Origin of the sequence: uncultured Chloroflexus sp. (genome assembly GCF_937129525.1) — a bacterium.
Lineage (GTDB): Bacteria > Chloroflexota > Chloroflexia > Chloroflexales > Chloroflexaceae > Chloroflexus.
The window spans coordinates 1-55,538 of the sequence record NZ_CAKZNK010000092.1; the positions used below are offsets into that span (position 1 = coordinate 1).

Annotated in this window: 35 protein-coding genes; 25 read left to right on the forward strand and 10 right to left on the reverse strand. The window is 56.1% G+C overall.

The features are described from left to right. Positions 1-216: 216 nt before the first annotated feature. From Q0650_RS11510 to Q0650_RS11530, 5 genes are all read left to right on the forward strand, one after another. On the forward strand, positions 217-1,248 hold the full coding sequence (locus Q0650_RS11510) for a LacI family DNA-binding transcriptional regulator (RefSeq protein WP_298819085.1): 1,032 nt from the start codon (positions 217-219) through the stop codon (positions 1,246-1,248). Positions 1,249-1,364: 116 nt separating this feature from the next. Continuing rightward, positions 1,365-2,684, forward strand: a complete 1,320-nt coding sequence (locus Q0650_RS11515; RefSeq protein WP_298819086.1) for an ABC transporter substrate-binding protein — start codon at positions 1,365-1,367, stop codon at positions 2,682-2,684. Between the two features lie 163 nt (positions 2,685-2,847). After that, positions 2,848-3,984: a carbohydrate ABC transporter permease gene (locus Q0650_RS11520; protein ID WP_298819088.1), complete on the forward strand. Its 1,137-nt coding sequence runs from the start codon at positions 2,848-2,850 to the stop codon at positions 3,982-3,984. Then, on the forward strand, positions 3,981-4,901 hold the full coding sequence (locus Q0650_RS11525) for a carbohydrate ABC transporter permease (protein WP_298819090.1): 921 nt from the start codon (positions 3,981-3,983) through the stop codon (positions 4,899-4,901). The genes Q0650_RS11520 and Q0650_RS11525 overlap by 4 nt, the downstream gene beginning before the upstream one ends. A gap of 140 nt (positions 4,902-5,041) precedes the next feature. Further along, positions 5,042-6,454 (forward strand): glycoside hydrolase family 32 protein, encoded by a 1,413-nt coding sequence (locus tag Q0650_RS11530; protein ID WP_298819093.1) that lies wholly within the window; start codon positions 5,042-5,044, stop codon positions 6,452-6,454. Between the two features lie 541 nt (positions 6,455-6,995). Here Q0650_RS11530 and Q0650_RS11535 read toward each other — a convergent pair. The 3 genes from Q0650_RS11535 to Q0650_RS11545 form a co-directional block, all read right to left on the reverse strand. Then, positions 6,996-7,370: a type VII toxin-antitoxin system HepT family RNase toxin gene (locus tag Q0650_RS11535; protein WP_298819095.1), complete on the reverse strand. Its 375-nt coding sequence runs from the start codon at positions 7,368-7,370 to the stop codon at positions 6,996-6,998. Beyond that, on the reverse strand, positions 7,363-7,797 hold the full coding sequence (locus Q0650_RS11540; RefSeq protein ID WP_298819097.1) for a type VII toxin-antitoxin system MntA family adenylyltransferase antitoxin: 435 nt from the start codon (positions 7,795-7,797) through the stop codon (positions 7,363-7,365). Before Q0650_RS11540 ends, Q0650_RS11535 begins: the two co-directional genes overlap by 8 nt. Positions 7,798-8,191: 394 nt before the next feature. Further along, the gene (locus Q0650_RS11545; protein ID WP_298819099.1) at positions 8,192-10,318 is read right to left on the reverse strand and encodes a DUF6345 domain-containing protein; all 2,127 of its coding nucleotides are present in this window, start codon (positions 10,316-10,318) and stop codon (positions 8,192-8,194) included. A 302-nt stretch (positions 10,319-10,620) separates the two neighbouring features. On the opposite strand from Q0650_RS11545, the gene acnA reads away from it, so the two are divergent. From acnA to Q0650_RS11580, 7 genes are all read left to right on the forward strand, one after another. After that, positions 10,621-13,362, forward strand: a complete 2,742-nt coding sequence (gene acnA / locus Q0650_RS11550; RefSeq protein WP_298819101.1) for an aconitate hydratase AcnA — start codon at positions 10,621-10,623, stop codon at positions 13,360-13,362. A 275-nt stretch (positions 13,363-13,637) separates the two neighbouring features. Further along, the gene (locus tag Q0650_RS11555; RefSeq protein WP_298819103.1) at positions 13,638-14,552 is read left to right on the forward strand and encodes a DUF4007 family protein; all 915 of its coding nucleotides are present in this window, start codon (positions 13,638-13,640) and stop codon (positions 14,550-14,552) included. Positions 14,553-14,805: 253 nt separating this feature from the next. Then, entirely contained in the window at positions 14,806-17,973 is a 3,168-nt protein-coding gene (locus Q0650_RS11560; protein ID WP_298819105.1) for a hypothetical protein, read from the forward strand. Between the two features lie 14 nt (positions 17,974-17,987). Continuing rightward, positions 17,988-18,821: a phosphoadenosine phosphosulfate reductase family protein gene (locus Q0650_RS11565; RefSeq protein WP_298819107.1), complete on the forward strand. Its 834-nt coding sequence runs from the start codon at positions 17,988-17,990 to the stop codon at positions 18,819-18,821. A 9-nt stretch (positions 18,822-18,830) separates the two neighbouring features. Further along, positions 18,831-20,591: a hypothetical protein gene (locus Q0650_RS11570; protein ID WP_298819109.1), complete on the forward strand. Its 1,761-nt coding sequence runs from the start codon at positions 18,831-18,833 to the stop codon at positions 20,589-20,591. Positions 20,592-20,610: 19 nt separating this feature from the next. Then, positions 20,611-22,248 (forward strand): hypothetical protein, encoded by a 1,638-nt coding sequence (locus Q0650_RS11575; protein WP_298819111.1) that lies wholly within the window; start codon positions 20,611-20,613, stop codon positions 22,246-22,248. A gap of 17 nt (positions 22,249-22,265) precedes the next feature. Beyond that, positions 22,266-27,422 carry a DNA translocase FtsK gene (locus Q0650_RS11580; RefSeq protein ID WP_298819113.1) on the forward strand — a complete coding sequence of 1,719 codons (5,157 nt, stop codon included), beginning with the start codon at positions 22,266-22,268 and terminating at the stop codon, positions 27,420-27,422. Here the strand turns inward: Q0650_RS11580 and Q0650_RS11585 are convergent. The 4 genes from Q0650_RS11585 to Q0650_RS11600 all read right to left on the reverse strand — a co-directional run bounded on the left by Q0650_RS11585 (position 27,385) and on the right by Q0650_RS11600 (position 32,933). Then, on the reverse strand, positions 27,385-28,050 hold the full coding sequence (locus Q0650_RS11585; RefSeq protein WP_298819115.1) for a bifunctional 2-polyprenyl-6-hydroxyphenol methylase/3-demethylubiquinol 3-O-methyltransferase UbiG: 666 nt from the start codon (positions 28,048-28,050) through the stop codon (positions 27,385-27,387). The genes Q0650_RS11580 and Q0650_RS11585 overlap by 38 nt on opposite strands. Before the next feature lie 230 nt (positions 28,051-28,280). Continuing rightward, a complete protein-coding gene (odhB, locus tag Q0650_RS11590) occupies positions 28,281-29,621 on the reverse strand; it encodes a 2-oxoglutarate dehydrogenase complex dihydrolipoyllysine-residue succinyltransferase (RefSeq protein ID WP_298819117.1) in 1,341 nt (446 codons plus the stop codon). A 139-nt stretch (positions 29,622-29,760) separates the two neighbouring features. Continuing rightward, on the reverse strand, positions 29,761-32,586 hold the full coding sequence (locus Q0650_RS11595) for a 2-oxoglutarate dehydrogenase E1 component (protein ID WP_298819119.1): 2,826 nt from the start codon (positions 32,584-32,586) through the stop codon (positions 29,761-29,763). 200 nt (positions 32,587-32,786) lie between these two features. Next, the gene (locus tag Q0650_RS11600; RefSeq protein WP_298819121.1) at positions 32,787-32,933 is read right to left on the reverse strand and encodes a hypothetical protein; all 147 of its coding nucleotides are present in this window, start codon (positions 32,931-32,933) and stop codon (positions 32,787-32,789) included. Between the two features lie 310 nt (positions 32,934-33,243). Between Q0650_RS11600 and Q0650_RS11605 the strand changes: the two genes are divergently transcribed. Continuing rightward, entirely contained in the window at positions 33,244-36,882 is a 3,639-nt protein-coding gene (locus tag Q0650_RS11605) for a hypothetical protein (RefSeq protein ID WP_298819123.1), read from the forward strand. Between the two features lie 76 nt (positions 36,883-36,958). Here the strand turns inward: Q0650_RS11605 and gap are convergent, their stop codons facing one another. Next, the gene (gene gap, locus Q0650_RS11610) at positions 36,959-37,984 is read right to left on the reverse strand and encodes a type I glyceraldehyde-3-phosphate dehydrogenase (RefSeq protein WP_298819125.1); all 1,026 of its coding nucleotides are present in this window, start codon (positions 37,982-37,984) and stop codon (positions 36,959-36,961) included. Between the two features lie 301 nt (positions 37,985-38,285). On the opposite strand from gap, the gene Q0650_RS11615 reads away from it, so the two are divergent. Next, positions 38,286-38,894 carry a CvpA family protein gene (locus Q0650_RS11615; RefSeq protein ID WP_298819127.1) on the forward strand — a complete coding sequence of 203 codons (609 nt, stop codon included), beginning with the start codon at positions 38,286-38,288 and terminating at the stop codon, positions 38,892-38,894. Positions 38,895-38,915: 21 nt separating this feature from the next. Here Q0650_RS11615 and tgt read toward each other — a convergent pair whose 3' ends face one another. Next, on the reverse strand, positions 38,916-40,127 hold the full coding sequence (gene tgt / locus Q0650_RS11620) for a tRNA guanosine(34) transglycosylase Tgt (protein ID WP_298819129.1): 1,212 nt from the start codon (positions 40,125-40,127) through the stop codon (positions 38,916-38,918). A gap of 166 nt (positions 40,128-40,293) precedes the next feature. On the opposite strand from tgt, the gene Q0650_RS11625 reads away from it, so the two are divergent. The 11 genes from Q0650_RS11625 (at position 40,294) to Q0650_RS11675 (ending at position 53,994) form a co-directional block, all read left to right on the forward strand. Continuing rightward, positions 40,294-41,775, forward strand: a complete 1,482-nt coding sequence (locus tag Q0650_RS11625; RefSeq protein WP_298819131.1) for an FGGY family carbohydrate kinase — start codon at positions 40,294-40,296, stop codon at positions 41,773-41,775. Positions 41,776-41,939: 164 nt separating this feature from the next. Continuing rightward, positions 41,940-44,000, forward strand: coding sequence for a PQQ-binding-like beta-propeller repeat protein (locus Q0650_RS11630; RefSeq protein WP_298819133.1), 2,061 nt, complete (start codon positions 41,940-41,942; stop codon positions 43,998-44,000). A gap of 25 nt (positions 44,001-44,025) precedes the next feature. Continuing rightward, positions 44,026-44,985 (forward strand): PP2C family serine/threonine-protein phosphatase, encoded by a 960-nt coding sequence (locus Q0650_RS11635; protein ID WP_298819135.1) that lies wholly within the window; start codon positions 44,026-44,028, stop codon positions 44,983-44,985. After that, positions 44,982-46,238, forward strand: coding sequence for a VWA domain-containing protein (locus Q0650_RS11640; protein WP_298819137.1), 1,257 nt, complete (start codon positions 44,982-44,984; stop codon positions 46,236-46,238). Before Q0650_RS11635 ends, Q0650_RS11640 begins: the two co-directional genes overlap by 4 nt. A gap of 17 nt (positions 46,239-46,255) precedes the next feature. Next, a complete protein-coding gene (locus tag Q0650_RS11645) occupies positions 46,256-46,774 on the forward strand; it encodes an FHA domain-containing protein (protein ID WP_298819139.1) in 519 nt (172 codons plus the stop codon). Between the two features lie 27 nt (positions 46,775-46,801). Next, a complete protein-coding gene (locus Q0650_RS11650; RefSeq protein WP_298819141.1) occupies positions 46,802-47,047 on the forward strand; it encodes a hypothetical protein in 246 nt (81 codons plus the stop codon). Next, positions 47,044-47,991 carry a formimidoylglutamase gene (locus Q0650_RS11655; protein ID WP_298819143.1) on the forward strand — a complete coding sequence of 316 codons (948 nt, stop codon included), beginning with the start codon at positions 47,044-47,046 and terminating at the stop codon, positions 47,989-47,991. Before Q0650_RS11650 ends, Q0650_RS11655 begins: the two co-directional genes overlap by 4 nt. 33 nt (positions 47,992-48,024) lie before the next feature. Next, a complete protein-coding gene (locus Q0650_RS11660; protein WP_298819145.1) occupies positions 48,025-49,197 on the forward strand; it encodes an MFS transporter in 1,173 nt (390 codons plus the stop codon). A gap of 42 nt (positions 49,198-49,239) precedes the next feature. Continuing rightward, positions 49,240-52,242: a hypothetical protein gene (locus tag Q0650_RS11665; RefSeq protein ID WP_298819146.1), complete on the forward strand. Its 3,003-nt coding sequence runs from the start codon at positions 49,240-49,242 to the stop codon at positions 52,240-52,242. 240 nt (positions 52,243-52,482) lie between these two features. Further along, a complete protein-coding gene (locus tag Q0650_RS11670) occupies positions 52,483-53,769 on the forward strand; it encodes a citrate synthase (protein WP_298819147.1) in 1,287 nt (428 codons plus the stop codon). Positions 53,770-53,856: 87 nt separating this feature from the next. After that, a complete protein-coding gene (locus tag Q0650_RS11675; RefSeq protein ID WP_298819149.1) occupies positions 53,857-53,994 on the forward strand; it encodes a hypothetical protein in 138 nt (45 codons plus the stop codon). 4 nt (positions 53,995-53,998) lie between these two features. Here the strand turns inward: Q0650_RS11675 and eno are convergent, their stop codons facing one another. Further along, positions 53,999-55,279: a phosphopyruvate hydratase gene (eno, locus tag Q0650_RS11680; protein WP_298819151.1), complete on the reverse strand. Its 1,281-nt coding sequence runs from the start codon at positions 55,277-55,279 to the stop codon at positions 53,999-54,001. Positions 55,280-55,538: the final 259 nt, after the last annotated feature.

A 55,538-nucleotide genomic window follows, 5' to 3' on the forward strand; every position in this document is an offset into this window, starting at 1 on the left:
TATCGACTATCGCTCTCCTGGCAGATGGCTGGGCGCAGCAGCGCTGCGCCCCTACCCCCGCTCCCGCTCCACCTGCCATTGCCCGCACAGCGCCGGCTATCGGCTATCGACTATTTACAACAAAACGGTTTTTTCTGGTATCATCCCCTTGACAAGTCAATGGTATCATGGTATAAATCGAATTAGTAATTCGTTTTAGTAAGATTATTCAGGTCAATGGCTGACCACTCTCGCTCAAAACGTAACCGTCCGCCGTCAATGTACGACGTTGCCCGGCTGGCTGGTGTTTCCCAAACCACGGTTTCTTTCGTGGTCAACAATGTCGCCAGCGCCGCGATCAGTCAGGAGACGCGCGATCGGGTATGGGCTGCCATCCACGCGCTGGGTTGGCGTCCCAACGCAATGGCGCGCGGTCTGCGCACCCGTCATTCGCAGACCCTCGGCCTGATCTCTGACGAGGTGGCGACTTCGCCGTATGCGGTGCGTATGATCCTCGGCGCGCAAGAAAAGGCTTGGGCGGGTAGTCAAATGTTACTGGTAGTGAACACGAGTGGCCAGCGTGATATTGAGCAGACAGCGCTGCAATTTATGCTGGAACGGCGGGTAGAGGGGTTGCTATACGCCACAATGTATCATCACGAGGTTGTGCCACCGCCAGAAATAGGGTTAGTGCCCGCCGTGCTGCTCAATTGCTTTGTGGCCGATCGCTCCCTGCCGGCCATTGTGCCGGATGAGCAACAGGGTGGTTATACCGCCACTGAAGCCCTGATTCGGCGGGGACATCGCCGGATTGCTTTTGTTAACGAGACCATTCCGATGCCGGCTTTGTTTGGCCGCCTGGAGGGGTATCGGCAGGCGCTGGCCGATTATGGTTTGCCGTTCGACCCGACGCTGGTGCGTCGCTGCCATTCAAATGCTCAGGATACCTTTGCTGTCGTTCGTGAACTGCTCGAATTGCCCGATCGGCCAACAGCGATCTTTTGTTTCAACGATAAGATGGCGATGGGTGCTTATGACGCTATCAAGCGAGCAGGACTGCGCATTCCCCAGGATGTGGCAGTGATCGGTTTCGACAATCTTGAGCTAATTGCCGCCCAGCTTTACCCGCCTTTGACAACGGTGGCTTTGCCGCACTACGAGATGGGACAGCGAGCGGTTGAGTTGTTGCAAACCCTGTCTGCTGGCGAGCAGTTACCGCCAATTCAGCATACCATTCCCTGCCCGCTCGTCGAACGGGCTTCGATATAGACGTTAGCCGTTATTCATCGGCAACCTGAATGAGAAAGGAGGTGCCGCAGCTTTTTTTATCGCGTAAAGCCGTTTTGTCAATGGTGACCGTTGTTGAACAGTGAGGAGATGGAACAATGCATCGTTCACGTATGATGCTGGTGGTCACAGTGATGACCATCGTAGGTTTTGTGCTGGCTGCATGCGGTGGTGGTGATACGACTCAACCCCAGGCTGGCGCCACGACTCAGCCGTCCGCTGGGGAACAGAAGCGAGTAACTATATTGGGCGCGTTCGGAGGCACTGAGGCCGATGCTTTTGAAGAGGTGATCAAGGTCTTCGAGGCGGCAAATCCCGATATTGACGTCGTCTACACCGGTGTGAATGACTTCGACACTCAGATTGTTGTGCGTGTGCAGGCTGGCGATCCGCCAGACATTGCCGGCTTTCCGCAACCCGGTGGCGCGGCTCGGCTGGCTGCCGAAGGCAATCTTGTGCCGCTGTGGCCTGAGATCATTTCTTTGATCGATCAGAACTATGCTCCGTTCTGGAAAGAACTGGGCACTTTTGGCGGCACGCCTTATGGTGTGTTCCATCGCGTCAATGCCAAGGGCTTTATCTGGTACAACAAGCCGGCGTTTGAGGCTGCCGGTTATACCGTGCCCACCACGTGGGATGAGCTGAAGGCGTTGACCGAGCAGATGAAGGCCAACGGTCACACGCCCTGGTGCGAGGGTATCGAGTCAGGCGCAGCAACCGGTTGGAAAGGCACTGACTGGATCGAAAATATCATGCTGCGCACTCAGACTACCGCGACTTACGATCGCTGGATCGCAGGGGAGTTGCCGTTTAGCTCGCCCGGAGTCAAGCGCGCGTTTGAGATTCTGGGTGAGGTCTGGTTCACCGATGGCAACGTTTATGGCGGTCGGCAGTCGATCGTGTTGACCAATTTCGGCGATGCGGCGACCTTCCTCTTTACCGAGCCGCCGAACTGCTGGTTGCACTTGCAGGGCAGCTTTGTCACCAACTTCTTCCAGGATTCGGTGAAGGCCGATCTGGACAACAAGGTTGGTCTGTTTGTTATGCCGCCAATCGATCCCAACGTGACACCGGCGCTTGAGGTTGGTGGCGATGTCTTCGTCGTGCTCAAGGATCGCGATCGGCCAGAGGTGCGGAAGTTCATGGAGTTTATGGCAACCGGCGCGTCAGCCACGCCGTGGGCGCGACTCGGTGGCGGTATCTTCCCCCACAAGGATCAAGACCTGAGCGTCTATCCAACCTCAATCGAGCGCCAGGTTGCCGAGGCCATCCTTGCCGCGCAGGCAGCTCGCTTCGACGCTTCGGATGCGATGCCGGCTGCCGTTAATGCCGCTTTCTGGAAGGGTGTGACCGACTGGGCCAGCGGCAATCGCGATCTCGATACGATGCTGGCCGAGATCGATGCGGCGGGACAATGAGTTAGAGACTCTTATGCGGCGGGTCGCCACCCGATCCGCCGCGCTCTTTTACCATAACGTTGTGATCTGGCAACGTTGAGACATCCGTTGCGCCACCAGTGTTGTGCAATCCCGTTCACTGTAACGTTTGGTCTGGCAATGTTGCCACGCAAGGAGGAGTTTCATGCGACCAACACGGGAAATAACCCGCTCCCCCGCGGCAAACGGCATTGGCGCGTTTCTCTCAACCACGATTGGCCGCTTGCTGGTTTCGCTATTTGTGCCTGCCGTCACCTTTCTGGTGTTGTATCAGGTCTTTATCTTCCTGCGTGATACGCAGATCCCCCAATGGATCACGGCAATCATCGCGATTCTGTGGGGTGTTGGCGGTGTGTTGGCGCTCTTCACCATCTCAAACTACGTCATCGAACAGCTTGGGCCGGCCTGGCGACGACGCCTTATTCCTTTCGTTTTCGTGGGGCCGGCGCTGGCAATTTTGACCTGGTATCTGGTCTTGCCAACTATCCGCTCGTTTATCGCCAGTCTGTACGATGCCCGCGGGATCAATTTTGTTGGTCTCGACAACTATATCTATGCCTTCACCAGCCAGGAGATGTTGCAGTCGTACCGGAACAATTTCCTGTTCTGGATGATCTTCGGCACGGCCATGAGTGTCGGTTTTGGCTTGCTGATTGCCGTTCTGGTTGATCGTACCCATCCGGTATTTGAGACGATCTGTAAGGCATTGATCTTTATGCCAATGGTGATCTCAGGGGTGGGCGCTTCGGTGATCTGGAAGTTTATCTACGAGTATCGACCGACCGGCGCAAATCAGATCGGGTTGCTCAATGGGATCATCACTGCGCTGGGGTTTGAGTCGCAGGGCTGGCTGTTGTTGCAGCCGTGGAATAATCTCTTCCTGGTGATTATTATGGTCTGGCTTCAGACCGGCTATTCGATGGTTATCCTTTCGGCGGCAATTAAAGGCATCCCCTCCGATCTGCTCGAAGCGGGTCGCATTGATGGCGCCAACGAATTTCAAATCTTTCGCAGCATTATCTTGCCCTCTATTCAAGGGACACTAATCACGGTCACGACGACAATCATTCTCTTTACCTTAAAAATCTTCGATATTGTCCAGTCGATGACCGGTGGAAATTTTGGCACACAGGTGATTGCCAATGTCCAGTATGTGCAGCTTTTCCGTCAGGTACACAACGGTCGCGCGGCAGCGATTGCGATTATCCTGCTGCTGGCAGTGTTGCCGGTGATGTACTACAACCTGCGTCAGTTCGGTAAGCAGACGGAGGCCTTCCGATGACCAGCACAACTTTTTCTGCCCCTCGCCACCGCCCGCGGATTCGTTTTGGCACGGTGATGGTCTACGTGGTGATGATCGCAATCACTCTGTTGTGGATCACGCCGACCATCGGCTTGCTGGTGAGTTCGTTTCGACCCGCTGACGATGTTAAGACAAGCGGTTGGTGGACGGTGGTGACAAACCCGGATACGGCCCGGTTTACACTTGATAACTATCGAGTCGTGCTTGGTTTGCCTCTGCCGGATCGCCCGGCGCCGACCGGTGGTAGCCGCGTTGGTATGGAAGTCGCGCTGCTCAATACGTTGACCGTGGCGTTGCCGGCGACGATTATTCCAATCTTAATTGCCGCGTTTGCCGCTTATGGCTTCGCCTGGATCGACTTTCCTGGTCGGCGCGCGCTGTTTATTCTGGTTGTGGCAATGCTGGTGGTGCCGCTGCAAATCTCGCTGGTTCCGATCCTGCGCGACTACGTGGCCTTGCAGCTCGGTGGTACCTATCTCGGTGTCTGGCTGGCCCACACCGGTTTCGGGTTGCCACTGGCCGTCTATCTGCTCTACAACTACGTTAGCACCATCCCGCGCGATATTTTCGAGTCGGCGTTTCTCGATGGCGCGACTCACTTCACCATCTTCACCCGCCTCATCTTGCCGCTCTCGATGCCGGCATTGGCCAGTTTCGCTATCTTTCAGTTCCTGTGGACGTGGAACGATCTGCTGGTGGCGCTGGTCTTCTTAGGCGCCGAACCGCGCGTTCAGGTCGTGACCCAGCGTTTGCTGAGTCTCCTCGGGCAGTTCGGGCAGGATTGGCATCTGCTGACTTCCGGCGCGTTCGTCTCGATGGTCGTGCCGTTGATCGTCTTCTTCTCGTTGCAACGATTCTTCGTTCGCGGTTTGATGGCCGGTTCGGTGAAGGGCTAGGTGCTGCGGATCATTAATTAGTGCTTGTCTCGCTCAAGGAAGCAGGCGAAGCCCGGCCTGGGTTACTGCGCCTGCTCCTGGCTTGTATGGTGAAAGAGCAATCCTGTTTCGCTCTGGCAGAAAGAGGTCACCAAAGATTTATGCTCAACGATTGCCATCGTCCTCGCTATCACTTTTTGCCACCGGCCAACTGGATGAACGATCCGAACGGATTGATCCAATGGGGTGATACCTTTCATCTCTTTTATCAGTACAACCCCGCTGGGCCATTTCATCGGAACATTCACTGGGGACATGCGACCAGTCGTGATCTCATTCACTGGCAGCATCAGCCGATTGCGCTGGCGCCAACCCCTGATGGCCCGGATGCCGATGGCTGCTGGTCGGGGTGCGCAGTTGATGATCACGGCACGCCTACGCTGATCTATACCGGATTTCGTCTGCCCGAAACACAGCAACCTTGTCTGGCAGTGAGCTACGATGGCATGGTCACCTGGCAAAAATGGCCGCAGCCGATCATCTCTGCGCCACCGCCTGACCTCGATCTGCTCGGTTTTCGCGACCACACCATCTGGCGCGAAGCCGGATGCTGGCATATGCTGATCGGCGCCGGCATTCGCGGCCAGGGCGGCGCTGCGCTGCATTACAGCTCCCACGATTTGCGTCATTGGAAGTATGAAGGGCCATTACTGGTTGGAGATGCCGGACAGTTCGAACCAATCTGGACGGGCACGCTGTGGGAGTGTCCCGATTTCTTTGCGCTGGGCGATGATCATGTGCTGATCTGTTCGGTATGGGATCAGCGCCCCTACTACACTATCGCCATGCAAGGTTCGTATGGCGATAGTCGGTTTACGCCTCATACCATCCACAAACTCGATGCCGGTGATGTTCATTTTTACGCGCCGCAGACTGCGCTGCTCCGCGATGGTCGCCGGATCATGTTTGGTTGGGCGATGGAGGGGCGCAGCGAAGCGGTGACACGGGCAGCAGGTTGGGCTGGCGTGATGTCGCTGCCGCGCGAGGTAAAACTGGCCAGTGATGGCTCCCTCGTGACCATACCGATTGCCGAGGTCGAGCGGTTGCGCGGGGTTGCCACGCAAGCAGCGCCCGGCTACGTGTCGCCGGGCGCGCTGCAATGGATGGCGATCCAAGGCGCGCATCTTGAGCTTGAGTTTATCGCCCATCCGCCGGCAAGCGGGTCGTTGAGCATCTGGCTGCGGGCCAGTCCCGATGGGAGCGAAGCGACGATTCTGCGCTACGATACCGATACCGACACGCTTACGCTCGACCGCAGCCGCTCAGCGCTGGCGGGTGAAGTCTGGCGCGACTCGCATCATTGCCTGCTGCCGCTGACCGTCGGCGAACCGCTCCATCTGCGTATCTTCCTCGACGGCTCGTTGATCGAAGTATTTGCCAATCAGCGCCGCTCGATCACCAGCCGCATCTATCCATCGCGGCCTGACAGTCTCGGCGTCGCGCTGCTGGCAGAAGGCGGGCGCGCCGAAGTTGTGGCGCTCCGCGCCTGGGAGATGGCCGGGATTTGGGAGTGACAGGGTCGGGCTGGCGAGAGGAGCGCGACAACTGTACGCAGTTGTCGCGCTTTCTCTACGCTGCTAATGTTACCGCTAAAACGTCCACCACACCCAGTGATACGATGTCACCGGCAACGGGCGCGGCGGCATTGGTGAACCGGGTTTGGGCAGTTTATTATTCTAGCGCCGCAGGGCATTGCTCGCGCCGTGCAGGTGCGCTTGAGCAATGTCAAGCGCTTATACCTCAGAATGCCTTGATCTGGAGGCGCGCGCTCGATACCTGCCAGGGCTTCGCTAAGGCGTTCAAAGCGCGCGTCATCAGCGCCTAGAGCGCTGCTGGAACTGCAACAGAACGTGGAGATCGATCTGGTCGGGCAGCGCGCCTCACCCACAATAACCACCGCGAGCAGGTGGTGGCGCTGTCCGAGGCGATCACCAACTAGCGGCTCGGCTGAGCGACACGCCGGAGATTGCTGCGGGCGCAATCGATAGTGGCGGAGTGGCAGCTTGCGCCAAATCTAGCCACTGAGAGCGCGTCCACAGCGGAACAACGCCACGGTTAGAGCAATTGCGCAAAGACCGGTTTGAATGCTTCCAGATCATCGAGATTGTCTTGCAGAACACGATAAACGATGCTGCGGTCGATGTTCAGATAGTCATGCACGAGGATGTTACGAAAACCAATCATTCTGATCCAGGCTTCCTCTTGAGCAGAATCGATCAGACCCGCTTCGCGCAGCCGACGAGGAATGTCGCTATACCAGTCAATCGTTCCTAAACCTTGTTCTGCAACGACATGATTTCCCAGATCGTTGAGCGACTCGATCGCCAGTTGTAGAAACCGCTCTGCGCTCCCATATCGTTCGGGGTTACCGACAAATTCATCGTATGAGTACCGCTGTAACTGGCGCAAAATAGCCAGATACTCATCCAACTTTTCCAGCCTTTTGCGGATGACTTCGGGTCTGACCATGCAACACTCGCTGTTGGTACGCCTTGCGTTGGACATCCAGGTAGGGTCGAAAATCCAGGAACTGGCGCGTGATCCTGGAAAAATACGCTCCCCGGTCAAAGTCTTCGGTCTGATAGATGACGCGATTGTGACGCACAACCTCATGCTTCAACACAATATCGTCCGTGTCGAGGACAACCAGATCGACCCGGCAGAATCCGGCCCGAGCCAGATCGGTTAGGATGTCGATACGGGGAAGTTCGCCAGCGCCCGGTCGCGGGACAATCGCCAGATCGAGATCGCTTTCGGCATGGAGCTTGCCGCTAACTGCTGATCCAAACAGATAGACTGCCTGGATCCCTGGGTATTTCTTAAAAATGTCAGGCAATTGTTCCAGGGTAGGGAACATTTGCAACCTTCTAATGTTGAATGTTCAACGTCTTCGGCGTTGTACCTTTACCACTTCGCATGATACCACAGGCATAGATGTTAACATTCCACCTGCCAAAATCCTTGCAGTTGAGACGTGATCCCTGGTGCGTTCAAGGTGTGTGGCGCTGGCGACATCCATTCACGTCCTTACCTGCCTTCATCTTCACGTGCAGATAAGGGGTGTAGAGGCAAAGCGCGCGCCATCCTGCCGTTGATCTCCCTTAGGTGCAGCGATGATGGCGCAGCATACCTTCCGTACATTGTGGGGATTGCTGCGGCTGCTGACTCGCCTTCTCCTCATGCTACTGTGAGGACGCGATGTTTTCCCCCCTGCGCCCGCGCGCGGGCACAGGGGAGAGGACGACTATCCCCTAAAACGTCCACCACACCCAGTGATACGATGTCACCGGCAGCGGGCGCGGCGGCATCGGCGAATTGGGTTTGGGCAGTTTATCATTGAGCGGATTGACGGTATTACTCCGCGCATAGATGTAGGCCGGCTTGCCCGCGTTCATATCGAAGGCGGTCTTGACCCAGGCCTGGGCAATTGTCAGTTGGGCCCAGGGAAAGTCGATGCCGAGAAATGACGGCATACGCATATTGGCCGTCAGTGTCCCGCCGAAGGCAACATCGGCCATGTTGCTATTGAAACCGAGCAACATATGCGCCCCTTGAAACGCGCCGAACCAGCGTCGAATCGGTTCGCTTCCCGATGCGTATCCCTGCACGCGCAACGTCTGACACGAGGCAAAACCGACCCAGCGGAGGCTCTGGTAACGGGCATTGGTGCCGTCAAACCAGGTGCTATCTTTGTTTGAGCCTAACGAGATACCGCCTGGACCACCGTGCCCGGCGTAGTAGACAAAAGCGGCCCGATCGACACCGGCCGTGCAATCGATCCCACCGAGACTGCAATCGCGCCAGTCGCGTTCCCATGCGTTGTTGTTGTACCACAAGAAGCGCGAGCTGTAGCCTGCCAGGATCATCCCAGACGAAAACCCGCTCACATCTGGTATTACTGCAGGTAAATCGGAGCCACCCGGTCCGCTAGGCGGATAATCCCAAACGCCTTCAATGCCATAGGTATATATGGTTTGGGCCAGTTCTGCCGTCGGTAAGGCGGTCGAACTACTGCCAGGGTTGGTTACGACTGGGATGTATGTGAAGCTGAAATTCGGTGTCAGGCTGATGCTGGCTTCGCGCTGAAAGCCGTTGTTGTCGGTTACGCGCAGAATGATTGTCACTGCATCCGGTGAGGTTTCGCGGATCGTTGTTGGTAACGTGGTTGAAAGGTTGACACTGCCAGGATCGCTAAGTGTGGTCGGGTCGCTGAGCGGTGTCTCATCACCGAGCAACCACTGGTAGGTGTACGGCGCAGTGCCGCTGGAGATTGAGCCGGTCAGATTGATCGGGCTGGCGGCATTGAACAGGCTGTTATTAGCCGGCGTGGTGATCGCGACACTGGGAGCGGGGCTGTTACTGCCTGTTGCGGCGAGCGGGATCGAGAACGAGCGCAAGACAATCTCGTCTCCATTCGGCAGGGTCACCGTGATATTGTCGAAAACTGCCTCAGGCTCAAGAATTGTTTGCTCGCGCGAGGCGTCGTCAACCATGTATTTTAAGACCGGCTCAGGAACGTTGACAGTGCCATTTGGATATGCGGCTCGAACCTGATCGGCCACTTCATTGCGCACCTCGGCGAGCGAGCGCACCGGCGTTTCACGGACATAATCCAGGCTCCGCCCGTAAAACGGCATTGCCACAGCGACCAGGCCGGGGATGGCATCGTCGAGTGAGTCACTGCTATTGCTCAGCGGTGTGGTACCGGTGGTATCGGTGGTGGTGAAGAGAAGTGAGATGTGGCCGCCGGCGCCTCCGATCTCGATAAACTGGTCGCCGCCGAAGCCAAACGGCACCTCTACCACGACGCCAACCACCGTTTCGCTCACCTGTCCCGGCGTGCCGCCTGAGACCGGCGCTTGAGCTGCCCGAATCAGCGTGGTGCGCCCGAAGTCCTTCGTCGAATCGCATGCTCCTGGCTGCGCCCGGGTGCGCGCCGGATAGTTACTCAATCCGTTTCCTTCCAGCACACCGTCGTGACCGGCAAAATTATTGTTAACCAGGAAGAGACAGGCGAGCCGTTTGGCCGCTTCTTCATTAACCGATCCGACTGGCGCCGAGAAATCGAGACCGTCGATGTCGTAGGCGAAGAAACCGCCTGACGCCGCATATTGGGTCAGGACAGTGCGGTTTGCTTCGTTTAGCCGGAAGAAGCGTTGTCTGTCGTTGAAGGTGTCCTGGCCGGTAGCTGCGGCGCGCCCAACCCCTTCCAATCTGCCGCCCAACTGCTGAGTTGTGTCATTGCTGACAGCTAACCTGGTGAGGCGAAAGATGGGTAAACGAAGGGTTTGCGCCGGGGCCGGCGCCGCCGGCGCCAGACTTGCGCAGAGCAGACCGATGAGAAACCAGATTGGCATGTAGTGAACCGCGCGCTTCATGATCAACCTCCTTTGCAAAAAAAATAGATACCATTCGCATTGCCTGAATACAGTAAATGGAGGAGATCATAGAGGCGTTATATTCAGACACGCACGATCTTATACGCAGATCTCACCGGAAAGTAGCGCGATAATTGTCCTGATTTATGAAATCAACAACATAACCTGTGTTTTTAACCAAAAAGTTACTTTCTAAAAGTTTGTGCTCACTATCACAACAACTGACGCATTCATGCTATAATCGCACTACCACAAGATGGAAAGGCCTTCCGTTGCGGGAGTTCAACCGAAGGAGAAAAACGATGGCTAACAGCTTTGGCGCTCGCTCGACGTTAACCGTCGGCGATCGCGTCTATGAAATCTACCGCCTTGACGCACTCACTGCCCACGGCATCAATCTGACCCGTCTGCCCTACTCGCTCCGCATTCTGCTGGAAAATCTGCTCCGCCACGAAGATGGTCGCACCGTCACTGCCGATGACATCCTGGCGCTTGCCAACTGGCAGCCGCAAGCCGAACCCGAGCGGGAAGTGGCTTTTATGCCGGCGCGCGTGATTTTGCAAGATTTCACCGGCGTGCCATGCGTGGTCGATCTGGCGGCCATGCGTGACGCTATGGCCGAGCTGGGTGGCGATCCGCGCCGGATCAATCCGTTGCAGCCGGTAGAATTGGTCATCGACCACTCAGTGCAGGTTGATGCGTATGGCTCTGAAGCGGCGTTGTTGATCAACAAAGACCTTGAGTTCCAGCGCAATGTTGAGCGCTACGCTTTCTTGCGCTGGGGTCAGACGGCCTTTGACAACTTCAAAGTCGTGCCGCCGGGCAATGGCATCGTCCATCAGGTCAACCTTGAGTATCTGGCGCGCGTCGTCTTCACCAGCGATGAGAATCCGCGCGCGCAGGGCGCAGTGCAGGCCTACCCCGATACTCTGGTCGGCACCGACTCGCACACCACGATGATCAACGGCCTTGGCGTGCTGGGTTGGGGTGTGGGCGGTATCGAAGCCGAAGCAGCCATGCTCGGTCAGCCCCTGTCAATGTTGATCCCACAGGTGGTTGGCTTCAAGCTGACCGGACGGCTGCGCGAGGGTGCAACCGCCACCGATCTGGTGTTGACCGTGACGCAGATGCTGCGCAAGCTTGGCGTGGTGGGCAAATTTGTCGAGTTCTTTGGCCCCGGCCTGGCCAACTTGCCGCTTGCCGACCGGGCAACCATTGCCAACATGGCGCCAGAGTATGGCGCAACCTGTGGTATCTTCCCGGTTGACGACGAGACGTTGCGCTATCTGCGCTTCTCTGGACGCAGCGAAGAACGGGTCGCGCTGGTCGAGGCGTATTTCAAGGAGCAGGGTCTCTTCCACGACGAACACACCCCTGAAGCCGAGTATTCAACGGTCATCGAGCTTGATCTGAGCGCGGTCGAGCCGAGCGTGGCCGGCCCCAAACGACCCGAAGGTCGGGTGCCGCTAACCGAGGTCAATCGCACCTTCCACATGGCCGTGCCGGCAATTGTCAACCCGAATCAGCCCGATACCGCGCTATCGGCAGCCGATTTTGCCGCTACCGCCGTGGAAGTTCCCGGCGCCAATTACAAACTGCACCATGGTTCGGTCGTTATTGCTGCTATCACCTCCTGCACCAATACGTCGAACCCGTCGGTGATGGTGGCCGCCGGCTTGCTGGCCAAGAAAGCGGTCGAAGCCGGCTTGACGGTCAAGCCATGGGTAAAGACATCGCTGGCGCCCGGTTCGAAAGTGGTGACCGAGTATTTGACCAACGCCGGCTTAATGCCCTACCTCGAGGCGCTGCGTTTCCACACCGTCGGTTACGGATGCACGACCTGCATCGGAAACTCCGGCCCGCTGGCGCCTGAAATCAGCCAGACGATCGAGCAGGCCGGATTGGTCGCCGTGTCGGTGTTGTCGGGCAATCGCAACTTTGAAGGGCGAGTGCAGCAGGACGTTAAAGCCAACTATTTGATGTCTCCGCCGCTAGTTGTGGCCTACGCCATTGCCGGTCGGATCGATATCGATCTGGATCGAGAGCCGCTAGGGATTGGCAAAGATGGCCAGCCGGTCTATCTGCGCGACATCTGGCCTTCACAGGCTGAGGTTCAGCAGACAATCGAGACGGCGATCCAGTCTGAGATGTACCGTCGCTCATACGCCAGCGTCTTTGTTGGCGATGAGCGCTGGGAGAACATTCCAGTGCCGGCTGGCGATCAGTTTGCCTGGGATCCGGCCAGCACCTACGTGCGCCGACCGCCCTACTTTGATCGGATGAGTCCAACTCCGCCAGAGCGAGTGGCCGAGATCCACGGCGCGCGGGTACTGGCCTTCCTCGGTGACAGCATCACCACTGATCACATCAGCCCTGCGGGCAGCATCAAGGTCAACTCACCCGCCGGCAAATATCTGATCGAGCATGGGGTCGCGCCAGCCGATTTCAACAGTTACGGCGCGCGGCGCGGCAACCACGAAGTCATGGTGCGCGGCACGTTTGCCAACATTCGCCTGCGCAACAAGCTGGCGCCGGGCACCGAAGGCGGTTTCACCACCTACCTGCCCACCGGCGAGGTAATGACAATCTATGATGCCGCGATGCGCTATCAGGCCGATGGCACGCCACTGATCGTCATTGCCGGCAAAGAATACGGCAACGGCTCATCGCGAGACTGGGCCGCCAAAGGCCCCTACCTCCAGGGGGTCAAGGCAGTGATTGCCGAGAGTTTCGAGCGCATTCACCGCTCAAATCTGGTCGGCATGGGGATCGTGCCACTGCAATTCATGCCCGGCGAGAGCGCAGCCAGCCTCGGCTTGACCGGCCACGAGGTATACGATGTGATCGGATTAGCCGATGCAATTGCCAGTGGCTTTGCTAATGGCCGCATTCTGACCGTGCGGGCCACTGCCGCTGACGGCACTGCGCGCGAGTTCCAGACCCGCGCGCGGATTGATACGCCGCAAGAGATTGAATACTATCGCCACGGCGGTATCTTGCAGTACGTGTTACGCCAGTTGCTGGCCGAAGACAACGCTGCGTAGAGCGCCTGACCCGGCTGAGCGTGAGGCCGGTCTCGTAGCGGCCCCTTACCAACCATGCCCCCTCAGCAGCACTGAGGGGGTATGCGTTTGGCGACAAACGATGACACAGCCGATCACTCATGGCGACCAGCGTGGCAAACCGCGCGTCACCGCAGTGCGTTCGATGATCCTTGGTAGGAGAGACGGGATATTTGCTAAGTTTATTTTAATGTTTATAATACGATATTGTCTCCATGCTCCTGTACAGTTTTTTGACTTTACATAATAGTGATTTTATGACTCGATCTTTCATCTTTAGCGGCCACGAAACGTTCACCCTGCGAAGTAACTGGCTTAAAAAAGCCTTCGATCTACTGCGTACCTATGATGACCTTTTTAGCCGTGAAGATGCGTTCGTTCTGCTCGGCGTTGGCAAAAACATGGCGCAATCGATTCGGTTCTGGGGATTGGCAACCGGTCTCTTCGAGCGTGTCGATCGAGGCGAATTCCGCGCAACACAACTCGGTACCGACCTCTTAGCGGACGATGGATGGGATCCTTTCCTGGTAACTCCTACCGGGCGCTGGCTGATCCACTATCAGCTTGTGGCAAGGTCTAACTCGCCGTTTACGTGGTATTACACGTTCAATTTGCTTAAGCGAGGTGAATTTACTGGTCATTCGCTTCGCAATTCAATAATAGACTACGTTTCCCATCGTAGTAGTAAAATTGTTTCAGAGTCTACACTAGATCGTGATATTGATTGCATGCTCCGGTGTTACATCCGACCAAATATTACCCGCGCTGGCGCTAGTCAGTCTGTAGAAGAAGTTTTGCATTGTCCACTCCATGATCTCGGTCTTCTTCAAGCGTTACCTGATCAACGCGGCTATCAACTGACAAGCGGTCTGCGCGCGGATGTGCCGGACGAGCTGGTGGTGCTGGCTGCGCGTAACCAGGCCATCTCACTTGGACGATCAACACTCTCTTTTAACGATTTGGCATACGGTGAAAAATCACCTGGACGAATCTTCCGCTTTGATGAAGATAGTCTACTGAGTCGCCTCTTCCGTTTTGAAGAGATGACGAATGGCCTGGCCGCTTACAGCGACAGTGGTGGTATTCGCCAGATTGTATGGCGTAATCTTGAGTTACTCGATGAACGAACACTCCTTGTAGCCGCTTTTGATCGAGAAAAAGCGTATGTCTAAACTTATCTCTATTGCATCACGCTATACTCGTTCGGTGCATATTAGATATGATTTTCATGATCTCCGTCATTATCCCAAGGGTTATCTAGTTACACCGCTTGTTCGGCAGACACTAGAACGCATTTTGCGAGGTTTGCATGCCGGGAGTCGAGATCGCGCATTTTCTGTGATCGGCCCCTTTGGTGCTGGTAAATCAGCGTTTGCGCTATTTTTAGCTCATTTCTTGCAGCGAAACCAGAAAAGGCGCCAGCAGATGCTGCACGATCTAGACACTGTGGTAGAAGATGCGTGGCTTACGGTGCCCTCGCTGCTTGCCGTTCTAACACCAGGTAATAACAGTTCGTTGCGACGCGCTGTTGTGCAGTCGTTGCTGGATGCGCTGGAACGATCACGTTTGTCAACGCCAGAGATCAAACAATTCCGCCAGCATCTGACGGCATGTATCCAAAATGAGCCGCTTGATCCGGTCACTACTGCCGAGCTGGTAGCGGAGGCTGCGCGATTGTTGAAAAGTGAGGGCACGTATGCTGGCATTCTTCTCATCATTGATGAGTTGGGTCAGTATCTCGATTATGCCGCTCATCACGACGACGAACGCGATCTCTTTGTTTTGCAGAGCCTCGCTGAAATGGCAGCTCGCAGTGGCGATACGCCGGTGGTGGTGGTCACTATTTTGCATCAAGCTTTCGAGCATTACACAGCGTATGCAGGTAGCCGTCGCCGGCTCGAGTGGGCGAAGGTTCAGGGGCGTTTCATTGATCTAGCATTTCAGGAGCCACTCAGCCAGATGATCCGGATGGTGGCAGCCGCTTTACGACCCGCCGTTTCTGATCCGTTGAAAGCGCAGCGTGTTGCCTGGTCTGAGCGTATCTCGCCCATCACGGAAGAGCTGGGATTGCGACCAAACGAAATCGCTGCGGATGAATGGCGGCAAATTATTGCCGATACGTTTCCGATTCATCCAATGACGCTGCTTGCTCTCCCCGGTATTATGCGTCAGCTTGCGCAAAATGAACGAACGCTTTTTTCCTTTCTTGCTTCTGATGAACCCTGGGGTTTGCAAGATATATTGAATCAGGCCCAGCAAGGTAATTCCGTGCCAATCTATCGCCTGACGCATATGTTCGCCTATGTTGAAGCTAATCTTGGCGCAGGTCTTTTCACGCGCGCTCGTGGTCAGCGTTGGGCCGAGCTGGTGGAAGCGCGGGCAGAAATCGCTGTCACAGAAACCCATCTTCTTGATACCTTAACCGTTATTGGTGTGCTGAATGCGCTGGAGCGAGCTGCCGGTTTGCGTGCCTGTCAGGCACAAATTTCGTTTGCGCTCACCGATCATCTTGCTGATGAGCAGGTCACGTTGGCGCTGCGTGCTTTGCAGGATCGCAGACGCATTATTTATCGACGCTATCGTGATAGTTTTGTGCTCTGGGAAGGGAGTGATCTCGATCTTGAAGAACTTACTCTGTCAACTCGACGCAGATTGAGTGAGCAGTTATCCGTATGCCAGCTACTATCCCGTTATGCCGATACAACGCCACGCATTGCCCATCGACACAGTTATCAGTCGGGAGCAACGCGCGTATTTGCGGTTCGCTACGTCGATCTCAATCAGTGTCGTGAAGGTCTATCGTCAATCCCAAACTATGATGGTGAGATCCTGCACATTGTGCCAAATGATGAAGAAGAGTTAGCGCAAGCGGAACAGTGGGCAACCGATCCGGCGCGAATTGATGAAACGGCGCGGATCGTAGTTTTGCCGCAGCGCATCCACGAGTTACGTGATGTCACTCTTGAGGTGGCGGCACTGCGCGCGCTTTTGGAAGAGAGGGAAGAACTTGAACATGACCGGGTGGCGCGGCGTGAAGTGGCAAGTCGCCTACTTGAAGCAGAGCAGGTATTACAGGAAGCATTGAGAAGAGCATTCAACCCACAGAGCCGCTGGTTCTATCGCGGCCAGTCGGTTGCGCTGACCAATGCTCGCCAGATTGATGAACTTCTATCACAGGCGGCTGACATCACCTACCGGTTGTCGCCTCGGATCTGGAATGAACTCATCGCGCGAGATACGATCTCATCAGCAGCAGCCAAAGCTCGCCGCAACCTGGTTGAAGCGCTTATTACCCGCTCTGATCAAGCGTTGCTTGGGATTATAGGTTATCCTCCAGAGCGTGCTATCTATGCCAGCCTCTTCCAGCTCAGCGGGATACATCGTGAAACAACAGATGGCGCATGGGAAATCGGGCCGCCGCCATCTGAAGACCCGTTACAGCTTCGTCCGGCATGGAATGCGCTGGAAGAAAAGTTGCACAGCTCGGAAAACAATCCTCTACCGCTAACAGAACTGTATACGTTTCTCCAACGACCACCTTACGGCGTCAAAGCTGGGATTATTCCTCTTCTCTTCGTCGCATTTTATGTCGCGCGAGCTGGAGAGGTGGTCTTCTACGAGCATGGTAACTACGTGCCTATTCCCGACATGGCGATGTTTGAACGCTTACTGGCGCGACCTGACTATTTTGCTGCGCGCCTTTGCCAGGCAAAGGGAGCGCGCCGTGCCGTGTATCAGCAGCTCGCTGCCACGTTTGCGCCGCAGGCATTGCAGCAACGAGTTCAACCTGCCCTGCTTGCGGTTGCAATGCCATTTCTCCGCGTTTACCACCGTTTGCCGTCGTACAGTAAACATACGAAGCAAATTAGCCAGCGCGCGCAAGCAATTCGGCAAGCGCTAGGCGACGCACGCGCACCCGATGAATTGTTGTTTGAACTACTTCCACAGGCTTGCGCAATAGTGCCCTGGAAATCGACTGATACGATTGAGCAGGAGCAACTTCGTGACTTTATTAATCAGTTACAAGCAGGCTTGCAAGAGTTGCAAACGGTGTTTCTTAACCTCCGACGTGACATTATCAATAGCGTGATCACAGCGTTTGCCTTGCCGGACAATACGGCGCAAGCGCATCAGGCGTTGCTTCATCGTTATCAGCGTATAGCAGCGCTAACGAATGACCCACTTCTCCACTCTCTCGGCGCGCGATTGGAGACAGCTCAGCCTGATGGCGAGTCGTGGGCAATGAGTATCGCAGCGCTTGTTATGAAACGACCGCCAGAGCAATGGCAAGACGGCGATTTGCCCGTGTTCCGCGCAGCTATAGCCGATCTGGCCCGCCGGTTTCGCGCAGTCGAAGCGTTGATACTTGCCGCAAGTCATCAGGCAGGAGAAGATAACCTTCTTCGCATTGCAATTACGAACGGAAAGGGGGAAGTAAGTCGCGTTGTTCATCTCCGCGCCGATAATGAAACTCATCAGCTTCGTCGCGAGCTACGCGCGGTGCTGGAACGTTACCAGACGCTCAACCTGGATCAACGCATTGGTTTGCTGGCTGAGATGCTGCAACATCTTGTAACCGATGAACATGCTTAAAAGAGGAGTTGCTGATGGCAACCGAGACTGACATCATTCGTGAGTGGGCAGCGCGTCCTGGTCGTCATATTGTGAATCTTAGCGGTGGCAAAGATAGCACTGCCCTTGCCATCTATCTCCATGACAAAATACCGCAGATTGAATATGTTTTCTGCGACACGCACAAAGAACTGCCAGAAACCTACGAATATCTGGATCGTCTGGAAGGATTTTTGCAGCGTCCTATCATTCGCCTCAATGCCCAGCGCGGATTTGACCATTGGCTTGATATGTATGGCGGGATGCTACCTTCCGCGCAGGTTCGCTGGTGTACTCGCAAACTGAAGATCGAACCATTTGAAGCATTCATCGGCGATGATCTGGTCTGGAGCTATATCGGTATTCGGGCAGATGAAGGTCGAAGCGGGTACATTTCAACGAAACCTAATGTGCGTCCGGTCTATCCATTCAAAGAATTGGGCATGACGATTGCCGACATTGAGCGTATCCTCGAAATGAGCGGCTTAGGATTGCCGGCATACTACTCCTGGCGCCAACGGAGCGGCTGCTTTTTCTGCTTCTTTCAGCGAACCGGAGAATGGATAGGCTTGAAAGAGCATCATCCCAATCTGTTTGAGCAGGCGAAGGCGTATGAGACGGAACGAGGCGGGGAACATTTCTACTGGCGTCAGCGCGAAAGTTTGGCTGAACTGGAACGTCCTGAACGCATTGCGCAGATCAAGCGCGAACACGCTATGCGGCTGGAAACAGAGCGCAAAAAACGCCCTAACCGACCGCTGATCGAATTGGTTGGAGCGGCTCTCGATGCCGAAGATGACGAGGTTGGATGCGATATTTGCCATCTGTGAGGTGGTGGCATGGCACGTGTGCAAAATCCATTCGTTGATTATCTCAACCGATACACGACCGCTTCGCCAAACCATGAAGCCGCTTTCGATGAGTATATTGCGGCAGCGCAACCACCTGCTGCCGGCCCTCTCCGGTTGCAAACCAAAATTGAGCGATTCTTACTCGAAGTATATAACAAAGACCGACCACCCTCTGTAATTCTGACCGGTAATGCCGGTGATGGCAAAACCTATTTATGTCGCCAGGTATTGCGGACGTTTGGTTCTCCGCAGGTGTCAGATTTGTTGTGGGAAAGTCTTGTTGATCGTCCGATTGAGCGCAATGGAACGCGCTTGTTCGTTGTCAAAGATCTCTCAGAATTGAGTGAAGAAAAGGGGAAGGAGATTCTTGATCGTTTGGGTGAGGGATTAAATAATCCGGCAAATCCTAATCGATATCTCATTGCCGCAAACGAAGGTAGACTGCGGCAATTGCTTTCAGGTTTGCCCCATCGAGGAGAGTTATCTCAAACGATCAATCATCAGCTCGAAAATGGCGCGGAAATTACCAACGAATCCTTGATTGTAATCAACCTAAATCGCGTCGCAACCTCAACATTTGTGCCAGAAACGTTGCGTTGGATGACTGATCCGCGTCACTGGCACGACTGTCAGCAGTGTCACGCGCGAGATAAATGCCCGATTCGGTACAATGCTGAGCAATTAGCCAATAACGAGATTGTTAGTCGGGTGCAAACTCTGTATCAGCTCTTGGAAGCTATTGGCGAACATCTAACTGTTCGTGACATGCTGATCCATTTCGCATACACCATCAGTGGCGGCCAAACATGCAGAAAAATCCAGCAGGCAGGAAGTGATTTGTCACAGTTTGTCTACTACGAAAATATCTTTGGACGAGCTGATGATGAAGGGTTTCGCCGCAAGTCACATCTTACCCAACTCCTGGCCCGGCTGCAGATCGGTCAACATTCCAGCTTTGAAATTGACGAATTTATTTTGAGTGGAGGGAAAACATCTGACGAGACGTTTATCCATCAGAAGTTGTTTGGCGAGACAATCGATGTAAACTTTAAGCAGTTTAATCAAGACCGACGCGCATATCTCGAAGGAAGTGATAATTCGCGAGCGCAAGACGCGCTCAAGTGGCTACCGCATTGCCGACGTAAAATCTTTTTTACTGGATCGATCCATCACTATTACCGACTCTTACCGTTTCGGTTCTTTCAAGAATACCACCAGCTCTACAGATCGTCTGGAGAGAGAATAGACGAACAAACATTACGCTTGTTTGTTAAGGGCTTAAATCGGGCTTTTTCGCGACTATATCTCCACGAAGATCAGCACCTGTATATAACCGCACAATATTTACATAGTGTTAATCAGCCACATCCGTTAGTGTTATTTAGGATACCAATTGACAATATTCGCCTGTTTTTTGACGAGACTGCTGCTGATTACATTGATGTCACTCGATACACACTCTGTTTAGATATTTCACCTCCGCGTACATCACAAAATCAGGAACCGCTCAAATGGCGATTGGGGATCTTGCAGTTTGAGTACATTATGCGATTAGCCGTCGGAGGAAACTTCGCAATTCTTGCCACGGAATGCGAGCTTGACATTCGACGGTTGAAGGATGAACTGATCAAACGGTTTGCGCCTACCACGTTGGATCAACATGTGGTCGAGTTCTTCATGCCTGCTCGCAGCAGGTATGAACTGCGCAGGTTGCGAATTAATGAACACCGGAAAATTGTCGCTGAGTAACTCAAGGAAAGTAAGAGCTATGAATGTCTACGGTCAGTTTCAGAGGGATGAAAAATACCCGCTTGAGGCGCTTATTTGGGGGCATCGCCTGCGTGATAATCAGCACTGGATTGAATATTTGCTCGAATTTCTCAGCGTGTTAGTTGGATACGACTACAGTTTTGGTCGAGGTACACAGCCGCACCAAAAATATCGAATTCCCAAGAGATTGGGATTGCGTAGATTTATTTTCTATGACAAGTACGAGAAGACACAGGATAGCCGAGATGATCGCGCTGTCAAAATGCTCAGAGAGGCTTTAGTAAATAAGGTTGAGCAAAACAAATATGATGCTGAAGCAACATTACAGCAGATCCAGGTGTTATTGCGATCATTTGCGGTTATTGAGGATAACCGGTCTTGGTATGCAAAAAGTCTATTTCCTGCTCACGAAAATTTGCTGCTCTGGGAAGCGTTACGCAAGAGATCAACGAAAGATACATACCGGGGGCCTGTTGACCATTTTTCTGCTGATGATCTGGACGAAAGTATCGAGTTTAATGCCCGTAACTTCTTTGCGCGGGGAGGTGAACTCTACTACTTGATCATTTCTGCTGGCACGGAACACGACTCTGAGCGACGTGAGCGCATTGCGCGTAGCCTGTGGCGGTTACTCACCGAGCAAAATCAGTCTCTCGGTGAACTGGCCAGCCTGATTGATCAAACTTGGCAGGAACAAAAACAGTCACCTGACAATGATGCTCAGGGTTCGCCTGGCTGGATACCTGATCCTGATTGCAAACTGTATCAACAGTTTGCCGAAGATCTCGATATTTTGCTTGATAATAGTCTGGATGCTCTTGAAAGCCTGGAATTACTTGCGCATCTCATTTGCTTTCACGTTATTCTCTACATTTACCATCGCGCTCATCCTCAACATGATCCGAGTCTCTGCCAAACTGGCAAGTGCCTTGATGTCTGTCGTCCTGAGTTGCTGATTGATATTCCCGGCGATGAAGAAAGTCAGAAGGTTCGCTCACTTTCAGCTAATCAACTGCGTTTGCATGAACAGTGGCAGGTTGAACGTGTCAGACGCTATATCAAAGCAAAGGTGGAAGCGATAGCTAAACAGACTCCTCCCGATCAATTTCTCGATCAGATTAGAGCGGAAGTTGATCGCTACTTAGGGGGAATTCGCAGGAAGGGGCGAGAACAATTTGAAAAAAATATGCAATCCTTCGAGCCGAAGGTTCTGGCAGGTTATACAGCGCACATGCTCGATCAGGTAGTTGAATCGCTTGATGAAGTCATGGGTAGGAACTTTCGCGATCACTTCGTCAGCGTTCATCGTCGTCTTGGCCGATCAATCGGTCTGATTGCGCCATTGCGAGGGCCGCAACCTCGTTTCGTACTCGGTGATAATTTGCTTAAGACGCTTACAATGACTGTTATTCCTGCCGGTAAAACCATGACGTTTGGCCAGTTCCTTGAAACGCTTTACGCGCGTTACGGGATCATCATTGGTCCAGGCGAGGCGCGCAAAGCACAATTTTTTAAGCGGAGCCGGACAAATGAGGGAGTCTTTGCTCGAAATCGAGATCGGTTTTTGTTGCGCATGAAACTTGCCGGGTTGTTGACCCAATACTCTGATGCCACGGCTATGGTTCATCGACCATAACATCAATGGGGGCCACAATGAAACCAGAAACCGATCAAATTATTGCTCGAGCTGTTATTCGTTGCATTAATACGATCCAATCATCTAATCAAACAGGTCGTTTATTTATTCGTCTCGAGGATTTCAGTGCGTTGGTGTATCGACAGATCCTCCAATTTATTAAACGTTATCCAAACATCATTGCGCGCACTATCGAGCCTATTCCGGGCTTTGAGAGCTTTGCAATCGAAGATGGTCGATCGGCTACCTGGTATCGCAATCATTTAGAGTCTGGCAAGACGTTGTTATTGATCTTTAATCGACGAACTAGCGATGCGCAGAGTCTCAAAGACATCTATACCATTAATAATGCGACATTGATTCGAGAGCAACTTGAGGATTTAATTGAGGCAAGTATTCAACATTACCAGTATAATGAGGTTGAAAAGGAGATACTTGTCGCTTTTGTTGGTAAAACTCTTAAAACGATTGGAGTAGAACCGCAACTTCATGATTTGGTTGGGTTTTTTGTTGAAATAGATCTTCTCTTAAGTGATAATAATGACATTGAAACTGCGATTGCTATTTCGCTTCCGCATCTAGGTCTTTTCCGTTGTCGTAGATTGGCGAAATCTTTGTTCGATCACCGCAGTCGAAGCCTGCTGCGAGAGATATACCGCGCAGCGCGTATTGGGCTGGAAATTATAGATGAAAACCAGCAAGAAAAGTTGTTGGATAACCTTGCTGCCGCTGAATTCAGTAATGAAAGTGAAGTAAAAGGTTTGTCTGGCGCAGAGAAAAGGCAATTACTTCGCGATTTTATCAATGGCGCATTGGCCAATCAACCCGAACAGCTCAAACGTGTTCTTGAAATAGACTGGGAAGAGGTACAGCAAATCATAAAACCTCGCCGACGCGCGGCCACGAAGGAGCAAGTTATTCAAGAATTGCGGGAGGTAAATCAAGAATTATCGTCACCTATCGAAGAGATAGATATGTTGATTGATGCGATAGAGCGAGATGTTGATCCTGGAACACCACTTATTGAGGCGGTCTTGCAAGTAGTGCATGCACAACTATCACCTGAAGTGCGCGCTGCTCTGCGTCGTTTGATGCGTCCCCGTGACACTAAAAATGCCGATTTTCTTTACGGCTTGATGACCTTACTGGTTGAGATGTATCACCTCTATGGGCAAGACCGATCCGCCAAATTGCGAGTGTCAGTACAGTTTAAGCCAACGGATAAACGATCAAAGAAGACAAGTCTATTCGAAGCAGCGCGCGCTTTTCAGTGCGTGTATGGTGGCATTGAGCAGTTTATGCCGACAATTCACTGGGATCTAGATCAGTTGTGGAAGATAGTAGCGGATAGACAGGCCATCGAAGATGAGGAAGATGCGGAGGAGCAGGAGCGTAAAGTACATCTTCAGTTTAGTGTTACGCTCGAACCGATGGATCGTCAAGCCCGCCCTCTTGCCAAAGCAGATCTTTACTGGGAATACCGGGCTGATAGTCCAGTTGCAGCAACCGCCCTGGCACTTGAGAGTGAATTATCTCAAACTCAACAGACTCTGTTAGGTCCCATATTTGATACGGGGTTGACCGCGCTACGCATTCCGGTCTACTCTTCCTACCAAAATATCGACAAGATCGATGATCTTGACTTGTATCAGCCATTCCGAACACTCGGACGATGGTTTCAGAATGCTGGCAACCTGCGAGATATGCTGCAGGATATCTGTCGTGAAAAAGGTGTGCGAAAGGACATTGTCGATCCGATTCTGGAATCTCTATCCAAATTAGAGCAGGCATGGGCAGCTTTCATTCACGCAGCGCAAAGCGGCCTTTTCAATGAGAGGGTTGCATTACTGCTAGAGCAATACAAGGAATTTCTCCACACCGCTCTATCAAGTCTCACAAAAAGCCAGTATTTGCCGCTATACCGCATTATCAACCGCGCCTGGATGATAAGTCCATCTTCGCCTGACTCTTGGGTAGTCATGCCATTGATTCACCCTCTCAAGCTGGCCTGGTGGCACAATCGCGCGCGCGCATTCAATAATTTGGTTATGCGTATGTTCGGCAGTGATGAAGCGGAGCATGTGCATGTAATAGATCACAAGATCTTGCAACGTGAAATTGGCGCTGCCTACAGCTCGCATCATATCCCTCCGGCGCTTAGTGTCGCAGACAGAGGTCTACAGGGGCAATGGTTCACGGCTTATGAGGAAGTGCAGGGATACGAACTGTTCCGACTATATATTGATCCATCAGAAATGGCTGGCTTTAATATTGCCGAATTAGCTGAAGATGAACAAGATATAGCGCAAAGTCAGGCAGTAAATGTCCTGGTCAGTGTTGTGCAAGATTATCTAGCGACATATCCATTTGCGCGCGACGGTCTAACAATCGTTTTTCTCGAGTGCAAACACTCTGCGCTACCGATCATGATGCTGGAGAAGCTTGATCAAATCAGCAGAAAAGCTCCTTTACTACAACAGCTTCATGTTACTGTTCATACTTCTCGGCATGGCGCGACTATTTATCGGCGAATTGATCAGTGGTTAAATGGGGAAATGGCGCGAACAGAGCGTGAAGGAGCCGGATACTTACCGAGAATCACCGTAGATGTGATTGAATGCTCATTGCAAGACGTGATTCGCCAAGTAGCACCGGCAGATCTTGTTTTATTGGTCGACTTTTTTACCCACAATAGTCGGCGCTTGAAAGCGAAACTTGAACAATATCAGGAAGAAACTCAAGAAAGTATCATTCATGCTCATCAGATCAAGCCTGAACCATTTGAAGAAGGAGAAGCTTTCCGCCGCCTTCGCTTAACATCGACGGCAAAACCGGATATTCTGCGACTGTTTTTGTTGTGCCAATACGCCGGTACGCTGTCCGCAGGTGAAAAACTACCAACTGTCGATCAAAATATTAATCTCTATTCTGATCTGTCACTGGAACGATGGCAGGACCTGATCGAACAACTTCACAATCACTTCAACTGGGTAGTTTGTTACGATGAGACAATCGATCGCTTCTTGTTACGAGCAGCCGCTCAGGACAAGATACAGGTTATTCGTTACGCGCTAGGCTTAGGGGTGCAACGCTTGCACCATTTGACAATCTCGTCTGCCGGTCGCGCGCAGGAAATAGTCGAACAACGACTGGCCTCTCGGCTCGAACAGATGTTGCCGACCTTTTCTCGCGATCAATGCCGGCAAATTGCCGGCCATCTGGCGAATAGAGCAAATCAGGTCTCCGGCGACATTGTATTGCGCGCGGCTGGTCCAGGGGTGTTTCTGAACGAATTGATCGGGTTAGTAGCGGCAATCTTTGAGACAGAACAGGTCTTTCGTCAGCAGTATCCTGATGGTTTGCCGGTTTGGATTCTGCTTGACGATTTTAAGCATTGGTTCAACCAGGAGAAAGTGCCAGACTTGCTCTTCATAGGTCTCAGACAAGATGACAACCAACTGAATGTAACACTTCAAATTATCGAAGCAAAATGTGTTAATGTTGATGCTGTAGAACCAGAGGCGCGCGATGCCAGGTTGCAGGTGCGAAGTGGTATCAGTAAGTTAGTGAGAGCCTTTGCGCCGGGTGGTTCTCATCTTGACGCGCCATACTGGTATGATCAGCTTTACCGGGCGATTGCCGGTAATGTGAGCCTCACCGATCGTACACGGGCGCTTTGGGAAGGGATTTGCGACGATTTGTACGCAGGCAATTTCGCGCTTAATGCCAGTGGTCATAGTATGGTCTTCTGCTATGATGGCCAGGCCGGTATTGTGAACGGGCCGGAGGTAAAGGAGTTCCCTGAAAGGTTTGCTGAAACGCCTGAGGTGCCGCTTTACGAACACCGCTACGGTCGTAAGGAATTGGTGACCGTGCTGCGTAACTTGATCCAGCAGACAAGCAGTATTGATGAGAAGCGAACGTTTGATTGGAACATGGATGATGGAGACAAAAAGGATCCTCTACCAACTACTGATCCCCTTTCCCCTCCACCCAATACATTGCCTGAACCGAGGCTCGTAGCTTCTTCCAATGATAACGAATCTTCAGAAGATAAAGAAATCCCTGGCCCACTTCCACCGGTTGATCCAGCCTGGCTGCAACAAAAAGCTGCTGAGATCGAATATGCCTTGCGTATTCGGAACTTCCAGTTTTACCCGATCAATATTGCTGATGCTGACCAGGGGCCGAGTATTATTCGGTTTAAGTTCAGACCAAAGCCTAATCAGCAGCTAAGTAAGATTCAGGCGCAAGCTCAAGATTTGGCTCGTGAATTGAGGCTAAAGTATCCTCCTTTTATCGATAACGTACCAGGAACCCATTTTATCGGAATTGATATTCCCCGCGAACCACGTGCTACTGTATATCTGCGTCCGCTTCTAGATCGATTACCTGAACCAGGACCTGCAGAATTGCCAGTTATTGTTGGCATGTCACCCGATGGGAGGCTTATCACTGAAGATTTGTCCGAATTTCCTCATCTTCTCGTCGCTGGGGCTACCAATTCGGGGAAATCAGTTTTTCTACGCAATTTATTGCTAAGCCTGCTATCTGTTTACCAGCCGGGTCAGCTAGAATTATTAATTATTGATCCAAAACAAACTGATTTTATCATTTTCGATCAGATTCCCCATTTACGTGGCGGCAAGGTTATCGTTGACATAAACTCTGCTCGCAAGGCACTGTTGGATCTTGCCCGTAGCGAGATGCCTCGGCGACAGCGGATCATTGCCAATCGGAGCATGAAGATCAAAACGTTTAATCAGCGCTACCCAGATGAGGCGTTGCCGCCAATTGTTGCAATTATTGACGAGTATGCTTTACTGAAGAACCAAATGGATCGAAAAGAACAGGAGATATTTGAGCAACAACTCAGCATCTTAGCCGCTGCAGCTCGCTCTGTAGGCATTCATCTGGTAGTAGCAACACAGCGCCCCAGTGCCGATGTGCTTACCTCAACAATCAAAGCCAATTTAGACGTGCGTGTAGCGCTACGGGTGGCTTCCATTGTCGATTCACGAGTCGTGCTTGATGCGCAGGGTGCCGAGAATCTGCTTGGCTATGGTGACATGCTCTTCCGCGGTTCTGATGGTAGGATAGTGCGTTTGCAAGCGCCATATATCGATGAGGACGAAATCAGTGAATGGCTGAAGGATCGGTTTGGCGAACGATAATCCTCTCCAACCCACTCACGCGATCCAGCGCGCCCTTCTCTGCCACGAGATTAAACCAGCGAATGCCGGGTCGTTGCGGGTCAGGTGTCTCTTCGGTAAACAACACGCGCAGACCGCTCGATTCGAGCAGGAGGGTAAGGCGGGCAGGTGGTAGCCAGGTGTAGAGCCGGCCATCGAGGGCGCGTTCACCCTCCGGCGGAGGTGTGCGATACGAGATGATCAGTCGTCCTGCCGGGCGCATGATCCGGGCCAGGTTGATCGTTGCGCTGATCAGTGCTGCTGCCGGTATGTGCATCAACACGGCGATGCAGAGCACGTTGTCGAAGCTGGCATCGGCAATTCCCGCCAGTTCGGGCAGTGCCGCTGCGCGCACTTCGATGCCGGGGTAGGCGGCGCGAGCCTCGGCGATCATCCCGGTTGATGGCTCGAACCCTACGGTTGGGAAGCCGCGCTGGTTCAACCACGCAACATCGCGTCCGCTGCCGCTGCCCACATCCGCTGTGGGTTTGCCCGGGTGAAAGAAGGTGTCAACCAGGCGATAGATCGCATCGGGGTGCAGGCTTCGTTGGAACGCTGCCTGCTGGCGGGCCAGCTCGTCATATGTTCGGATCGTTTGTGGATCGGCCATAGGCGTGATCTGCGCGTCGGTGTGGTTGTATCGGTCAGATTAGTTCAGTCCGAATCATACCATGCCACGCGGCGCGCAGGTCTGGAAGAGGCGCTGGTCGGATCGGCGGGCAGCAGTTTGTTTGAATACAGGCTCCACGCCTATGTCGTGTGGCGCAGGAGGGCAACTGTCTCGATACGAAACCGGGGCGGTCAGCGCGACCGCCCCGGCCAGCATTGGCGCGCGAGGATTTACCCTTCCAGTAGCAGCGCTTCTGGATCTTCGATCAGCTCCTTCACCTTCACCAGAAAGCGCACTGCGGTGCTGCCATCGATCAGGCGGTGATCGTAGCTGAGCGCGACGTACATCATCGGGCGAATGACGATCTGGCCGTTGACAACCACCGGACGCTCTTCGATCTTGTGCATGCCAAGAATGCCTACCTGCGGCGCGTTCAGGATCGGGGTGCTCATCAGTGAACCGTAGACGCCGCCGTTGGTAATCGTAAAGGTGCCACCCTGTAGCTCGGCCAGGCTCAATGTGCCTTCGCGCGCTTTTTTGGCCAGTTGGGCAATCTCTCGCTCGATTTGGGCAAAGGTCTTGCGGTCGGCGTCGCGCACAACCGGCACAACCAGCCCTTCATCGACGCCAACGGCGATGCCGATGTCGTAGTAGTACTTGATCACCACCTCTTCGCCCTGAATCTCGGCGTTGACGAGCGGAAAGGCCTTAAGCGCGCCGACGACAGCTTTGGTGAAGAATGACATGAAGCCCAGTCCGACGCCGTGTCGCTCTTTAAACGAGTCTTTGTGGCGGGCGCGCAGGGCCATCACGGCGCTCATATCGATCTCGTTGAAGGTTGTGAGCATTGCGGCAGTGTGCTGCGCTTCCACCAGGCGACGGGCAATCGTCAGTCGCCGGCGGCTCAGCCGCTGCCGTTCTTCACGCCGATCGCCATTCGTGGTGACACTAACCGGCGCGGGCGCAGGTGATGGAGTCGGTCGCGGTGGCGCAGGCACCGCTGCCGGTTGTGGTGGCGTTGGCGCAGTTGCCGGCGGTGGTGGCGGTGGTGTTTCAATGATTGCCGGGATGGCATGGCTGACGTGTACCCGTGACTCGTCGGCTTTGGCTGTGGCCTCGCTTGGGCCTGCGCCAGAGACCAGGCGCAGTACGTCTTCTTTCGTCACCCGTCCACCCGGGCCGCTACCCGGCACGGCGCGCAGATCGATGGCGTGCTCAGCCGCCACTTTTTGCGCTACCGGCGTTGCCAGCACCTCTGTTGCCGGCGCTGTCGGAACCGATGCAGCGGTTGAAGTGACCGCCGGAGCAGTAACCGACGGCGCTTTGGGTAATGCCCCGGCTTCGATTGTCCCTAGCAGATCGCCGATTGCCACCGTTGTGCCTTCCGGACAGGCGATGCTCGCCAATACGCCACTCTGATCGGCGGCAACCTCGAGATTCACCTTGTCGGTCTCGAGTTCGACGACCGGTTCGCCAATGGAGACTGCTTCTCCCTCTCGTTTCAACCAGCGCGCTACCGTCGCTTCAACAATCGATTCGCCTAGCGACGGCACTCGAATTTCGTATGCCATGCCGTTAACCTGCCTCTATCAGTGTAGTGAGCCTCTCCAAGCATTGTAGATATTCCACAGGCGGCAGACACAGCTTCATACAGATGACAGATCGCTCCTGCTCTGACTCGCCGGGCCTGCCGCGACGGTCGCAAATCGCTTATCGCGTCAGCGCCGTCTGGCCTGCGATAGCCGGAACCGGCGCGTCTGGTATATCGGCCACCGCTTCGCGCAGAATACGGGCCTGCTCGCGCGCGTGAATGCTATGCAGACCCTCAGCCGGACTGGCCGATTCGGCGCGTCCGACGTAGCGCAGCGTAACCCCTTCCGGCAACAGTTGTTGCAATCGCGGCCAGACAAACGTCCACGCTCCCATATTTTGCGGCTCTTCTTGCAGCCAGATCACCTCACGCAGATGCGGATACCGCTGCGTGGCAGCGCGCAATTCTTCCGTCGGGAAGGGGTAGAGTAGCTCGAGCCGCAACAGATCAACCCGACCAGCCGTCTTTTCCCATTCGGCGCTCGAGAGCAGGTCAATCGCCACCTTACCCGAACACAGGATGAGGCGGGTGACTCCTTCGGGAGCGGGAGCTTCGGCGCCCAATCCCAAGACCGGTTGGAAGCGATTGTCGGTCAGGTCGCGCAGTGACGAACTGCTGCGGGGATGGCGCAACAGGCTCTTGGGGGTCAGGATGATCAGCGGTTTGGGATCGGCGTAGAGTGAAGCGGCCTGGTAGCGCAGCAGATGGAAATATTGCGCCGCCGTGGTGCAGTTGGCGATGCGGATGTTGTCGTTGGCTGCCAGTTGCAAAAAGCGCTCCAGCCGCGCGCTCGAGTGTTCCGGGCCTTGCCCTTCGTAACCGTGTGGCAAGAGCATCACCAGCGACGGGTTTTGCCCCCACTTGGCATGACCGCTGACGATAAACTGGTCGATAATCACCTGAGCGCCATTGGCAAAATCGCCAAACTGCGCTTCCCACAGCACTAACGTGTCGGGGGCATGGCAGCTATAGCCATACTCAAAACCGAGCACGGCGGCTTCAGAGAGCGGGCTGTTATAGACCGCAAACGACGCGCGAGCCTGAGGAATGGCGTGCAGCGGAATGAAGCGCTCGCCGGTAACCACGTCGTGCAGGACGGCGTGGCGGTGGCTAAACGTGCCTCGCTCGCTGTCTTGACCAGTTAAGCGGATGGGTGTGCCGTCGGCGAGAATGCTGGCGAAGGCCAGTGCTTCAGCGTGCCCCCATTCGATGCCATTCTCTTCATAAATCGCCTGGCGGCGGCGTTGTAACATGCGCTCGAGTTTGGGATGAACGGTAAAGTTTTCCGGTCGGTCGAGCAGCGCCTCGTTGAGTTCGATCAACGTCTTGGCCGATACCGGGCGGGCAAAGATCGGCGGTCGGCGCAGCGGCTGCGGGTCAGGCGGTGGCGGGGCCGGTGGTAGCGAAGCGGCCAGACGTTGCCGTTCGCGCACCTTCTCGAATGCCTGCTGAAGCTTCTGCATCACGGCATCGACGCGCGCCTGCGCCTCTTCGCGCGTAATAATCCCGCGACGTTCGAGTTCACGCGCCCAAATCTCGCGCGCGGTCGGGTGATTGCGAATGCGCTCGTACATCTTGGGTTGGGTAAACTCCGGCTCATCACCTTCGTTGTGCCCCCAACGTCGGTAGCCGACCAGGTCGATCAGAAAATCTTTCTGAAACTTTTCACGGTAGGCCGAGGCCATGCGCGCTGCAGCGATGCAGGCTTCAACATCATCAGCATTGACGTGAACAACCGGAATTTCCAGCCCGCGGGCCAGGTCACTGGCATAGAGAGTCGAACGCGAATCGTTGCTATCGGTGGTAAACCCGATCTGGTTGTTGATAATGATGTGAATTGTCCCGCCAGTGTGGTATCCCTTCAAGCGGGAGAGGTTGAGCGTTTCGGCCACAATTCCCTGACCGGGGAAAGCGGCATCACCGTGGATCAAGATCGCGAGCGACTCCTTCTCATCCTCTTCGGGGAAGCCTGGCCGATGCCGACGCTCTTGAGCGGCGCGCGCGCGCCCTTCGACCACCGGGTTGATAAACTCCAGATGGCTGGGGTTGGGCGCCAGCGTAATCGGCATTTCGGCCACGCCACTCTCGCGGTAGGCCTTGCGCGCGCCCAGGTGATACTTCACGTCACCGGTCCAGCCCTCATATGTATCTTTGGTATAGTCGGGCGAGTGAAACTCGGTCAGGATCATCGAATAGGGCTTGCCAAGGATGTGAGCCAGCACATTCAAGCGGCCACGATGAGCCATGCCGATCACGACCTCTTTAGTGCCGGCAGTGGCGGCATTGCGGATAATTGCATCGATCATCGGGATGAGCATATCGCAACCCTCGATCGAAAACCGCTTTTGACCGGGGAAGGTTTTGTGCAAAAAGCGCTCGAAGGTCTCAACCTCGGTCAGGCGGTCGAGCAATTCGCGCTGCCGTTCGGCATCCATCCCGCCAAAAAAGCGCCGATCTTCGGCGGCTTCGCGGATCCAGGCTCGTTCGCGATAATCTTGAATCTGGTCAGTCTCGTACCCAATCGAGCCGGAATAGGCCTGCCGCAAACGTTCAACGCCCTCGGCGGCATTGCGCACCTGGGTGGCAATCGGCCCGCGCACAATATGCGCCGGCAGGGCCGCCAGGTCAGCCTGAGTCACGCCATGCGTGGCCAGCTCAAGACCGGGATCACCGGGAGGATCGCTGCCCAGCGGGTCGATCCGGGCTGCCAGGTGACCTAGTTCGCGGATGTATCGGATTAAGCGCGCTGCGCCAACAATGCGCGTCACGTCGAGTTGGGGTTGGCCGCGTTCATCAGTCGATGCCAGACCTTCGTCTGGCGGCGTCCATTGGGCAAAGAAGGCGCGCGTCGCTTCATCAACCGAATTGGGATCGACGCGGTAACGTTCGTACAATTCGATCAGATAGCCGGCATTTGGGCCGTAAAAACCATTCCATTCATTCATGCCTCGCCCGCTCCTTGGTCGTTTGATACCGACAGCCGGTTTTTTGTTAAGAATGTCACAAATAATGAATGATTGCGCAACACTTTGCGTTGCTCTGCCGCTTCTATTGTACCACGTTGACTGCACAGCGTTTCAAGGCAAAAAAACAACGCGGCCAGAGGCCGCATCGTCTTGTCGGAGCGACGAGAAGAGGGTGTAGCTTATGCGCCGGCAATCGCGTTGCAGGCCGCCGCAACTCCTAGCATGGCGCCAAGCGTGACCAGGACGGCCAAAAACTGGGCCAGCCGGTAAGGCATCTCGTAGCGCGTAGCCGGTCGAGAAACTGAGGTAATCCGCTCCCGCTGCATGTTTGCCTCACTTGTAACAGGTTACATGTTTTATCGTATATTGTCATGATATCCATTTGATATAATGCGTCACCAGAGAGAAATGCTTCCAACCGGTGGGGAAGATCTACCTGAGCGGTGATGAACGGCGTCAAAATTTTGCAAAATTGTTACCAAATTCGCGCTCCAAAAATGGTACGATAAGCCTCGCAACTGACTGACGTTTGCTTCTCCACAGGCGATCTTGCGATCGGTGTATGGCATATGGTCGCTGACTCAGAGATGCGACTTCGGCAGATTCGCGTGGATCCGAAAGTGTTTGGAGCGTGGTATGGGAGTTGAGACTGTCATCATCTTCTGCTCACTGCCTCTCATCTTGATCGCAGGTGTGATAGGTTTTTTCATTGGCCTGAGCGTGGCGCGCCGAGCCGATCCGCGCTCGCAATTCGCCGATCTGGTGCAATTCTGGCGGCAAACCCAACAAATTGATCAAGCTACCGCCGATCGGCTGCTGAAATTGTTGTGGAGCCGTGAGATGCCCCGGGTGGCAGAATCGGTAGAACTTGATGAGTCACGCCAGGTACCATCTACCGATGTGGCAGATGGTATACCCGCGCCGGCTCAACCGGTGCCAGAACCGATGTCGATGCTCGCGACACGTTCGGCAAGCGATGCGCCATTATCTTCCCTGACAGTCGAACCGATAGCGCCGCCAGATCGCGCGCCATTGCCGGAGGGTGGGAACGTTCCGGTTACGCCAGTAGATGAAAAGCCGTTCGTGGCTGCGGCTGATTTACCGGAAGCGAGCCGTGCCGATCGGCTGTCGCCATTCGTTGCCGCGCTCCTCTCGCTGGGAATGCGGCGGATGTTGCTTGCTATTGGCACATTTCTGGTTGTCGTTTCGAGTCTGGTGCTCGTGATCTTCAACTGGAACAGCTTCGTTCCTGTGACGCAGGTCGGGATTATCGCGGCATTGACAGCCGGTCTGTGGGGGCTGGGGCGATGGCTGGAGCAGCGAGAGGATTTTGCCGCTGCTGGCCGCAACTTGAGCGCAGTGGCGGCATTACTGGTTCCCGTTGTCGCCTTCTCTTTTACTCGCCCTGGTTTGCTGAATCTTGATCCTCCGCTCGCTTTCCTGCTGGTCAGTGGATCAAGTGCGCTGCTGTACACGATTGGCGCCTGGCTTTCCAGACGGCTTTTCTACAGTTTGGCCGCAAGCGTGGCAGTATGCGCCACGATGATCAGCTCGTTCTGGCAATGGAATGTGGCCGCGCTCTGGCAGCCGGCCTGGTCGTTTAGTTTGTGGTTGTTGGCATCGATTGTTGCCCGGTGGCTGGCGCAGCGGAGTGCCGTTCCGCTCGCGCTGGGGCCGCGTATCTTGCAATGGGCTGGCCCGCCGGTGTCGTTGCTGGTAAGCCTGAGCTTCTTTCTAGCCGATCCAACTGTCATGACCGCGCCAGCCACGTTGACGGCGCTGGCGTTGGGGGCCGTGTTCTGGGGTGGTTTAGGGTGGTTTGACCGCCAACCAAACTGGTGGTGGGCTACTGCGCTCATCTTGCCCGTGGCCGCGCTGGTAGGATCGGTCTTACCCAATGTCGGCCCAAACTGGATCACGCAAGGCTTTGCCGCGCTCGCGCTGGGATATGTTGGATTGGCCGCTGCGACCGAACGGCGCTCGTCTGGCTATGCTCTGCCGCTGCTGGCTGTGGCGCCGGTGTTGGGGTTGGTGGTCATTGGCGCGACACTCGACCGCTCGGCGGTAATCCGGAACTATCCGCTGTTGATCGGGACGGCAGGCCTGGCGTTGACGTTGCTCGAACGTGGCCGACTGGTGGTGTTGCAGGCCCGTCGCGCGCTGGTCGGCACACTGTTGCTCGGTCTGGCAATCGTGCTGGTTGCCGGTTGGACGGCTATGGTCGGTGAGACGGTGAGTCAGCGCCTGTTCATTGCGCTGCTGGTCGGGGGCAGCGCGTTTCTGACGCAGGCTGTGCCGATGGTGGGGCGGATCGCGTATGCGCCGGCGACGTGTCGCTTCGTGGGGGCCGGGCTGGTTGCATTCACGGCGCTTGCACTTGTCCTGGTTGATGTCGATCTGCGCATCCTGGCGCTGGCGCTGGCAATGGCGCTCTACGGCTGGCAGGCTGCGCGCGCGCGTCATAGCTGGTGGGCGCTGAGCAGTTTGACGGCGGGCGTGTTGTTCGTGGCAGCCGGATTGAGCCGGCTGGGATGGCTGGCAACGTTGGAACACTATCTCCTGGCCGGGATGGGCCTGGCTGGTCTGCTCGGGATTGGCGGGAGTCTGCTCCGCCATGGGTCGCAACAGTATTGGATGAAACCGGCGCTGGGCTGGGCGGGCCTGTTGAGTGGCCTCAGTTCCCTGTTGTTGCTGGTCGCTTTCACGCAACCAGGGCTGATTGCAGTGAGTGCCGCTCTGCTTGGTAGCGCAGGCTGGGTCGTGATGAGCGCCATCTGGCGTCGCTGGTGGATGGGGTATCCGGCGGCGACTCTGCTGACTATAGGATGGATGCTGGCTGTCATCGGTAGATTTCTCGATTGGAGTGGTGGTCTCAGCGCGCTGGCAGTGCTGGCCGTTCCCCTCAGCGCCGGGTATGGTCTGTTTGCGCTGGCCCTGCGCCGCTGGCCAGATTACGACCGCCCCTATGCCCATTTTGCGCTGGGTATCGCGTTGCTGATACCGCTCCCGGCGTTGCTGGTTGTGCTGGAGCATTGGGCGCAACTCGCCGCGCCGGCTGCTCTGGTCAATCTCCCGCTGGCGACGATCGGATCGGCGGCCATTCTGGCTGCCGGCGCGGTAGCATACCGGCGCTGGCGGATTGCGAGTCTGAGCCTGATCCATCTGATGATTGCAGTTGGCGGACTGGCTTACTGGCTGGCGCCGCGTGATGGGTTGGTAGTTGGCTGGACGCTGCTCGCGGCAGCCAGTGCGACAATTATCGGCAGTGTGTTTGCGCAGCGTCGATGGATGGCGCCAGAGCTGCGCATGATCGGTCGTGACAGCTACGGGATTGGTGGCGTCGCTGGGCTGGTGGCGCTATCGTCGCTCTTCACCGGCGACCTGAGCAGTCTGATCTGGCCATTGCTGGTATGGGCACTGGTTACCGCGATCGTTACCGCTCACGAGCAGAGTGAATTCGGCGCTACGCTCAGTCTGCTGGCGCTCATCGGCAGTATGGCCGGAGGTTTGGCGTTGACCGTGTTGTCTGCGCCATGGCAGGCGGCCTGGTTAGCGCTGACGCTTCTGCTGCCGGTGATGGCCGGCTGGCTGGCGCAGCGCTGGCCGGCTGGCGCTTGCTGGTATCGACCAACCCTGTGGACACCGCTGGTGGTTGGGTTACTGGCGATCGCGATTGCCGCTGCCGATATGCGCGCGCTGGTGGTTGCTCTGGTTAACGCCGGTGTCGTTCTGGTCACAATCACTGTGCGTGAACGGCGCAGCGAGTATGGCTATCTGGCCGGAGCAGCATTTGTTGCTGCCAGTCTCGGTCAATTTACAGTCTGGGAAGTGGCTGAGATCCAGTTCTACGTCATTCCGGTTGGCGCTTACCTGCTGGTGCTGGCAAACGGCATTCGCCACTTCCAGCGCAACAATGGATTGGCGCGGCTGGTGGACACCGGTGCGGTGGTTTTGCTGTTGGGAGTGACGCTGATTCAGGCCGCCGGTTCAGCCAGTAACATCTTCTTCATCCTGCTGGTCGGCGGCGAGTCGCTACTGGTCGCCGTATATGGCGGTCTGCTGCGGTTGCGGGTGCCGTTTATCGGCGGAATTGCCGGTATTGTGGTCAGTGTGCTCTGGCTGGTTGCCAACGCAGCGCTGATGCTCAACCAATGGCTGCTACTGGGGAGCCTTGGTCTGCTAATGCTGGTGGCCTACGTCTTGCTCGAACGGCAACAAGCGGTTCTCCGGCGCCTTGGGCGCGACTGGGCACTGCGGTTGCAGCAATGGCGTTAAGCAACGGATAACAACGTGGTCGAGCGGCCCGATCTGGGCGGCTCGACCACATCAAAAGCATTGATAACAACAAAATCTACGCAAACCGATCGGCAACCAGCGCCGTCAGATCGGCGACGCGCACCGAATAGCCCCACTCATTGTCATACCAGGCGACAATCTTGAAGAAATCGTCACCCATGCTCATCGTCAACGGCAAATCGACGACACTACTGTAGGTTGTGCCAATGAAATCGGTGCTCACCAGCGGATCATGGCTGACGCCGAGGATACCCTCTAGCTCCTCGCTCTCGCTGGCCTCAATAAATGCCTGATTGATCTCTTCGACCGATGTCTTGTTGCTCAGCAAGACCGAGAAATCGACCATTGAGACGGTCGGCGTTGGCACGCGAACGGCATAACCATGGAATTTGCCCTTCAGCTCAGGAATCACCAGGGCCACCGCCTTGGCAGCGCCAGTGGTGGTGGGAACCATATTGATCGCTGCCGCGCGCGCCCGGCGCAGATCCTTATGGACATTATCTTGCAAATTCTGATCCATCGTATACGAGTGGATCGTCGTCATCAGACCACGCTCGATGCCGAAGCGATCGTTGAGTACCTTCGCCACCGGCGCAAGGCAGTTGGTCGTGCAGGAGGCGTTGGAGATGATATGATGCTTTTCGTGGTCGTACTTCGCGTCGTTAACGCCGAGGCAGATCGTAATATCTTCACCCTTCGCCGGCGCAGTGATGATCACCTTCTTTGCGCCTGCTACCAGGTGCGCTTTGGCCTTCTCAGCGTCGGTGAAACGCCCGGTCGACTCGATGACAATATCTACGCCCAGCTCTTTCCACGGCAACGCTGCCGGATCGCGCTCGGCCAGCGTTAGCAATTCATAGCGCACATCGTCCTGTTCAACCACAATCGCCTTATCAGTCACCGTTACTTCGCCATCAAATGCGCCATACGTCGAGTCGTAGCGCAGCAGATGGGCAAGGGTTTGAGCGTCAGTCAGGTCGTTAATTGCAACAATCTCAAACTCTTCAGGATAGTACTCCAGCATCGCCTTGAAGCTTTGGCGCCCGATCCGGCCGAAACCATTAATAGCGACGCGAACCATGCAAGCCTCCTTAGACACTCAAGCGATTGCGCTTCGGCTGAATGCAACCGCAAGCGGCAATAGTACGGCAGACAACTGTTGTCTGACGCGGTCATTATAGCATCTTTGCCTGCCGGTTCGGATACCGATCTCTGCCCGTCGAGTGAAGAAATGCCTACTTAACGCCTGCCGGGGAATGATAGGTCACAGACGCAATGCCGGGAAGCGGGTAAAGATTGTATCATAACAATAACCATTCCCCTGGCATTTCTGCTACAATGTGTAGTAATTTCGAGTTTTCACTCTCTTAAGGGGTGACAGTATGCTCATCGACATTGGCGCATTGGCAGTGATCGGGTTCTTCGGTTTCATCGGCTTGCGGCGCGGCGCCTGGCCGAGCGGGTTCATTCTGGCCGGCACATTGATCGGCACTGTGCTGGTCGATCTCTGGCAAAATGGGGTGATCGATCTCCTGGCATGGGTTGGGCTGGCGACGGGTTGGCCGCTCTTCCTGGCGCTGAGCGGTTTGCTGACGCTGGCGATTATCGTTGGTTATGGGATCGACGTTATCGCCGAGCTTGGAGTGGAAGACGCTGAAGAGTGGTCGCACCGCCTGGTCGGCACCGGGATCGGGCTTATCAACGCTGCGCTCACGCTCACCTATCTGGTGAAGTATGCGCAGATAGCCTGGTCAGAAGCGGCTGTTGCCTCACAATTAGCGGCCTCTACCGTCATACCGATGGTGATCGAGCTGTTGCCCTGGGGCATGCTGGCGATTACGCTGCTTGGCCTCTTGATTCTGACCCTCCGCTTGTTGCACAAGTTCCACAGTGAGCGCATGTTGTACCTTGAAATGCCGGCTTCGCCGCAAGAGGCTGATCGGCGCGTGTTAGATCACGTCACGCAGGCACTCGAACGGCGGCGACGGTAGTAGCGCAGGTAGTGTCGGGCTTTACCGGTGGATGGAACCCAGTGGCTTGCCTAACCATTCGGCGTAGAGTTCACCAAACCTCCCCGCAGCCAGCGCTGCCCGCACTTCGGCCATCAGATTGAGCAAGAAAGCAACGTTGTGCAGACTGACCAGTCTGATGCCGAACAATTCTTTCGAGCGGCACAGATGGTGTATATAGGCGCGCGAGAAGTGACGGCAGGTATAGCAGGTACATCCCTCTTGCAATGGCCCTGGGTCGTCGCGTAGCGCCGCATTGGTAACATTCAGTCGCCAGTTGCGTTCGCGATTGCGCACCAGCGCCGCGCCATGCCGGCCAAGTCGGGTTGGGCTGACGCAGTCAAACATATCGATACCGCGCGCTACCCCCTCTAACAGATCATCGACATCGCCGACACCGAGCAGATGGCGCGCCATGCCATCAGGCAGATAGGGGACAGTCATCTCAACCACCTCGTACATTTGCGCTTTGTTCGCTCCCAGTGACCCGCCGATACACAATCCATCAAGTTCCAGTTGACTGATGAATTCAGCGCTGGCCCGGCGCAAGTCAGGGAAAATACCGCCATGCACAATACCAAAGAGCAATTGATCGGGATTGGGCAGCGCATTCCGGTTGCGTTGTTGGTGCGCTGCCAGACAGCGTTCGGCCCAGCGGTGGGTGCGGGCCATACTCTGCGCCGTGTACTCGTAGCCGGCGCGAAATGGCGGTAGTTCGTCGAAACAGACAATCACGTCGGCGCCGAGATGGTGCTGCACTTCAATACTGCGCTCTGGCGTGAAGACGTGGCGCGAACCGTCAAGGTATGATTTGAAGATGACCGCTTCTTCGGTCACGGTGACCATATCGTTCAGGCGCGCCGGATGGGCGGGACGCCGACCTTTTACTTCATCGGCAATGCCGCCATAGACGAGCGAGAAGACCTGAAAGCCGCCACTATCGGTTAGAATGGGACCATCCCAGCTCATAAACCGGTGGAGGCCGCCGTGACGGGCGATCAGTTCGTGGCCCGGTTGCAGGTAGAGATGATAGGTATTGCCGAGAATGATCGATGCGCCGTGCTCGCGCAATTCGCGCGGACTGAGTGATTTGACGGTTGCGCGGGTGCCTACCGGCATAAAGACCGGCGTTTCAACGACGCCATGCGCTGTCTGTAAGCGACCGGCGCGGGCGCGGCTATGGGGATCGCGGGCAGTGATCGTAAAGTGACTCATACAATTCTATTTCAGCGCAAAGGCGCGCGAGCGTCCTCTCTTCGCATTTGTTACAGGATTGGTATTATACAACGATGTTCGATGCTGACCGTAATGTTTCCAGGCGGCGCTGACGACCGTGCTATAATGCCGGCTATTCGTTGCAGGCAGAGTATGAGGCATAACCGTGACCGGACGATACATTCTGGCAATCGATCAGGGCGGCAGTGGGAGTCGCGCTGTTATCTACGATGATGAGGGGCAAGTGCGAGGGTATGGCTATCGCGCGGTGGGGCGAGTGTCACCACAGCCGGGGTGGGTCGAGCAGCGGCCTGCGCTGGTGGCGCGGAGTGTTGCCATAGCTATCAATGAGGCTTTGGCAAAGGCCGGCGCGCGCGGGAGAGATCTGCTGGCGTGCGGCATCACCTCACAACGCGATACAGTCTTTGCCTGGCATGCCCGCACTGGGCGACCAATCGGCAATGCGATCACGTGGCAAGACCTGCGCGCGGCACCACTGGTGGCGGCTCTCGATGAGACGCCACTGGCTCCGCAGCGGCGGGAGCGGCTGGGTCAGTTCCCCGGCGCTTATGCCGGGGCGATGCATATGGCCTGGCGGATGCAACACGATGCCGCGTTTCGGCGCGCTGCCGAGCGGGGTGAATTGCGGGTGTCGCTGGCGGCAGGCTGGATTGTGCAGGCGTTGGGCCGGCCCGCCGAGCACGCGCTCGATCACTCGCTCTTGCAGGCGATGACCGTCTACGATCCGCGTCGGCGCGCGCTATGGGACGAATGGATCGATGCGTTGCGCATCCCGCGCGCTGCCTTGCCGGTGGCCCGCTCAACCATTCATCATTTCGGCGAATTGCATCTCGATGGCGCCGCAGTGCCGGTGCTGGCCATGATGACCGACCAGCAGGCGGCTCTCTTCGGCTACGATTGTCGGCTGCCCGGTCAGGCGGTAGCCACCCACGGCACTGCCTCATTTGTGAACGTGGTTGCCGGTTCAGTCGCACCGCCGCAGGGCATTTGCAAAACCTATCTGGCCTGGGAGCTTGACGGTATGCCAACCTATGCTATGGAAGCGGATATGACAACCACCGGCGCGGCGGCCAACTGGTTACGCGAGATCGGTCTGGTATCCCGGGTAGCCGACCTTGACCGACAGGCGCGGCAGGTGTCAAACAGTGGCGGGGTCGTGTTTGTGCCGGCGTTAAACGGGCTGGGTGTGCCGAGCGAAGATCGCAGCGCGCGGGGCGCCATCTTTGGCCTGGCGCTAGGTGTGAAGGTCGGACACATTGCGCGCGCCTTCTACGAATCGATCGGGTTTCAACTCTTCGACATCCTGGCGACCATGCGGTCAGAGGCCGGGTTAAGCATCACCGAGCTGCGGGTCGGTGGCGGGCTGGCTGCCAGCGATCTGGCCTGCCAGATCCAGGCCGATCTTAGCGGCGTCACGCTGGTGCGCGCGCGCGATACCGAAACAACGGCTCGCGGTGTAGCTCTGCTGGCCGGGATTGGGGCCGGGGTCTGGTCGTTAACGTCATTGCCTGAGTTGATCGACGACAATGCCGTTCGTTTCACGCCGGCAATTACTGATGAAGAGCGGGTTGTCAGGCATGCGCGGTGGCAGCAAGCAGTAGATCGCGCAAAAGGGTGGGTAAAGTAAAACGGTAGTACGATAACTATCAATAGTAATTTTACCCAATTTCCATGACTTTGTTTCCGATTTCGTTGCCTGCGCGGTTGCCGAAGCAGGCAACAGCTTCTATAATAGAGAAACAAATCATCGATGCTTATCGCTGGCAATCATTGGGTATGATGAGGTGACCCATGGGTTTGATCAAACGGGTTGGCACCAAAGCTGTAAATGCGCAACCATCCGAAACCGACGCTGCCGAAGAGGGCACCCGTCAGATCGGCCCATCCGCTCATACACCAGAAGAGGGCACTCGTCAGATGCAGGCCCGTCCGCTGGGGCAGGGCGAGGAGGGTACCCGGCAGATGGAGGCGCGGCCTGTCGCTCAGTCACGACCAGCCGCTCCGGCGATGCTTAGCCCTGGCACCATCTTGCAAGGGCGCTATCAGGTCGAGGGGCCTATCGGAATCGGTGGCATGAGCGTTGTCTATCGCGGTCGTGATCTGCGCTTCAAAGATGTCGTTCGCTACTGCGCGATTAAAGAGATGGCGCAGAGCGCACCCGACTCACAGACCCGGCTCCTCAATCTCAAGAACTTCCAACGGGAAGCGAGTTTGCTGGCTACGTTGCAACATCCGGCTATCCCCAAGGTGTACGACTTTTTCGAGGAGCATGGAAAAGTCTACCTTGTGCTCGAATTTATTCCCGGTAAAGACCTGGAAACAGTGCTGGAAGAGCAGGGCAAGCCGATTGATGAAGCGCGAGTGGCGCGGTGGGCAGTGCAGATTTGTGATGTGTTGAACTATCTGCATAATCACAAGCCGGAGCCGATTGTCTTCCGCGATATGAAGCCGTCAAACGTGATGGTCACCGGCGATGATCGGATTGTGCTGATCGACTTTGGTATTGCTCGTAACCTTAATCGCAGCGACCGTAAAGGCACGATGATCGGTACTGAAGGGTATTCACCACCCGAGCAGTACCGCGGTGTTGCCGAGCCGGTGGGTGATATTTATGCGCTTGGCGCAACGTTACATCATCTCTTGACCAATACCGACCCTCGCCTTGAAACTCCCTTTACCTTCCAGGAACGTCCCGTTCGCCAGATCAACCCCGCGGTGTCGCCCGAAATGGAAGCAGTGGTGGCGCGCGCGCTTGAGTACGATATGTCAGCGCGCTGGCAGAGCGCCGAAGAGTTTCGCCAGGCATTGCTGACAGTGCCGGCGCTGGCCGAGATGGTTGGCAGCAAGATCGCCAGCCCGGCGCCGGCGGTGGTCAAAGGCAAGAGCGCGCAAACAACCGAGCTGGTCTGGCGGTTTAAGTGTGAAGATGAGGTGCGCTCATCGCCGTTTGTGAGTGGTGGGTTGGTATTTGTCGGCTGTTACGATACCAATCTCTACGCAATTGACGCTGCGCGTGGCGAGTTTCGCTGGAAGTATGCGACCGAAGGCGGCATCAGTTCGTCGCCGACCGTCTGGCAGGATACGGTCTTCATCGGCTCGGAAGATGGCAAGCTCTACGCGCTCGATATGCGGCGCGGCAGTCTGCGCTGGAGTTTTCGCACCGATAAGCCGATCCGTTCGTCGCCACGAGTCGAGGACCGGGTGGTTGTTGTCGGCTCGGATGATCAGCACGTCTATGCCGTTGACGGTATGCGCGGTACGCTTATCTGGAAGTATCGCACGTGGAATCCCATTCGCTCATCGGCCTGCATTAACGGCACGTCGGTCTTTATCGGTGGTGATGACGGTAATGTCTACTGCCTTGACGCGCGCACCGGTTCGGTCAAGTGGAAGCAACGCACGCAGCAGCCGGTGCGCTCGACGCCGGCATATAGCGAGGGGCTGGTTTTCGTCGGTTCGCTCGATCAGAATCTGTATGCCCTCGACGCCGAGGGTGGCTGGCCGGCCTGGCGTTTTCGCACCGGTCACTATATCAACTCATCGCCGTGCGTCGTCGGCACTCGCGTCTTTGTTGGTGGCGTCGATGGCAACATGTACGCTCTCGATACCAAAAACGGACGCCTGGTATGGAAGTATGAAGCAGGCAGCCAGATTACCTCGTCGCCGCGCGTCGAAGGTGGACGACTCTATTTCGGCGCAGTCGATCAGGCAGTCTACTGTCTCGATGCCGGCAGTGGTCAGTTGATCTGGAAGTATCTGACGGAAGGCCCTGTTGTGTCATCGCCGATGATCGTGAATGGCATTGTCTATATCGGCTCGATGGATCATCATCTCTATGCGCTGAAAGCGTAGGGGATACTGGCAAGGGGAAGCTGCTGTGACGCCAGACGAAACTGCTCCCGCTACTGATGAAACACCTACAGAACCGATGAGCCTGGCTGATATTGAAGCGGCGCGGCGGCAACAGGCACAACTGACGTCGCCCGAAGAGGATGGCACTCGCCAGATCGGTCAAGATTATCAGCCGGCTCTGACATTACGCCGCTCGGCGCAAGGCTTCGCTGCCGCTGCGCTGCGTGACATAGGACGAGTGCGCGAGTCGAATCAAGATTGCGCTCTGGCGATGATTATGACTCTGCCGCGCGAAGGGAGCGATGTGCCGGTTGGTTTGTTTATCGTGGCTGACGGTATGGGTGGTCATCATGGCGGCGAAGTGGCCAGCCGGCTGGCAGTGCAGACGGTATTGACCAGTGTGCTCGAACGACTCGTGTTGCCGTTGATCGAAGATGGCCTGAATGACGCTTTGCAACCGCTCATGATCGAAGCGGTGCAAGAGGCAAATGCCGCCATCTGGCGCGAATCGCAGGCGCTCGGTTCAGATATGGGCACTACATGCACGGCGGCGTTAGTGATCGGTCACGGTCTGTATGTGGCTCACGTCGGTGACTCGCGCTGCTACGTCTACGAGCCGGGTGGGTTGCGTCAGCTTACCACCGATCATTCAACTGTCGGACGCCTGATTGCGCTCGGTCAGCTCGATCCCGATGAAGCGCGCGATCATCCGCTGCGCAACCAGCTCTACCGCACTGTTGGTCAACAGCCGCAGATCGCCGTTGATTTCGTCTACCATCAACTAAATAACTGTTCCCATATCGTTCTGTGCAGCGATGGCCTCTGGAGCCTGGTTGACGAGCGGGCGATCGAACAGGCGCTTCAGCACAGTCCCTGGCCGCAAGATGTCTGCCGTGAGCTGATTGCATTGGCCAATCTTGCCGGCGGTGACGACAATATCTCGGCGGTCGTGGTGTCGCTACCGCTTGATGAGGGTCAGCGATGAGCAATGTTAACCTGCGCATTACCGCCAGTCGTAGCATACTTCCGGCTACCTCTGAGCCGCAGGTGCTCTATGCCCTGGTCGAGCTGACAGCGCAGAGTAGCGCTGCGAAAATGCCCCGGTTGCCGCTCAATCTTTGCCTGGTCATCGATCGCAGTTCGTCAATGCGGGGAGAGCGCTTGCAACAGGTCAAGCAGGCGGCAATGCAGATCCTCGACCTGCTCGGCGATAACGAGAGCTTTGCCCTGGTGACGTTCAACGACCGGGCCGAAGTGGTTGTGCCGGCGCAACTGGCGCGGGCGCGGGCAGAAATTAAACGTCAGATCGGCGCGATTGATGCCGCCGGCGGCACCGAGATGGCAACCGGCCTCGCGTTAGGGCTGCAAGAGCTGCAACGGGCAATGATGCCACGCGCGGTTCATCGCCTGTTATTACTGACCGATGGCCGCACCTATGGCGATGAAAGTCGTTGTGTCGAAATTGCCCGGCGCGCGCAGTCGCGTGGGATCGGCATTACTGCGCTTGGGATCGGCAGCGAGTGGAACGAAGATCTGTTAGAGACGATTGCCGCCCGAGAGAATAGTCGTACCCATTACATTACCTCTGCTGCCGAGATTACAAAGATCTTTACCGCCGAAGTTGAGCGCATGCACAGTATCTTTGCTCAGGATGTGCAGGCGCGGCTGGCGCTGCAACCTCAATCACTGGTGCGGTCGCTCGATCGCGTGCGCCCCTTTATCGGGCCGTTGCCGGTGATCGAAGAATCTGATTTTGTCTGGACAGCGGCTCTCGGTGATTGGCCGGAGCAGGATGTCCAGGCTTTGCTACTGGAAATAGTTGTGCCACCGTTGCCGCAGGGACGACACACTATAATGCGTTTGAGCATCCGCTACCGCACTCCCGGCAGTGATAGCGTCATCCAAAGCCAGGAGCAAACGCTGTCGGTGGTCTTGCGCGATCCCGATGAGGTTGGTGACGATGTGGATCCAACCGTCAAGCACTGGCTGGAACGGTTAGTGGCTTACCGGTTGCAGGCCAGCGCATGGCAAGCGGCGGAAGAAGGGAAGCTCGAAGAGGCGACACGGCGCTTGCAGATGGCCGGCACACGTCTGTTTGAGGCAGGCCAGGTCGAGCTGGCTCGCGCGGTGCAAGAAGAAGCCACTCGCTTGCTTCGTTCCGGACAGGCCAGCGCTGAGGGGCGCAAGCGAATTAAGTATGGCACTCGCGGTCTGATCGGGCGCGAAGAGCAATCATAAGCCGGAGCGCGTAATCTATGATCATTTGCAGTCATTGTCAGGCGCAGCAACTGGAAGGGACAATCTTTTGCACGGTTTGCGGGGCGAGTTTGCTCAGCGCCAGGTCGCAGCGCCAGACGACTGCCTCGCTGAATCGGGCTGCCGAAGTTGCCCAGCAGATTGAAGATGAAGTGACAATCTTACCGGCGCCAACGCATGAGGTCGCCGGTCCGGCGCTTGCGCTTGTCGTGATCAGTTCTGGTCGTCGAATCGAATTGCCGGTTGCGCCTGAATTGATTATCGGTCGCAAAGACCAGCAGCGTAATTTCTTTCCCGATGTTGATTTCAGCCTCGATGGTGGCTACGATGCAGGTGTCTCCCGTCGCCATGCCCGGATCATCTGCGAGAATGGTAGCTATGCAATCGAAGATCTTGGGAGCTCGAATGGGACGTTTCTCAACCGCCAGCGTGTGCCTCCCAGCCAACCGATGCCGTTGCGCCATGGCGACGAGGTGCAGTTTGGAATGTTGTTGGTGCGGTTTGAGTTGAAATTGTGATAGCAACGTGCTTGCGGAGGCTTCTCTATGCCGAAAACGATCATCCTTCACCTCACCGGCGAGGATCCGTTGCTGGCCGATATCGATCAGGAACCACAGCCCGGCGATCTCTTTATTAAAGTTACCAATATGCGCAAACGTGATGGCAAGCCGGTGCCATATCTGGCTGCCGGTGTGCAGGCGGTGATCTTCCCCTGGCATCGCATCACCTTTATCGAGTTGATGCCGAGCGAGGAGGAACGCAGCCAGGTCATCGATTTCTTCCGCCAGTGAGCACTCTGTTACGGCAAGTCATTCCCCCGGCCCACGATCTGTTTTATCGGCGTGGTGATCCTAACGATCGTCGCCTGGGTGAAGTAGTTGTTCCCGGTGTAGCCGGCTACGATGCGGCGACAGTTGTTATTCTCGGTTGTCCGCAGGATATTGGCGTGCAACGCAACCGGGGCCGGCCCGGCGCCGCTCACGGGCCGGCAGCGATTCGACGTTGCCTCTATCGGCTTGGGGTAGCCGAAATCTCCGACCTGTCGATCTGCGATCTCGGAGATACGCCGGTCAATGGTGACCTGGAAACAATCCATGCCCTTCACCGCGAAATAGCGGCCCAAATCATTGCAGATGGCAAACTTCTGATCAGTCTCGGCGGCGGCAACGACATCAGCTATCCCGATATGGCGGCGCTGGCACTGGTGGCGCCGCCAACACTGGCAATTAATGTCGATGCCCATTACGACGCGCGGGCCGATCAGCCGGCCAATAGCGGCACGCCTTACCGGCAGTTGATCGAAACCGGCTTGATCGATCCGCGCCGCTTTTGGGTCTTTGGCGCGCAACCTCATGCCAACTCGCCAATCTATACCGATTACCTGCGCGAGCGAGGGGCAACGATCGTTGAACTGTCGGCAGCTCGTCAACACGGCGTGGTCGCGATGATGCAAGCAATGCTGGCGGCCAGTGACGCAGTCAGTATCGGGTGGGGATTCGATCTTGATGTGGTACAATCATCTGAAGCGCCTGGAGTCAGCGCGCCCAACCCGCTCGGCATGCGCGGTGATGAGCTGGTGGCGCTATCGATGCTGGCCGGCGCCGAGCCGCGCACTCGTCTGATCGAGATAAGTGAACTCAATCCGACATACGATATTGATGATCGCACTGCTCGCCTGGCCGCCGTTGTGATCTGGTATGCGCTGATGATGGTTGCCCAGCAGCGCTCAGATTGATAGACTATCGGAACCTGGAATTTAAGGTCAACGATGCAGACACTCTCGAACTCCTCGCACCGACGCGCGGTACAATTCATTTTATTGATGGGTTTTGTGAGCCTGCTGGCCGATATGGTGTATGAAGGAGGCCGGAGCCTGAGCGGTCAATATCTGGCCTTGCTAGGGGCGAGCGGCGCAGTGGTCGGTATTACCGCCGGGATCGGCGAACTTATCGGCTACGGCTTGCGGTTGGTGTTTGGCTATCTGAGCGATCGCACTCGTCGTTACTGGCTGTTCACCATTCTCGGCTATACGCTGACCATTATCGCCGTGCCGCTGCTGGCGCTAGCGCAGGCCTGGCCGCTGGCGGTAGGTTTGCTCATGGTGGAACGGTTGAGCAAGGCGCTGCGCAGTCCGGCCAAAGACACATTGATCTCGTATGCTGCCGAGCGAGTCGGTTCCGGCAAGGGTTTTGGCTGGCACGAAGCGCTCGATCAAGTTGGCGCGTTCGCGGCGCCACTGGCACTGGCGGCAATACTGGCTACAGGTGGTAGTTTTCAATTTGCTTTCGGTATCCTGCTTGTGCCTGGCCTGCTCTGTCTGGCGGTGCTGCTGGCGGCGCGAATTCTGTTCCCCCAACCATCGGATCTGGCCGGAACGTCGCCGATAGTTGTGACGACCGGTTTCAGCTCATCATTTTGGCGCTATATCATTGGCGTGGGCCTGTTTGCCGCCGCGAGCGTTGATTTCGCCCTGGCTGCCTACCATTTTCAACGCGCGCAGTTGATGCCCACTGCGGCAATTCCGGCGCTCTACGGGTTGGCCATGGTTGTTGATGCCATTGCTGCGTTGGGATTTGGGATGCTGTACGACCGGATCGGTTTCCAAACCTTGCTCGGTGTCGCAGCACTGGCGACATTCAGTACCCCTTTGCTCTTCAGCAGTAGCCTGATCGCTGCCGTGATCGGTGTCGCGCTCTGGGGCGTAGCGCTGGGTGCGCAAGAGTCGGTTATGCGCGCAGCAGTTGTGCAACTGGCTCCGGCTGACCGGCGCGGCGCGGCCTATGGCGTGTTTAATGCCGGTTTCGGTCTGAGCTGGTTTGTCGGTAGCGCCATGCTGGGCTGGCTGTACGATGTGTCACTGCCGGCGCTAATTGGCGTTTCGATCTGTCTGTATCTGGGCGCTGCCGTGATGTTGTGGAGTTTTGCCCGCCGGCGGGCATAGTGCGCGCATCTATGGCGCATCGGCGCTGATGCCGGCAAAGTTATGAATCGCTTGTGGTACGAACTTGCGCTGACCCTGTTGGTCGCTTCGACGCTTGCGCTCTGGAACGGGTGGGGGCTGGCGCGGTTGTTGCTGCCGGCAGCTTTGCAGCCCTGGAGAGCGGTGCTGGCGCCGTTGCTGGGCTATGCGCTGACCATTCTGGTCGGCTATTGGATCGCGCGTTTTGTCGGTGGGTTGGGTCTGGCGCTGATGTTGCTCTTACCGCTCAGTGGCTGGCTCAACTGGCTGGCATGGCGACGGTACGGAATGCCCAATCTGGCAGCGGCGTTGAATCAGCACTGTCCGGCGCTGTTAGCGGTCTTGATCGCGCTGGCGATAGGGGTTGCTCCGCTCTATAGCTACGGCTACGCGGCGCCAATCGGCGCTGGATGGGACGTAGAAAATTACTGGCCTACAGCGCGTTATCTGACACGTGGCCCGGTGAGCGCGATTGCGACTGCACCCGATAACCCGCTGCGCGATATTAATGCCGATCCGCCGCGTATCGGTCTGACGCTCGGATTCAGCATCTGGCAGGGGAGCGTTGATCTCCTCAGTTTCAGTTATAGCGAACCGCTGGTCAGTTTTGTGCCACTGCTGGCATGGCTGCGCGCGCTGGGGGTGGCAGGCATCTATGTGCTCTTGCAGTCGGTGTTTGAGTTGCGGCGTCTCTGGGCGGGGTTTGGCGCATTGCTGGCGGCGCTGAACGGTTTGTTGCTCTGGGTCAGCTATTTCAATTTCGGCATGCAACTGGCAGCCTGGCCGCTCATCCCGCTGGCGTTGATCCTCGGTCTGGCCGCAGTGCAGACATTGCCTGACAGCTCATCTGTCGCTCGTCGTCATAGCTGGTTTGCGCTGCTTATCGCCGCTATCGGGTTGGCTGCCATTCCGGTGGCCTACTATCCGGCGCTTGGCCCGATTGGATTGATGGCCGTCGGTATCGGTATTGCCACCCTTTGGTCGGCGCGGAATCGCTGGTCACTGGTCGGTCGGGCCGGCATACTGATCGCGCTCACCCTGGCGTTCGCCGCTCCCACCATTCCCGACTATTTTGCCGGTTTCAATTACCGTTACAGTCTGCCGATGACGACGCTTGGCCTGTTTCGTTTCGCACCCCTGAGCGATATTGTCGGCCTGAGTCGCTTTCGCCTCCGGGAAGGGCCAGAACCGCTATCGCTCCCGTTGCTGCTGGCTGCGCTGGCGCTGGCGTTGACGGCTGGCTATGGTCTCATAGCCGGACGCCAACGCGGACGCTGGATCGGTATGCTTGTCGGCGCAAGCGGTTTTCTGCTCTATCTGCGATTTGGCGCCGAATATCACTACGGCTATCTGAAGGCGGCGGCGTATCTGGGCTGGATTGTCACTGCGCTGGCGGCGAGCGGGTTGCAGGCGATCCACGATCATCTTGCCGGTCATCCGTCATTGTTACGACGACTTGTGACTGGTAGCGTTGGTGTTATCATCGGCGGCGCCATCGCGTTCACCGGTGGGCGGGTGGTAGCCGATCACTGGCGCACCCCTGGACTGTTTGTCGGCGAGTTGCCGGCTTTGCGCGAATTGCGTCAGGTCGTGCCCGCAGGTAGCACTGTCTTGCTCACCGGTGATTCGCGCGTTCAGGGGATGACCAGCACGCTGGCCGCGTATCTGCTCGATCACGCCATCGTTTGGGGTGATGTGCGCACCGGCTATACTTCATCGGTGGCCGGTGAACCTGATGCAATTGCCGGGTACGCACTCTTGCATCGCGATGAAGACCCCACCCTGTGGGGCTATGCCGAACCATCGATCTGGAGTGGCGGTTCTTACCGTCTCTACCGGCGACCAGGTGATGTGATCGCTCATCTCAAGGCGCAGCAGTTATTGGTTGAAGGTCAATCCATCACCGTATCGATCACCGCCGACCGTCTGTCAACCGTTGCGCTACTCCTCCCGTCAGAGCGAGTAACGCGCTGGATTCGGTTGCAAACCGTATCACTCACTCCCGCTGAAATTGTGATTGACGGTCAGCGGTATGCCGTGCCAGCCGGGTTGGGCGCAATCGTGGTCGGGCCGGTTGAGACGCCACATACGTTGACCATTCAAAGCGGCGCGATCCCCATTCGGCTGCAATCGCTAAGCCTGTTTTCTGCTGTGCCAACTGAGGCAGATACGGCGAATCAGAGCGTGGTAGTGAACGCAGCGAGCGCTGTTGCAGGGTCACAGATCATCGCTACTATTGATATGTTTAATCCAGATAGTGGGCCACTGGTAGTGGCGTTGGAACTCTGGGAACAGCGACAAGGTTATCTGCTGGCGCGCTATGGGTTGCGTTTGTTCCCGGCAGCGGTACCGCAACAAGTGATTGTCGCGATTGATTTCAACAACAGATCTGCCACCGCCCGGGATGCTGACGGAACCTTCTTGCCGCTCGGTGTCTGGCAGGCCGAACCACAACCCGGCATATATACGGCTCGATTGTGGATCGGTACCGATCTGCGCGCCCTGCTCGCCCCGGTTGATCTCTTTGCGCTGGCTATCGACCGGGCCGGCCAGGTGACACTCGATTGGACAGCGCAACATTCGTTGCTGGCGGCGCGGATTGATCGGCCACTGCAACCCCTGGCGGCGCAGTTTGGCGATGATATGCTCTTGCGCGGGTACGATCTCGGCGTCGATCAGATCGTTGCCGGTGACACGCTGGCGATCACGCTCTGGTGGCAGGCGCTGCGCGATCAGCTTGATGAGCGCAGCATTATGCTTCATCTGCGCAATGAACGCGATGAACGGATCGCAGATGCCGATGGGCCGCCGGCTGCCGGTGGTCGTCCGACGAGTCTGTGGCAGGCGGGAGAACTGATTATCGATGATCGACGGCTAACGATCCCTGCCGGGCTGCCATCTGGTCGTTACTGGTTGGTCGTGGGCAGTTATCGCTGGCCCTCACTTGAATTAGTGCCACTCCACGGCGCTACCGAACTCTTCTGGCGGATTCCGCTGGAAGTAAAAGCTGCGGCGACCGAACAATAATAACGCGACGATTCGGCTGCGTTTGCGTGGTTATTCGTGATACTGTTGCCCAACAACTGAGATCGTCTTCCATGGTGTCGCGCGCATTTATCCTGTGCAATTTGTAACGACTTTTGGTACAATACCAGCGAACAAAAATCCTCATACCACGCCAACCCTGCTTCTGGTATGCCGGCGTTTTACAGTAGCGCGAATGTATCGATGGCGATGCAAGCGTAGTACACACGAAAGAGTACGGCTATGACAAAGAACACTCTGACAGTCACCGACAATCGCACCGGCAAGACCTACGAAATTCCGATCGAGAATGGAACGATTCGAGCGACCGATCTGCGCCAGATCAAGGTTTCGGACGATGATTTTGGGTTGATGTCCTACGATCCGGCCTATCTCAACACCGCATCGTGCAAGAGTAGCATCACTTACATTGATGGCGATCGCGGCATTCTTGAGTATCGTGGCTACCCGATTGAGCAACTGGCCGAGCAAAGTTCGTATCTGGAAGTGGCCTATCTGTTGCTGTACGGTGAACTGCCCTCAAGAGAGCGATTGGCGTGGTGGGAATACCGCATCAGCCGACACCTCTTCCTGCACAATAGCCTGGTCGAGCTGATCCAGGCCTTCCGCTACGATGCGCACCCGATGGGGATTCTGATCAGCTCGGTGGCGGCGATGTCCACGCTCTACCCCGAAGCGAAGAATATTCACGACCCGACTGTGCGTGAAAAGCAGATCTGGCGTATCATCGGCCAGATTCCGACGATTGCCGCCTTCGCCTACCGGCATCGAATTGGGCGTCCGTTTAATTTGCCCGACAGCTCTCTCAGTTATACCGCCAACCTGCTGTACATGATGGATTACATGAACCAGCGCGAGTATGAGGTCAACCCTGTGCTGGCCAAAGCGCTGGACGTGCTCTTCATCCTGCATGCTGACCACGAACAGAACTGTTCAACGTCGGTGATGCGCAGCGTCGGTTCAAGTCACGCCGATCCGTACAATGCGCTGGCGGCGGCGGCGGCGGCGTTGTACGGGCCGTTACACGGTGGCGCCAACGAAGCAGTGCTGCGAATGTTGCAGCAGATCGGTCATCCCAAGAATGTGCCGGCGTTTATCGAGCGGGTGAAGAAGGGTGAAACCCGTCTGATGGGCTTTGGCCATCGTGTCTACAAGAATTACGACCCGCGAGCCAAGATTATCCGCAAGATCGCGCACGAAGTCTTCGCGGCGACGGCGGCCAACCCACTGCTCGATGTGGCGATGGAATTGGAGCGAGTAGCGCTGGAAGACGACTATTTCGTTTCGCGCAAGCTCTACCCGAACGTCGATTTCTATAGCGGTCTGATCTATCAGGCGTTGCGCTTCCCGATCGAGTACTTCCCCTTCCTGTTCGCCATTCCGCGCGCGTCGGGCTGGCTGGCGCAGTGGCTGGAGATGCTCGAAGATCCAGAGCAGAAGATTACCCGTCCGCGCCAGGTGTATATCGGTCCCCAGCGGCGGGACTATGTGCCGCTCGATCAGCGGTAGTTGCCACGCCAGCTACGTAACAAGGTGATTGATCCTATCTCCAGGCCCCGCTGCGCATCAACGCTCAGGGGCCTGGGGGTGTTTTTGGTGAAGCGTGAAGTGAACTGGCTGGAGATAGCGGCTTGCCCTGAAGTCGGCGGAAACCAGAAAGGTCATCGGCCAGCGCAAAGTGCGCTGGCCGGAAGCGATCGGTACTACTGGTCAAACCCGGCGGGCACGATGTGAGCGGTTACACCTTAAACGCGCTACGTCCGGCGTAGCGAGCGGCGCTCCCCAACTCCTCTTCGATGCGCAGGAGCTGATTGTATTTGGCGATCCGGTCGGTGCGGGCAGGAGCGCCGGTCTTGATCTGACCGGCATTCGTTGCCACGACCAGATCGGCGATTGTGACATCTTCGCTCTCGCCAGAGCGGTGCGACACCACTGCCGTCCAGCCACTGCGTTGGGCCAACTGGATCGCGCTCAGAGTCTCGGTCAACGAGCCGATCTGGTTAAGCTTGATCAGGATCGAGTTGGCGGCACGATGATCGATTGCGCGCTGCAAGCGTTGCACATTGGTCACGAGGAAGTCATCACCGACCAGTTGCACCTTATCACCCAGCTTCGCGCGCAGCAACGTCCAGCCCTCCCAGTCATCCTCAGCTAGACCGTCTTCGAGCGAGATAATCGGATAGCGGTTAACAAGTTCGACCCAGTAATCGACCATCTCGGCGCTGGTCAGCGAGCGACCTTCACGTTTGAGATGGTACTTACCGTCTTCATAAATCTCGGTGGTGGCCGGATCGAGCGCGATAAAGATCTGTTCGCCGGGGCGATAGCCGGCCTTTTCAATCGCCTCCATGATCAATTGCAGCGGCGCATCGTTGGTAGGCAAGCTAGGCGCAAAGCCACCTTCATCGCCGACCGTTGTGCTAAAGCCGCGGTCATGGATTACCTTCTTGAGAGCGTGATAAATCTCGGCGCCCCAGCGCAGACCTTCGCGGAAACTTTCTGCGCCGACCGGCATAATCATAAACTCCTGAAAGTCGGTGCTATTAGTGGCGTGCTGACCACCGTTCATAATGTTCATCATCGGCACCGGCAGCACGTGGGCATACACGCCACCGAGGTAGCGGTAGAGGGGCAGACCGAACGCGGCGGCGGCGGCCTTTGCCGCTGCAAGCGATACGCCCAGAATCGCATTTGCGCCCAATTTGCTCTTGTTAGGAGTGCCATCGAGCGCAATCAGTTCGTTGTCGAGGGCAATCTGGTCGGCGGCATCAAAACCGATCAGCGCCTCGGCAATATCCTCGTTCACCGCCTGCACTGCCTTCAGCACACCTTTACCGTTGTAGCGCGACTTATCGCCATCGCGCAGCTCAAGCGCTTCGTGGGCGCCGGTAGAGGCGCCGCTTGGCACGATCGCCCGTCCTACATCACCGCTCTCCAGCCGAACATCGACTTCAATCGTTGGGTTACCGCGCGAGTCGAGTACTTCGCGGGCAATAATCGCCTCGATAAGAGTTGACATAGTTCCTCCGGGAAACAAAGCCCGAAACCACCGGTCTGGCATATACTGCCAGACGCAGCTCAGTATAGCACGGATACAACGCGCAGATGATGATGGATTATCAGTGTCAGGGTGTCAGCCTGCGTGTCCACAAAGCCGGCTATCGGCTATGGCTCCGACCGCAGAGGACGCAGCGGGATTATCGCCTATCGGCTATCGGCTATCGGCTATCGGCTATCGGCTATCGGCTATCGGCTATCGGCTATCGGCTATCGGCTAT

Excerpts from the sequence above, each read along its gene's own strand:
- Q0650_RS11510 (WP_298819085.1), top strand. The coding sequence starts at position 217 with ATGGCTGACCACTCTCGCTCAAAACGTAACCGTCCGCCGTCAATGTAC.
- Q0650_RS11515 (WP_298819086.1), top strand. The coding sequence starts at position 1,365 with ATGCATCGTTCACGTATGATGCTGGTGGTCACAGTGATGACCATCGTA.
- Q0650_RS11520 (WP_298819088.1), top strand. The coding sequence starts at position 2,848 with ATGCGACCAACACGGGAAATAACCCGCTCCCCCGCGGCAAACGGCATT.
- Q0650_RS11525 (WP_298819090.1), top strand. The coding sequence starts at position 3,981 with ATGACCAGCACAACTTTTTCTGCCCCTCGCCACCGCCCGCGGATTCGT.
- Q0650_RS11530 (WP_298819093.1), top strand. The coding sequence starts at position 5,042 with ATGCTCAACGATTGCCATCGTCCTCGCTATCACTTTTTGCCACCGGCC.
- Q0650_RS11540 (WP_298819097.1), bottom strand. The coding sequence starts at position 7,797 with ATGTTCCCTACCCTGGAACAATTGCCTGACATTTTTAAGAAATACCCA.
- Q0650_RS11545 (WP_298819099.1), bottom strand. The coding sequence starts at position 10,318 with ATGAAGCGCGCGGTTCACTACATGCCAATCTGGTTTCTCATCGGTCTG.
- acnA (WP_298819101.1), top strand. The coding sequence starts at position 10,621 with ATGGCTAACAGCTTTGGCGCTCGCTCGACGTTAACCGTCGGCGATCGC.
- Q0650_RS11555 (WP_298819103.1), top strand. The coding sequence starts at position 13,638 with ATGACTCGATCTTTCATCTTTAGCGGCCACGAAACGTTCACCCTGCGA.
- Q0650_RS11560 (WP_298819105.1), top strand. The coding sequence starts at position 14,806 with ATGCTGCACGATCTAGACACTGTGGTAGAAGATGCGTGGCTTACGGTG.
- Q0650_RS11565 (WP_298819107.1), top strand. The coding sequence starts at position 17,988 with ATGGCAACCGAGACTGACATCATTCGTGAGTGGGCAGCGCGTCCTGGT.
- Q0650_RS11570 (WP_298819109.1), top strand. The coding sequence starts at position 18,831 with ATGGCACGTGTGCAAAATCCATTCGTTGATTATCTCAACCGATACACG.
- Q0650_RS11575 (WP_298819111.1), top strand. The coding sequence starts at position 20,611 with ATGAATGTCTACGGTCAGTTTCAGAGGGATGAAAAATACCCGCTTGAG.
- Q0650_RS11580 (WP_298819113.1), top strand. The coding sequence starts at position 22,266 with ATGAAACCAGAAACCGATCAAATTATTGCTCGAGCTGTTATTCGTTGC.
- Q0650_RS11585 (WP_298819115.1), bottom strand. The coding sequence starts at position 28,050 with ATGGCCGATCCACAAACGATCCGAACATATGACGAGCTGGCCCGCCAG.
- odhB (WP_298819117.1), bottom strand. The coding sequence starts at position 29,621 with ATGGCATACGAAATTCGAGTGCCGTCGCTAGGCGAATCGATTGTTGAA.
- Q0650_RS11595 (WP_298819119.1), bottom strand. The coding sequence starts at position 32,586 with ATGAATGAATGGAATGGTTTTTACGGCCCAAATGCCGGCTATCTGATC.
- Q0650_RS11600 (WP_298819121.1), bottom strand. The coding sequence starts at position 32,933 with ATGCAGCGGGAGCGGATTACCTCAGTTTCTCGACCGGCTACGCGCTAC.
- Q0650_RS11605 (WP_298819123.1), top strand. The coding sequence starts at position 33,244 with ATGGGAGTTGAGACTGTCATCATCTTCTGCTCACTGCCTCTCATCTTG.
- gap (WP_298819125.1), bottom strand. The coding sequence starts at position 37,984 with ATGGTTCGCGTCGCTATTAATGGTTTCGGCCGGATCGGGCGCCAAAGC.
- Q0650_RS11615 (WP_298819127.1), top strand. The coding sequence starts at position 38,286 with ATGCTCATCGACATTGGCGCATTGGCAGTGATCGGGTTCTTCGGTTTC.
- tgt (WP_298819129.1), bottom strand. The coding sequence starts at position 40,127 with ATGAGTCACTTTACGATCACTGCCCGCGATCCCCATAGCCGCGCCCGC.
- Q0650_RS11630 (WP_298819133.1), top strand. The coding sequence starts at position 41,940 with ATGGGTTTGATCAAACGGGTTGGCACCAAAGCTGTAAATGCGCAACCA.
- Q0650_RS11640 (WP_298819137.1), top strand. The coding sequence starts at position 44,982 with ATGAGCAATGTTAACCTGCGCATTACCGCCAGTCGTAGCATACTTCCG.
- Q0650_RS11645 (WP_298819139.1), top strand. The coding sequence starts at position 46,256 with ATGATCATTTGCAGTCATTGTCAGGCGCAGCAACTGGAAGGGACAATC.
- Q0650_RS11650 (WP_298819141.1), top strand. The coding sequence starts at position 46,802 with ATGCCGAAAACGATCATCCTTCACCTCACCGGCGAGGATCCGTTGCTG.
- Q0650_RS11660 (WP_298819145.1), top strand. The coding sequence starts at position 48,025 with ATGCAGACACTCTCGAACTCCTCGCACCGACGCGCGGTACAATTCATT.
- Q0650_RS11665 (WP_298819146.1), top strand. The coding sequence starts at position 49,240 with ATGAATCGCTTGTGGTACGAACTTGCGCTGACCCTGTTGGTCGCTTCG.
- Q0650_RS11670 (WP_298819147.1), top strand. The coding sequence starts at position 52,483 with ATGACAAAGAACACTCTGACAGTCACCGACAATCGCACCGGCAAGACC.
- eno (WP_298819151.1), bottom strand. The coding sequence starts at position 55,279 with ATGTCAACTCTTATCGAGGCGATTATTGCCCGCGAAGTACTCGACTCG.